Here is a 57292-nt window from a genome sequence, read left to right as displayed (position 1 = left end):
ATGCCGCTGGCGATCAGCAATGGCGCAGGCTCGGCGAGCCAGCACGCGATCGGCACCGGCGTGATCGGCGGCATGTTGACCGCGACCTTCCTCGCCATTTTCATGATCCCGATGTTCTTCGTCGTGATCCGCGGCAGCTTCAGCGGTGAGAAGGAAGATCCGGACGAGGCGCTCAAGCACTACAACGAGCACCATCCGCATGATCCGTCGGGCGGCGCTCCGTCGGACGGCGCGTCGGATGGTTCGGGCAAGGAAGGACACTAAGATGCTCAAACATACTTTGATCGCAGCGACGGTGGCATTGCTCGCCGCCGGCTGCACATTGGCGCCGAAGTACGAACGCCCGGGCGCACCGGTGTCGGGCACCTTCCCGCAAGGCGGCGTGTACGACACGCAGCCGGTGCCCGAGCAGGGCGCGCGCAGCGCGCGTGGCGAGGCCGCGACCGATATCGGCTGGCGCGACTTCTTCGTCGACGAGCGGCTGCAGCGGCTGATCGAGATCGCGCTGAAGAACAACCGCGACTTGCGCGTTTCGGTGCTGAACATTCAGGCATCGCGTGCGCAGTATCAGATCACGCGCTCCGAGCTGTTTCCGTCGATCGAGGCCGCCGCTTCGCAGAGCAAGTCGCGCACGCCGCGCAATCTGTCGTCGCTCGGCAGGACGGTGTCCAACGAGTATTCGGTGGGGCTCAATGCGTCGTGGGAAATCGACTTTTTCGGCCGCATCCAGAGCCTGAAAGACCAGGCGCTCGCGCAGTATCTGGCCACCGCACAGGCCCGCAAGGCGGCGGAAATCGCGCTGGTCGCATCGGTTGCGGATCAGTACATCGCCGTGCTCGGTTTCGACGAGGCGTTGAAGGTCACGCAGGACACGCTGCGTACCGCGCAGGATTCGTACAACATCACGAAGCTGCAGTACGAAACGGGCACCGGCTCCGAACTCGATCTGCGTCAGGCGGAAACGGTTGTCGAACAGGCGAAGGCAAACCTGCAGACCGAAGCGCGCGCGCGAGCGCAGGCCGAGAACGCGCTCGCGCTGCTGATCGGCGAGCCGCTGCCGGACGACCTGCCGTCGGGCCGCGACCTGCACTCGCAGGAACTGTTGACCGATATTCCGGCAGGCCTGCCGTCCGATCTGCTGGTGCGGCGCCCGGACATCATGGAAGCCGAGCAGCAACTGCTGGCGGCGAACGCGAACATCGGCGCGGCGCGCGCGGCGTTCTTCCCGCGCGTCACGCTGACCGGCGACATCGGCACGCTGAGCCCGACGCTCGGCGGTCTGTTCAAACCGGGTTCGGCGGCGTGGAGCTTCGCGCCGCAGATCACGGTGCCGATCTTCGAAGGCGGCGCGAACCGGGCGAACCTCGACCTCGCGAACGTGCAGAAGAACATCCAGATCGCGCAGTACGAAAAGGCGATCCAGACAGCCTTCCGCGAAGTGGCTGACGGCCTCGCGGCACGTGGCACGTTCGACCAGCAGATCGCGGCGCTCGAGCGCGATACGTTCGCGGAGCAGCGCCGCCTGGATCTATCCGATCTGCGCTATCGCAACGGCGTCGACAGTTACCTCGCGGTGTTGACCGCGCAGACCGATCTGTACACCGTGCAGCTGCTGCTGACTAATGCACGCGTGCAGCGTCTGTCGAATCTGGTCGATCTCTATCAGGCACTCGGCGGCGGCTGGATCGAGCGCGCCGGTGAGGCGCCGCGGCCGGCCGATGCGCCCGTCGACTACGGCGATGCGCCGCACGCGCCGGCGGCGGCATCGTCGGCGGCTGCGAGCTGAGGGGCGTTGGCTGATCGGCCAGGTTGACCGAGAGGCGAGCGAGCGATAGAATCCTTGCTTGAAAACTACGTACGAGCGGGTGAGAAAAACGTAGCGCCGCCCGGGTAACCGGGTCCCACCTGGAGTGGGAGTTCTGCCACAAGGCAGATAGAGAGCCCCGCATACAGAGGCCACCGTAAGGTGGCCTTTGGCTTTTCTGGCCTCTGGTTTGACGGGCCAGCTTAAGGCCTTGGGTTGTCGTCCGCCTATCGCTTGTTTATCGCCGTTTCTGGCGCATGTTCAAAGCGCGGCCCCGCTCGCCGCGCTTATCCTCGAAGCTTCTTTCCCAGATAAGTCGCACGCATCAGCGTTGCGAAGCCGATTTTTTGCGCCTTCGTCTGGCGTTTCGTCAGTCCGTCGTCGAGCACATAAGCTGACTGAATGCGCAGGATCATCCGGCGCTTGCGGCTCTTGTCTCGTTGCGCTTCGAAGAAAATCGCATACATCGATGTCGAACCGTCGGCGTTCACGTTTTCGAGCGTGACGAAATTGGGCTGGCGTTCGTCCGCGACTACGATGCGCCGCGATGGCAGGCTCGTGACGACTTTTTTCAGAAGGCTGCGCGACAGTTCGTAACGAACCGGATTGAGCACACGTTGTTCGCGCCCATCGTCGTAGATTTCGTCAGCGGGGATCAGCGAACGTGGGCGTTCGTCCCAACGAAAGCTATGCGAGAAGCAATGGCACGAGAACAGCACGAGCACGGTGATATCAAGTCCGGGCTCAAGTGCTGTCTTGAACGTGAAGGAGTCGAGATGGCTGAGGTCCCACCGGACGCCGCGAAAGGTAATTTCGCGAAAGCGCTGCGCGGGCTCGGATACGGCTTCGACGGCGACCTGTAGTGCGTGTTGCGGCATTGCATGGAATGGAACGACGAGCGGTCCATTTTATGAATGCCATGTCGTCGCCGCCATTCGTCCGAATGGCCAGGGGTGGTGCCGGATAAGCGTCGATCAGGAGTCCGGCTCGCGCACCGCGGGTCAACGCATGCATGCGCAAGTCGCAGTGCTTTAGTGCAGATCGGCGGCGCGCATCAACGGGTCGCCGGCGGCGCGTTCGTCGCCGTGCTCGCCGCTGTCGTCGCCGGTGCTGTGGCTTGCGCGCCGCAGACCGCGCCCGGCTGCCCGTTCGCTCTGCACACCGTTGAACACCAGATTCAATACGACTGCCGACACCGACGCAAGCAGAATGCCGCTATGCAATAGCGGCGACAGCGCGGGCGGCAGCTTCGCAAAGAAGTGCGGCGACACGACCGGCACGAGGCCAAGCCCGATGCTGACAGCGATGATGAACAGGTTGTGATGATTCTTTGCGAAGTCGACCTTCGACAGCACCTTGATGCCGTTCGCGGCCACCATGCCGAACATCACGATGCCAGCGCCGCCGAGCACGAACGCAGGCACCGACGCAACCACCTGCGCCATCTTCGGAAACAGGCCGAGCAGCACGAGGATCACGCCGCCCGTCGCGCACACGAAGCGGCTTTTCACGCCGGTCACGCCGATCAGCCCGACGTTCTGCGAGAACGACGTATGCGGAAACGAGTTGAAGATGCCGCCGATCAACGTGCCGAGGCCGTCGACACGCAGCCCGCGCACCAGCGTCTTCTGATCGACCGGCCGCTCGACCATATCGCCGACCGCGAGGAACATGCCGGTCGATTCGATGAACGTGACGAACATCACGGTGACCATCGTCGCGATCGACAGCGGATCGAAATGCGGCAGCCCGAAATGAAACGGCATCACGAAGCCGATCCATGGTGCGTTTGTCACGCCGTCCATGTTGACGCGGCCGAGCAACGCGGCAATCACGAAGCCCGCGACGATGCCGAGCAGCACCGAAATGTTCGCGATAAAACCTTTGCCGAAGCGGTTGATCAGCAGGATCAGCATCAACACGACCAGCGACAGCCCGAGATAAACCGGATTCCCGTAGTCGGGATTGCCGACGCCGCCGGCGGCCCAGTTGATGCCGACCTCCATCAACGATAGTCCTATTACTGAGATAACCACGCCGACCACGACCGGCGGAAAGAAGCGCAACAGCTTGCCGATGGCCGGCGCGAGCAGGATACCGATTACACCCGCGGCGATCGTCGAGCCGAAGATATCGAGAATGCCGAGATTCGGGTTGGTGCCGATCGCGATCATCGGGCTGACCGCTGCAAAGGTGCATCCCATGATGACCGGCAGCCGGATGCCGAAGATCCACAGGCCGAGCGTCTGGATCAGCGTGGCGATGCCGCATGAGAAAAGATCGGCGCTGATCAGAAAGGCGATCTGGTCTTTCGGCAGATTGAGCGCACTGCCGATGATCAGCGGCACCGCAACCGCGCCGGCATACATGACGAGGACGTGCTGAATGCCGAGCGTCAGCAACTGGCCGGCGGGCAGCCGCTCGTCGCACGGATGGACCGTGTTCGCTTGCATGATGTCTGTCTCCCGATCTGGTTCGTGAAATGTCCTTCACGGTATGCGCGACGAAAATGCGCAACAAGACTGCGTATGGCTATGTCGGGCTTTGCAGTGCTGATATGCGCGGCGACCCGGCGCAGCGTGTTTGTGCACGGCGCTGCGGCCTGCTTGGGCCGAGTACCCCGCGGTATCAGGGCGGCGGGCCGAAGGCATGCGTCAAGCGATTGCCGATGCAAGCGGCCAGGGCCGTATTGCGTTCGATATGATGTGTATCGCGCGCGGCACATCTTGTGGTTCGAATGCAGTGAAGCACCGATCGGGGTTAACCCGCGCGACGCATCTTCAACGCTGTCCACGATCTCACTTTCAACTCATGTCCTTTCTCGGCATCGACCTCGGCACCGGATCCCTGAAACTGGCCATCATCGACGACGATGGCCGCGAGACCGCGATGGCGAGTGCCGCGTATGCGATCGAAACGCCGCATCCCGGTTGGGCGGAAACGCACCCGCATACCTGGTGGCGTGCGTTGTGTGAAGCGTCCGCGCGCTTGCCTATAGCGCAGCGCGCAGCGGTTCAGGCGATCGGCTTTTCCGGGCAGATGCACGGAGTGGTGCTCGCCGATGCGCAAGGCAAACCGGTCAGGCCGGCGATGCTATGGCCTGACACGCGAGCGCTTGCGCTACTCGATGCGTGGCCCGCGCCGCAGCCGAATCCGGTTGCGCCCGGCATGGCGGGGCCGCTGCTGCGCTGGATCAGCCAGCATGAACCGCACACCGCGCGGGCAACGCGTTGGGCGCTGCAACCGAAAGACTGGCTGCGTGTCGCGCTCGGCGGCGCACTCGTGACCGATGCATCGGACGCGTGTGCGACGGCGCTAGCGGACCCTGCCGGCGTGTGGGATGTTGCTTTGCTGGAGCGCCTCGGATTGCCACGCGAATGGTTTGCGCCGCTCGCGCCTTCATTTGCGCCGGGCGGTGCGCTATCCGCCGATGCGGCGCGCGAACTCGGCTTGCGGGCCGGCACCACGCTGGCGGTCGGTGCGGCGGATACCCCATGCGCTGCGCTTGGCAGCGGACTCGCGCACGACGGCGACGCACTGCTGACGACCGGCACCGGCGGTCAGATCGTCGTCCTGTCGAGCGACGCGCCGCAGGCGGCGCCAGGCTTGCATCGCTATCGCGCGGCAAGCGACCACTGGTATCGGATGGCGGCGATGCAGAACGTCGGTGTGGCGCTGGAAACGGCGCGCGGGCTGCTGTCGTTTGAATGGGCCGATGCATATCGTGCTGCATTCGATCCGGCTGCCGATGCGAGCGGCGTGACCTTTCTGCCTTACCTGACTGGCGAGCGTACGCCCTGGCTGAACCCGGCGGCACGCGGCGGCTGGCTTGGGCTCGCGCTAGGCGCGACGCGCGGCGCGCTGATGCGGGCTGCGTTCGAAGGCGTGGCATTTTCGCTGCGCGCCGGGCTTGATGCGATCCGCAACAGCGGTGCGAAGGTCAGCGCGTTGCGCCTTGCGGGCGGCGGATCGGTGGACGCACGCTGGCGACAACTGCTTGCCGATGCGCTGGATGTCGAACTGCATGCGGTCGATTGTCCGAATGCGGCTGCGCGTGGTGCGGCTTTACTCGGCGCGCTGGCTTGCGGGCATTTGCGCCCGGACCAGCTTGCCGCGCTCGCGCCGACCGCCACGCGGGTGGCTGCGCCAGTTGGCGATCGTGCGATCGCCGGCCGCTATGCGCGCTTCATCGATCTATACGGTCGTGTCGAAGGTTGGTTCGCCGGGCAGGCCGGATGACATGCATGACGTCGACGTTGACGTTGCATCAACCGGCCCGGACCGCAGCAGGTTCCAGCTCTACCGGTATATCGCGCCGCCATCCGCGTCGATCACCACGCCGCTCAGATACGACGCTCGCGCGGACGCAAGAAACGCGACGAGATCGGCGATCTCTTCGGGTTCCGAAGCGCGCCCGAAAGGCAGATTGCCGAGCAGCTCCTTCCAGCGCGACGCGTCGCCGAGCTTCGTTTGTGCGCGGGCCCTGAACAGTTTTTCGAGCCGTTCGGTCGCGCAAGGGCCGGGGTTGACGCCCACTACGCGCACGCCGCGCGTGGTGGCGTGTACACCGACCGCCTGGGTGAACGCGGTCAGCGCTGCATTCGCGGTAGCGCCGAAAATATAGTCCTGGCGCGGCATCGCACCCGCAATGCCGATGATGTTGACGATCACGCCGCTGCCGCGTTCCATCATCGCCGGCAGCACGAGTTTCGCGAGATCGATATAGCCGAACAGCTTGAGCTCCCAGCTCGCGCGCCACACGGCGTCGTCCACTTCCTGCAATCCGCCGCCCGGGATCGCGCCGGCGTTGTTGACGACGATATCGATCGGTCCTGCGGCTTCGAGTAATGCCGCGCGCGCCTTTGGGTCGGCCAGATTTGCCGCGGTTGCGCGCACCGGCACGGCGGACTGCGCTTCGAGTTCGCTGCGTGCCGCTTCGAGCGCTTGCGCGTTCGACGATACGAGATGCACCGCGCAGCCCTCGCTTGCTAGCGTACGCGCGCAGGCAAGGCCGATACCGCGCGAACCGCCGGTGATCAGGGCCGTCTTGCCGTGTAGTTCGAGATTCATTGCTGCTCCTGTTGAGATGCTGAAAAGCCGGCTCAGATCGTTTGCCGCTCCGTCTGCAACTGCTCGAGGCGCTGCCGCCACGCGGCCGGCAGCGCCGCCGGGCGGCGTGTGACACGGTCGACGTAGACGTGCACGAAATGCCCTTGCGCTGCTGCCGCTTCATCGTCGTTGCGGAACACCGCAAGCTCATATTTGACGCTGCTGGTGCCGATGTGCGCGACGCGTATGCCGACGCTTACGTTATCCGGAAACGCGAGCGGCGCGAAATAGCGGCACTGCGTTTCGACCACGAGGCCGATCGGCTGCGTGAGCGCGGGTTCGCGCCCGGCGAGCGTCAGCAGGTCCGCTTCGATCAGCCAGACGTTGACTGCCGTATCGAAGTACGAGTAGTAGACGACGTTGTTCACATGTCCGTAAATATCATTGTCCGACCAGCGGGTCGTGACGGTGCGCCACGCCGCGAATTCGGCGCGCTGCCAGCGCGGTTCGCGTGCGTTGCTCATGCAACCTCCCGGTAGATCGCGAGTGCATCGTGATAGCCGACTTCGCGTGGGTTGTTCATCAGCAGGCGGGTTTGCAGCATCGCGTCGTGGGCGAGTTGCGGCAGATCGTCGGCGCCGATGCCGACCTGTGCGAGGCGCACCGGCAGACCGAGGCGTGCCGCCGCATCGCCGAGCCAGCCGATCAGCGCTTCGGCCCGTGCGCTTTCGCTGCCGCCGATTGCCGGCAGCAGCAAAGACGCAAGCTCGGCATACAGCGGCGCGGCGTGCGACAGGTTAAAGCGCATCACAGCCGGCAGCACCAGCGAGTTCGACAAACCGTGCGGCACGTGAAAGCGCGCGCCAATCGGGTACGCAAGCGCATGCACCGCGGCCACTGGCGCATTCGCGAACGCCATGCCGGCGAGGTTCGCGCCGACCAGCATCGCTTCTCGTGCGATCACGTCGGCACCGTTCGTGCAGACTCGCGTGAGATTCGCGCCGAGCAGCTGCAGCGCTTCGCGCGCGAGGCAATCCGAGATCGGATTCTTCAGCCGCTTGCTGGTATAGGCTTCGATCGCATGCACCATCGCATCGATGCCGGTGGCGGCACTGACGTGCGCCGGCAGGCCGAGCGTCAGCTCGGCGTCGAGCACGGCGATGTCGGGCAGCAGGATCTCGGACACCACCCCTTTCTTTTCCCCCTCACCGGTCGTGACGATCGAGATCGGCGTCACCTCGGAGCCGGTGCCCGCGGTGGTCGGCACGAGCACCAGCGGCAGCCTCGTGCCGCGTGCGTTGCCGACGCCGTAGATCGCTTCGAGTGCGATGTCGCCGTTGGCCAGCAAGGCCGCCAGCTTGGCGATGTCCATCGGACTGCCGCCGCCGATCGCGATCACACAGTCCGCGCGGCACGCGCGTGCACGTGCCGCGGCGGTTTCGACAGTGGCGGCCGACGGGTCCGCTTCGACATCGGCGAACAGCTCGACCGCAATGCCCCGCTCGCGCAGATGGCGCAGCGGACGTTCGAGCAGGCCGGCGCGCTCGACGCCGCGATCCGAAACCAGCAGCACCGAATCCGCATGCAATGCTGCCGCGATATCGCCGATGCGCGCGGCAGCGCCTGCTTCGACGATCAGCTTGTTAGGAGACTGAAACTGATAACCCGACATGTCGAGGACTTCCTTTGCGTGGCTGGTTTGCCGGACGTATTTGCTTCACCTACTCGCCGCGAAAGCGCGGCGCGCGTTTTTCCGCGAAGGCAGCGCGGCCCTCGCGATAGTCGTAGCTTTGCGCGGCGCCTTCCAGCAGCTTTTCGACCACCTCGTCGCGCAGCGTGCCGGCTCCCGACGCCAGCGCGTCGAGCATCGTTTTCGAGCCGGAGATCGTCAGCGGCGCGCAGTCCTTGAGCTGCTGCGCGAAGGCTAGCGCGGCGGCCAGCGCATCGTCGGCGATTTCGTCGATAAAGCCGATGTCGAGCGCGCGTGCGGCGTCGAAGGTTTGAGCGGAGTACAGAATCCGCTTCGCGTTGGCCAGCCCGACCAGCGACAGCAGCCGGCGCGTGCCCGCCACGCCGTACACGATCGATAGCCGCGCCGCGGGAATCGCGAAGCGGGCGGCAGGCACTGCAAAGCGGAAGTCGCACGACATCGCGACGTTGCAGCCGCCGCCCATGCAAAAGCCGTTGACTGCGGCGATGGTCGGCTTCGGCGATGCGGCGATGCGGTTGCAGCAGCCTTCATACGCATGCTCGTATTCCAGCGCCTGGGCGGCGTCGGCGCGCACCGTGCCGAACTCGGAGATATCCGCACCGGCGCAAAAGCTGGTGCCGTTGCCGGTCAGCACGATCGCGCGGACGTCGCGGCGCTCGCTCAATGCATCGAAGGTGTCGCCGAGGCGGTTCCATAGCGCGAACGTCAGTGCGTTGCGCCGTTCGTGGCGATTCAGCGTCACACGTGCGACGCCGTCGTCGATCTCGGTGAGGATCGCATCGTCGCTTGCTGTCATCTGGCTTTCCATGTGTAAAAGGTTGCGCTTGGGTAGGGGTCAGTTTGCGGCGGCAGCGGGAACGCCGGCCTGCTCGCTCTGGTGTGCCGCGCCCGAGTCGAGCAACGAGCCGATTTCGGATTCGGCAAAGCCGAATTCGCGCAGCACCTCGGCCGTATTCTGGCCGACTCGCGGCGCTGGCGTCTCGGCTAGCGTCGAGGTGCCGTCGAACAGCACCGGCAGACCGAGCGCGCGCATCGTGCCGCCTTCGGGCGCCGGCACGTCTACGACCATGCGCACCGCACGGTTCTGCTCGTGATCAAGCGCTTCACCGACCGTTTGCACCGGGCCGCACGGCACCTGCGCGGCCTCGAAGCGCGCGGTCCATGCCGCGCGCGTATCGCTGGCGAGCACCGCGTTGATCAGCGTGGCCAGCTCGCGGCGATTCGCGAGCCGGATGTCGGGTGTATCGAAGCGCGGGTCCTCGAGCCATTCGGGATGGCCGAGCACCTGGGCGACGCGTTGCCAGTTCGTCTCGTTGGCGCCGCCGATCGCGAGGCCTCCGTCGCTGCACTGGTAGACCTGATACGGCGCGATCAGCGGGTGTGCGGTGCCGGCCGGCTTCGGTACGATGCCGCGCGAGAAGTACGCGGCAGCATGCCAATACATCTGCTGCATCGACGCCTGCAGCAGCGACGTGTCGACGCGCTGTCCGCGCCCGGTGCGCAAGCGCCGGGTGTAGGCGGCGAGCGAGCCGAACGCGGCGAGAATGCCGGCGTTGACGTCGGCGATCGATACGCCCGGCTTGACCGGTTCGCCGTCTTCCTCGCCGGTCACGCTGATCAGGCCGCTGAAAGCCTGCAGGATCAGATCGAAGCCGCCGCGCGACGCAAGCGGCCCGGTGCGGCCGTAACCGGTGATCGAGCAATACACGAGTGCCGGATTGATTGCGCGCAGCGTGTCGTAGTCGAGACCGAGCCGCTCCATCACGCCAGTGCGGAAGTTTTCGGTCAGGATGTCGCTCTGCGCGACGAGCCGCAGCAACGCCGCGCGGCCATCGGGATGCTTGACGTCGAGCGCGATCGAACGCTTGCCGCGGTTCAGGATCATGAACGACGGCGGCAGCCCGCTGTCGCCGGCGCGGCGGTAGCGACGCGCGTCGTCGCCTTGCGGATAGCGTTCGACCTTGATCACGTCGGCGCCGAGGTCGGCGAGCATCAGACCGCAGGTCGGGCCGGCCATGATCTGCGACAGTTCGAGCACCTTGACGCCCTCGAGCGGGCGGTCGAGATCGTTCGGCAGCGAATGCATGTGGATGACTCCGTATTGAAGGGGGCGCGTTAGCGATCGACGGTGCGCGCGTGCGCGACGACTGGCGCGTCGTGCTGACCGGACTGACCATGCTGGCCGGGAAACTCGTGCTGACCGGGAAGCCCATGCGAGGCCGGACGGCGCGGCACGATGGCGAGCAGCACGAGGCCGCCCACGCACAGCACCGCAGCGAGCAGATACAAGCCTGAGGTCAACGAGCCTGTTGCTTCTTTCATCAGGCCGATCGCGTAGGGCGCGACGATGCCGGAGCTCGCGCCCATGCTGTTGATGAAGGCCAGTCCGCCCGCCACCAGCGACGGCGCGATCGCGGCGCTCGGCATCGACCAGAACACGGGCAGCGTGGCCGATACGCCGATCGCGCCAACGCTGAGAAAGCCGAGTGCCAGCCACATCGGCGTGCCGGGCATCGCCGATAGCGCGAGCCCGCAGGCGCCGGCGAATGCGGTGCCCGCGAAGTGCCAGCGGCGCTCGCCGGTGCGATCCGAGTGACGCGCGATCAGGATCGTCGCAAGCGCGGCGCTGCCCCACGGAATCACCGAATACAGGCCGATGTGCAGCGGGTCTTTCATGCCGAAGCCCTTGATGATGCTCGGCACCCAGAAGTTGAGCGCGTAGATGCCCGAGGTCGCGCAGAAGAACACGAGCGCGAACAGATACACCTTGGGCTCGCGCAGCAGCGAGCCGACCGAATCGCCGCCGAGGCGCATGCTGCTGCTGGCGCGATCGGCCGCGAGGCAGGTTTCGAGCGTGGCGGCTTCGTCGCGCGACAGCCATGCTGCGGTTTGCGGGCTGTCCGACAGGCGCACCGCACAGGCGACAGCCATCACGACGCTCGGCATGCCTTCGAGCAGGAACAGCCACTGCCATCCGGCGAGTCCGTGAGCGCCGTCGAAGGCCGTCATAATCCAGCCCGACAGCGGCCCGACCACCACGCCGGCGATCACGATGCCCGACGCGAAGATCGCAATCGCCTTGCTGCGATGCGCTTGCGGCAGCCAGCTGCTCAGGTAGTAGATGACGCCTGGGTAGAAGCCCGCTTCGAGCACGCCGAGCAGCAACCGCGCCGCGTAGAACTCGTGCGGGGTACGCACGAACAGCATCGCCGACGAGCACAGGCCCCAGCCGGCCATGATCGTGCAGAACAGGCGCCGCGCGCCGTAGCGCTTGAGCAGCATGCTGGCGGGTACTTCAAACAGCACATAGGTGACGAAGAACAGGCTCGCGCCGAGACCGTAAATCGAATCGGAAAACTTCAGCGATTCGTGCAGCTGCAGTTGTGCGAACGAGATGTTGAAGCGGTCCATCGAGCAGAACAGGTAGCTCAGGAACAGCACCGGCGTCAGACGCGCGACGACCTTGCGGCATACCGCTTCTTGCGCGTCGCTGAGCTGGAAGGATCCCGAAAGGGAAGTCATGTGTTGTCTCCTGAGGCGCCCCACGCGGCGCTGTGTGTGGCGCGCCGTGCGGGTTGCATCGGCGCGGCGGCTTTTTTGTGTTCCGGGGAGTATAGGGAGGCACAGCGATATGTAAAAATACGAAATTGAGATTGGTCGATAAGGCAAACTTATCGGCTGTTTGCCGTCTGTTTATCGCCTGCGTGTACGGAGAAAAACGCATGGAACTACGCCAGCTGCGCTACTTTGCGGCGATCGTCGAACACGGCAACATGACGCGCGCGGCCGACGCGCTGCACGTCGCGCAGCCCGCGCTGAGCCAGCAGCTGGCGAACCTCGAGGCGGAACTGCGCGGGCGGCTGTTCGAGCGCGGGCCGCAAGGCATGCGCGTCACTGCGGCGGGAGAGATCGTGTTTCGCCACGCGCGTACGCTGCTGCGGCAGATCGACGACATGCGCGCGGCGATCGATCATGAAATGGCGCGTCCTTCCGGGCGCGTGGCGCTCGGCATCCCGGGCAGCACCGCGCGGATGCTGGCGGTGCCGCTGCTGACCGCGCTCAGCGGCTATCCGGATATCCTCGTGGAACTGGTCGAGCGTCCGAGTGCGGAGCTGGTCGGTCTGGTCGCGCAAGGTGCGCTCGATCTCGCGATTGCGGTCGACGCGCAACCGATGCGCGGCCTTGCACTCACACCGTTGTTTTACGAGCAGCTGTACGTGGTGCAGCGATATGGTCGCGGCGCACACGCGGGCCGTGGTGCCGCGGCCCGTAGGCAGCATGCCGAGCCTTCTTCGATCACGCTGGCTGAGCTCGCCGCGCAGCCGCTTTTGCTGCCGAGCCCGCCGAGCACGATTCGCAGCCGCATCGAGGGTGCGCTGCTGGCGGCGCATCTTCCTTACCGGCTCGCCGCGGAAGTCGGCGCGACCGATTTGCTGATACGGCTCGCGGCTGCGGGAATCGGCGTAACCGCGTTGCCGTGGAGTGCGCTTGCCGAGGATATCGCGCAACGCAGGATTACCGCGCGCGTGCTCAACGATGCGCTGTTGCAGCGAGAGTTGTCGTTGTGTTTGCCGGCTGGCGTGCCGCTATCCGCGGCGGCGGAGGTGGTGCGTGTAGCAATGCTCGCGCAGTTGCAGCGGCTTGCGGGTTCACCGGAGTGGCGTGGCATACAGCCGGTCGGTACGTCAGAGTGACGCCGCGGGGCGACCGCGGGCGCAGTGCAGTCGGGACGTGCTGTCCCGAAGGGCAATCCGCGAAGGGCGGTCCATTCATTGCGCGCGGGCAGGGGACTTGCGGCTAGCCCTGCTGCGCGCGCTGCCGCAGAAGTTCAGCGCGTATAGCGCCGTTCTTCGTCAACCGCCTGCTCCAGACCGACGAACCGGTTGAACTCCTCGAACGAAGTAAGCCGGTCCGCCACCGCATTGGTCGAGCCTTCGCGCATGAAGATTTCCATCATCTCCTTCACCGCCTTGTGCATCGCGAACATCGGCTCGATCGGGCACAGCGCATAGTCGAAGCCGATTTCGTAGACTTCCTTCATCGACAGATAAGGGCTCTTGCCCGAGCGCGCCATGTTGAACAGGATCGGCTTGCCGAGCGGCTTGAGCCGGCGCACCAGTTCGCGCATCTGGTCGATGCTTTCGGGCGCGTCGGCATAGAGGCCGTCCGCACCGACCGCCGCATACGCTTCGAGACGCTCGATCGCATCGTTCAAGCCGGTCACTGCAATCGCATCGGTGCGCGCCACCACGAAGAAATCCGGATCGCTACGCGCGGCCAGCATCGCTGCGAGCTTTTGCTGCATTTCCTCTTTCGACACCAGCTGCTTGCCCGCAAAGTGTCCGCATTTCTTCGGTACGGCCTGATCTTCGAGATGCAGCACCGATGCGCCGGCTTCTTCCCACAGGCGGATCGTGCGCTGTGCGTCGAGCGTGCCGCCGTAGCCGGTATCGGCATCGGCGAATACCGGCACTTTCGTCACGCGGCAGATGCGCCGGATGTGCTCGAACATCTCCGTTTGCGTCAGCAGGCCGACGTCGGGCTGACCGGCAACGATCGCCGAAGCGGCAAAGCCGCTGACGTAGATCGCTTTCGCGCCGGCCTGTTCGGCGAGCATCGCGGTGACCGCATCGTGCGCGCCAAGGCAGACGAATGGCGGCGATTTCAGCAGTTCGCGGAATTGGGCTGAGCGGCTCAAGACGTTCTCCAGATCGATGGCAGTGGAATTAATGATATCGATAACATGACGCGCAGTGCAAGGCATCGCGCTGTTTTTGTTATCGATAACTTTTTTGTCTATGGCGCACAAAACGCCGTCGCAGCAGGCGTTTGCGCGGACATGACGCGATTGCCGCATGGCGTCGAAGGGTTTTCACGGATACTCGCCGGCCCGCGCGGGACCCTATAACGTGGTCGTCACGGTCACATCAGTTACGCATCACGCTTGCAGGGAGCGCCATGGACGAAGTCGAGTCGCGCACGATGCGCAAGGTATTGGGCCGATTCGTGCCTCTCCTGGTGGTGTGTTTCGTCGTTTCGTTTCTCGATCGCGTCAACGTCGGCTTCGCGGCGCTGACGATGAGCCGGGATCTCGGCTTTTCTTATACGGTGTTCGGCCTCGGTGCCGGATTGTTCTTTATCGGCTACTTCTTTTTCGAAGTGCCGTCGAACCTTGCCCTCGAGCGCTATGGTGCGCGCCGCTGGATCGCGCGAATCATGCTTACGTGGGGCGTGATATCGGCCGCGACCGCGTGGGTGGTCGGCGAGCGCAGCTTCTATGTGGTGCGGATTCTGCTGGGAATCGCTGAAGCGGGCTTCTTCCCCGGTGTGATTCTGTTTATGACCTACTGGGTGCCTGCTGCCTATCGCGGCCGGGTGGTCGGCGTGTTTATGGCGGCGATGCCTTTTGCCAGTGTGATCGGCGGGCCGGTCTCGGGCTGGCTGCTCGGGCTCGATCCCGTGATGGAATTGAAGGGCTGGCAGTTGATGTTCATCGTCGAAGCGGTTCCTTCGTTGATTCTCGCGGTTGTCGTGTTGAAGGTGCTGCGCGATAGCCCCGCGCAAGCGGAGTGGCTCGACACGGAAGAGCGCCAGTGGCTTGTGCGGACCCTCGAACTCGAGCGGCAGCGGCGCGTGCCGGTGAACGAACACGGTTTCTGGAATATCGCGCGACGTCCGATGGTGTTGCTGCTGGCCGCCGCGTACTTCGGGCTGGTCGCGTTCAACTTCGCGCTTAGCTTCTTTCTGCCGCAGATCGTCAAAGGTTTCCATCTGACGCTGCTCGAAACCGGCTTTGTCGCGGCCATTCCGTTTGCAGTCGGTGGCTTCGGCATGATCTGGTGGGGTAAGCGTTCCGATCGGCGCAACGAACGGCGCTTTCATCAGCTACTGCCCATTGCGCTCGCGATCATTGGGCTTGGCGGCTCGACGGTCGCACCATCCCCGCCTGTCGAACTCGCACTGCTATGCGTGGCCGCGTTTGGCGTATACGCGGCGCTACCGATCTTCTGGGCGCTAGTACCGGGGCTGCTCGGTCCCGCGATGGCGGCAGTGGGTTTCGCGGTGATCAATTCGCTCGGCAACCTGTCGGGATTTGCCGCGCCGTTCGTCGTCGGCGCGATCAAGGATGCGACCGGCAGCACCGCCGGCGGCATGCAGCTGATTGCCCTATACGGATGCATTGCATTCGTGATTCTCGCGTGGCTTGGCCGCTATTACCCTCGTGCGGCGGTACCGCGCGAAGGTGCGGCGCGCGTCGGCGAAGCCCGCAGCTGAAGTTGACTCAGGAGAGCATGTGAATGAGCGAAGTTGCAGCAGGCACGATCGACACGCGTATGCACGGTCGCGTGCAGATACTGGTGATGAATCGCCCGGCACGGGAGAACCGCGTAACGCAAGCGATGGCGGAGCAGGCGGCGCGTCTGCTCGAAGCCGCGCGCGTCGACCGCTCCATCTCGGGCTGCGTGCTGACCGGGCAAGGGGACGTGTTCTGCAAGGGCGGCGACTTCCTGAGCGCGGGCGCTACCAGCGACGGACGCCTCGGCTTCGCGCGCGCCTTTGCCGACATGGAGCGCGCGATCTGTCGTTTGGGCAAACCACTTGTCGCGGCGATCAACGGCGACGCGCATGCCGGTGGCTTCAGCCTCGTCGCGGCATGCGATCTCGCGGTGGCAAATCACTCCGCTACGCTCGGTTTGCCGGAGATCGCGCACGGGCTTTTTCCGTTTCTTGCGCTCGCGATCGTCAAGGACTGTCTGCCAAAGAAGGTGCTGTTCGATCTGATCTATCGTGCTCGTCTGCTAAGTGCCGGCGAGGCGCGCGAGCTGCATCTGGTGAATGAGACGATGCCCGCGGACGACGTGCTACCGCGGGCGATCGAGCTTGCCGATTGCACGGCGGCGTGCAATCCGGACATCATCAGCCTTGGACGCGATCTCTACTACAGCACGCGGTGTGCGGAGCCAGGACAGGCGGTCGAGCAATCGCGCTTCGCGCTGGTCGCTGCGCTCAAGGCGATGGAAGAGGGCGCGGGCAAACGGTAGCGCGTGGTGCGGGCGGTATGCTGCGTGCCGGGTACCGCGTGACGCGTGACGCGTGTCGTGCGGCGTATCACGCGTTACACGCCATGCGCGCCACATGGCACGAGCGCGCGCCAGGCATCTCAGGTGCTGCCCCGCTGAATCACGCTGAAACCGAGATCCACACGCGGCGCGCCGACCGGCTCATCCGCACCGCGCGCGACGATCATTTCGGCGCTGCGCACGCCGATTTCATAGCGCGGGAACGCCACCGTCGTAATCGGCGGCACCATGTTCTGCATCAGGTCGTTGTCGTCCGATGCGGCGATTGCGATGCGTTTGGGCACCTCCAGCCCACGCCGCTGGCATTCGAAGATCGCACCCGCGGCCAGCACATCCCCTGCGAAAAACACCGCCTGGGTGCGCGGCGCACGCGCGATCACGTCCGCAAGTGCGTGTGCGCCGCTCTCGAGGCCTGGCTCCACTTCGAGCAGCAGCGCCGGATCGATTTCGATACCCGCGCGGCGCAGCCCCGCGAGAAAGCCGTTGCGGCGCTGCCTGAGCCGCTCGCTGCTCGCGACCGGCAAGCTCGCAAACGCGAACCGGCGATAACCGAGGCCCAGCAGATGCTCGGCCATCGCCTTGCCGGCTGCGTGATTCGAGTAGCTGACCACCATGTCGATCGGCGTCGACGTCAGATTGCCGGTTTCGACGCAGGCGGTAGCGCTCTTGCGCAGCATATCGACGGTGCGTGGCGTGTGCTTCGTGTTGTGCAGGATGACCCCGCACACGCGCTGCGCGACGTACTCGGCGACCAGCTTTTCCTCTTCCTGCAGATCGAGGCCGCTGTCCGAGATCATCAGGTGCAGGTTGTTGCGCGACAGCACGTCCGAGATGCCTTTGATCATCTCGGCGTACAGCGCATTGCGCAGGCTCGGGATCATCAGCGCGACCACCGACGTGCGGTTCGACGACAGGTTGCCCGCCACGCGATTGGGCACGTAGCCGCTCTTGTCGATCGCGCGCTGCACGCTCTTGAGCACGGCCGGCGACACGCTGTCGGGGTTGCGCATCGCGCGTGACACCGTCATGGCCGATACGCCCGCCAGCTGCGCCACGTCTTTCATCGACGTTATCTGTGTCGCGCCTTTTTTGCCCACGAATCACCCCTTCGAGTCATTGGTCTCGCGCATTGGTCATCACGATGATTCACCGATTCTAAGTGAAAAGCTTTTCATCGCGACCGGAAACAGCGCGCGCTTTATGCACACCGATTGCTTCTTTACAGATCGTTGTGACCCGGCGAACATGCACGCATACGCGCGTCGGGCCTGCAGACGGGCGCGGTGCCGCCCGCGCGCGATGAGACAATAGCGTGCGCGCAGCGACGCATTCCGCTATCTGAATCGTCAATCGAACCCCTGGAGAACAGCCAATGAAGACCAAAGCAGCCATCGCATGGAAAGCCGGCGCACCGTTGACGATCGAAGAAGTCGACCTCGAGGGGCCGCGTGCCGGCGAAGTGCTGATCGAAGTGAAAGCGACGGGCATCTGTCACACCGATTACTACACGCTGTCGGGCGCCGATCCGGAAGGGCTGTTCCCAGCAATTCTTGGTCATGAAGGCGCGGGCGTGGTGGTCGACGTCGGGCCGGGCGTCGGCTCGCTGAAGAAGGGCGATCACGTCATTCCGCTTTACACGCCTGAGTGCCGCCAGTGCAAGTTCTGTCTGTCGCGCAAGACCAACCTGTGTCAGGCGATCCGCACCACACAAGGCAAGGGCCTGATGCCGGATGCGACGTCGCGCTTTTCACTGGATGGCAAGCCGCTGTTCCACTACATGGGCACGTCCACGTTCTCGAACTACATCGTGGTGCCGGAAATCGCGGTGGCGAAAATCCGCGAGGATGCGCCGTTCGACAAGGTCTGCTATATCGGCTGCGGCGTGACCACCGGTGTCGGCGCGGTCGTGTATTCGGCGAAAGTGGAAGCCGGTGCGAACGTGGTCGTGTTCGGCCTTGGCGGCATCGGGTTGAACGTGATCCAGGGCGCCAAAATGGTCGGCGCGGACAAGATTATCGGTGTCGACATCAATCCGGGTCGCGTCGAGCTCGCGAAGAAGTTCGGCATGACCGACTTCATCAATCCCACTGAAGTGGAGAACGTGGTCGACCGCATCGTGCAGCTGACCGACGGCGGCGCGGACTATTCGTTCGAATGCGTCGGCAACACCAAGTTGATGCGCCAGGCGCTCGAGTGCACGCATAAGGGCTGGGGCCAGTCGTTCATCATCGGCGTGGCGGCAGCCGGCGAAGAAATCAGCACGCGGCCGTTCCAGCTGGTGACGGGCCGTCAGTGGAGGGGCTCGGCGTTCGGCGGCGCGCGCGGCCGCACCGACGTGCCGAAAATCGTCGACTGGTATATGGAAGGCAAGATCAATATCGACGACCTGATCACGCACCACCTGAAGCTCGACCAGATCAACGAAGGCTTCGACCTGATGAAGAAGGGCGAGTCGATCCGCTCGGTTGTGATCTACTAACTCCGCTTCTACTTCTACCTGGAAGGCAGCCATGCCGGAAACGCGTTCCTCGCACGCTTGCCACGGCGGCGTGCAGCATTTTTATCAGCACGATTCGCAGACCATCGGTCTGCCGATGCGCTTCGCCGCATTCTTGCCGCCGCAGGCCGCGCACGGCAAGGTGCCGGCGCTGTTCTATCTGGCGGGGCTCACCTGCACCGAAGAGACCTTCCCGATCAAGGCCGGCGCGCAGCGCTTTGCCGCGCAGCACGGCATCGCGCTGATCGCGCCCGACACCAGTCCGCGCGGCGCGGGCGTGCCGGGGGAAAGCGATGCGTGGGACTTCGGCGTCGGTGCGGGGTTTTATGTCGACGCGACGCGCGAGCCATGGGCGAAGCACTATCGGATGTACTCGTACGTGCGCGACGAGCTGCGCGAACTGGTGTGCGCGAGCTTGCCGATCGATGCGTCGCGGCTCGGTATCTTCGGCCATTCGATGGGCGGACATGGTGCGTTGATGCTGGCGTTGCGCAATCCGCAGTTGTACAGGTCGGTGTCGGCATTCGCGCCGATCGCCGCGCCGATGCATTGCCCGTGGGGGCAAAAGGCGTTCAGCGGCTATCTTGGCGACGATCGCGACGCATGGCGTCAGTACGACGCAAGCGAACTGGTTGCGCGCGCATCCAGTCGGTTCAAGGAAGGGATTCTGGTCGATCAGGGGCTGGCCGATCAGTTTCTCGAGCAGCAGCTAAACCCGGATCTGTTCGAGGCAGCGTGCGCGGCCGCGGGGCAGCCGCTGACGTTGCGGCGCCATGCTGGCTACGACCACGGGTATTACTTCATCTCGACGTTCGTCGAGGATCACATCGCGCATCACGCGAAGGTGCTGCTGGCTTAACGGCGGTATGCGGTCGGGCAACGCGTCGCACCTGGAAGCAGGGCGGCGCGTGTCGTGCAGGCACTGTCGCCGCCCGCCCTTGATGCCTTGCCGCTTAACGCCGTCCCAGCAAACTCCCGCCGTACACGAGCGCCGCGAGCAGCGTGATCCAGAAGCTCGTTGGCCAGTCCGTATAGAACGCGAGCGTCACGCCGAGCCACGCTTGCACCAGCGCCAGCGCAGCGGCGAGCACGAGACCGGTGGACAGCCGCGTCGTCATGTTCTGCGCGGCGGCGGCCGGCCCGACCATCAGCGTGAACACCAGCAGCACGCCGACGATCTGCGTGCACGCGGCCACCGCGAGGGCGGCGATCGCCAGAAACAGCACCGACACGAGCCGCAGCGACACGCCTTTCGCTTCGGCCAGTTCCGGCTGCAGTGAAGCGAACAGCAACGGCCGCATGATCGCGGCCAGCGCCAGCAGGCTGAATACACCGATCGCGGCCAGCACCGCCAGCGTCGATGCGCTGACGCCCAGCACATTGCCGAACAGCAGCGCAGTGACCTGGGTCGCATACGCGGTGAAGAAATGCAGAAACAGCAAGCCGAAGCCGAGCGCCAGCGAAAGCACCACGCCGATCGCCACGTCGCGGCCCGCCAGCCGCTCGCCGAGCGCGCCCATGCCGACACCCGCCGCGAGCGTGAAGCCGATCATCCCCCAGATCGGCGAGACGCCGATCAGCACCGCGCCGGTCGCGCCGGTGAAGCCGACGTGCGACAGCGCATGGCCGGCGAACGTCTGCCCGCGCATCACAAGGAAATACCCGACGATGCCCGACAGCACCGCGACGATCCCCGATGCCACGAAGGCATTGATCATGAAATCGTATTCAAACATCGTGCGTGTGTCCGTCGCGTGACGCGTGAGAATGGTGGTGGCCGTGAGCGTGGCCCTGCGCGTGCGGCGTGCCGTGACTATGGCCGCCGTCGTCTTCATGCTCGTGATCGTGTTTTTCCACTTCGACGTCGCCGGACATCACGAAGATGCGGCCGTTCACGCGCATTACGTCGATTGCCGAACCATAGAGGCGCGATAGCACCGGCTTGGTGATCACTTCGTCGACCGTGCCGAGCGCCGCAACACCGTTGCCGAGATACAGCACGCGGTCGAGCGCATGCAGCAGCGGATTCAGTTCATGCGCGGAGAACAGTACCGCGATGCCGAGCTCCTGCTGCACGCGCCGCACCAGTTCGACCACGCTGCGCTGATGATGCGGATCGAGGCTGATCAGCGGTTCGTCGAGCAGCAGCAGACGCGGATTGCCTAGCAGACACTGCGCGAGCAGCAACCGTTGCCGTTCGCCGCCCGACAGTTCCGAAAGCGGCCGTGCCGCCAGCGCGGTGGCGCCGACCAGCTCGAGCACCCGCTCGACATCCGCACGGGTGTTTGCATCCGCGCGTGGCAAGCCCCACCGGTGGCCGTCGGCCGCCATCGCCACGAAGTCGCGGCCGCGCACGCGCCGGCCGGCGAGCGCGCTGCGCGTCTGCGGCATATAGCCGATCGACGGGTTGCCGCACACGACCGGTTCGCCGAGCACGCGTACCGTGCCGCTCGCTGCGGGCACGAGGCCCAGCACCGAACGCATCAGCGTGGTCTTGCCGGCGCCGTTCGGGCCGAGCACGCCGATGAATTCGCCCTGCCGCACCGTGAAGCTGGTGTCGCGCAGGATCGTGCGGTCGCCGAGCTCGAGCGTTACGTGCTCGAGCTCGAGGACAGGTGCCGCAGCGGACGGCGTTCGGCCGCTTTCATTCATTGACTCTTTCCTTTAGTGGCCGCATCGCCCGTGGCGAGCGCCGTGCTGAGCGCATCCAGTTGCGAGAGCATCCATTGCTGATAGTTCTTGCCCGCCGGCTCCGTCTCCGTGACGCTCATGGTCGGCACCTTCGATTGCTGCGCGAGCTTCAGCATGCGTTTGGTCAGTGCTTCGGTTGCCTGGCTGTTATAGATCAGCACGCGTACGTGCCGCCCGCGCAAGTCAGCTTCGAACGCAGCGATATCCGATGCGCTTGCTTCCGTGTCGTTCATCGTTGCCAGCTGGAAACGCTGGTTGCGCATCTCCAGACCGATGGCATCCGACATATAGCCGAACACCGGCTCGGTTGCCGTGACCGGCAAACCGGCGTAGCGGCCATGCAGTTCGGCGACCTTGGCGTCGATCGGCTTCAGCGAGTCGAGAAACGTCGCGAGATTCGCATCGTACGCTGTCTTGTGCGCCGGGTCAGCCGATGCGAGTGCCGTGCTCACCGCGCGCGCGACCGCGGGCATCGTCTTCGGGTCGTACCACAGGTGCGGATTGTCGCCGCTTTTCTTGCCGGTCAGATCGGCTGCGACGATCGTCGTGCGCGTCGCGCTCTTCGATGCGTTCAGCAGCTTGGCCATCCACGGATCGTAGTCGGCGCCGTTATAGACGACAAGGCTGGCGTGCTGCAACGCGCGCGCCGTCTTCGGGCTGGCTTCGAACAGATGTGGATCCTGGTCCGGGTTGCTCAGGATGCTGGTGACGCTCACGTAAGCGCCGCCCAGTTGCTGCACCACGTCGCCGTAGAAGTTCTCGGCGGCTACCACCTGGATCTTGCCGTTGTGCTGCTGCGCGTGTGCGGCTTGTGCAACCGCCAGCACGGCCAGCGAAGCGGCCACGCCTTTGATCAGTTTTGCTGCGAGAGTGGCGGCGAGACGCCCTGTGTGCCGCATCGACTTGTTGTTGTTCATTGCTGATCCGCTATGCCTTGTGAAATGGATTGGACAGAACGACTACCGGACTACCGTTGACCGCGCTGGCAGGCAGCGCAGATACCGCTTAACTCGACCACCTGATGACGCACCTCGAATCCATGCGCCGGTGCGCTGCTCGCCAGTTGTGCGGCCAGTTCGCCGCCGGGAATCTCGACGGTTTCGCCGCATTTCTCGCAGATCAGGAACTGCCCCTGATGCGGGTGCCCGACCTCGCAGCACGCGAAATACGCGTTCTTCGACTCGATCCGATGCACGAAGCCATGCTCGACCAGAAAGTCCAGCACGCGATAGACGGTGGTGGGCGGTACGCGGCCGCGCTGCGGCGCCAGCCCCGCGAGCAGGTCATAGGCGCCGATCGGCCGGTCGCTGGCCGCGATCAGCGTGTAGACCTGCCGGCGCAGCGTCGTCAACGCGACGCCGCGCGTGGCGGCGACGGCTTCGGCGCGCGCGAGTGTGCGCGCAAGGCGCTGGTCGTGCGAGGCGGACATGGGCGGCTCCTGGTCGCTCTGCATCGGAACGGGTGAGGTCGCGAATGATATAACGTATCGTCCCAATTTGTCATTGCCTCTCTCCGTGCCTTGTCTACATTGGAAGAGCCGCGTTCTGTCAGCTGCCGCGCTGCACCATCGAAATCTTGCAGCGCGCCTTGACATGGCTTTACACGTATCCGATCATTCGATCATAAACAGAGCAATTGATCGCGCGGCGAGCGTTCGCTCACTGCGCGCAAAGACTCGAACGAATGGGAGACAGCAGTGGCAGCGCGATTGCAAGACAAAGTGGCGATCCTGACTGGCGCGGCAAGCGGTATCGGCGAAGCGGTCGCGCGTCGCTATCTGGATGAAGGCGCGCGCTGCGTTCTGGTCGACGTCAAGCCGGCCGCCGAATTCGCGCAGCAACTGCGCGGCGAGCACGGTGAGCAGGTGCTCACACTCAGCGCGGACGTCACACAGCGTGAAGACATCGAACGCATCGTCGCGCAGACGGTGCAGCACTTCGGCCAGATCGACATCCTGTTCAACAATGCGGCGCTATTCGATATGCGCCCGCTTCTCGACGAATCCTGGGATACCTACGACAAGCTCTTCGCGGTCAACGTGAAGGGCATGTTCTTCCTGATGCAGGCCGTTGCGCGCCGGATGGTCGAACAAGGCCACGGCGGCAAGATCATCAATATGTCGTCGCAGGCGGGGCGCCGCGGCGAAGCGCTGGTATCGCACTATTGCGCGACCAAGGCGGCGGTGCTCAGCTATACGCAATCCGCGGCGCTCGCCCTCGCGCCGCATCAGATCAACGTCAATGGCATCGCGCCGGGCGTCGTCGATACGCCGATGTGGGAGCAGGTCGATGCGCTCTTTGCACGTTACGAGAACCGGCCGCTCGGCGAGAAGAAGCGTCTCGTCGGCGAAGCGGTGCCGCTTGGCAGGATGGGGCTGCCGGCGGATCTGACCGGCGCGGCGCTGTTTCTCGCATCGGCTGATGCGGATTACATCACCGCGCAAACCCTGAACGTCGACGGCGGCAACTGGATGAGCTGACTTTCACCGCCACCCTCGGCTCGTCGCACCGGTTTTCCGGCCGGTTTCACGAAGCCAATATACGAACGTACGATAAAGGAGACAAACGATGAAACCTGCCCTGAAGCCCGCGCTGAAACTACTGAGCGTTGCGGCGGCGGCCTGTGCGGCGCTAAGCGCGTCGGCAGCGACCGTGACGATCGCGACGCTGAACAATCCGGACATGATCGAGCTGAAGAAGCTGTCGCCGGCCTTCGAAAAGGCCAATCCGGACATCAAGCTGAACTGGGTGATTCTCGAAGAAAACGTGCTGCGCCAGCGTGCCACCACCGACATCACGACCGGCAGCGGCCAGTTCGACGTGATGACGATCGGCGCTTATGAAACGCCGCAATGGGGCAAGCGTGGCTGGCTGTCGCCGCTCACCAACCTGCCGGCCGACTACGATCTGAACGATGTGGTGAAGACCGCGCGCGATGGTTTGTCGTATAACGGCGCGCTGTATGCGCTGCCGTTTTACGTCGAGAGCTCGATGACGTTCTATCGCAAGGACCTGTTTCAGGCGAAGGGCCTGAAAATGCCAGACCAGCCGACCTACGACCAGATCGCGCAATTCGCCGAAAAGCTGACCGACAAGGCCAACGGCATGTACGGCATCTGCCTGCGCGGCAAGGCGGGCTGGGGCGAGAACATGGCGTATGTGACGACGCTGGTGAATACGTTCGGCGGTCGCTGGTTCGACGAAAAGTGGCAGGCGCAACTGACCACGCCTGAATGGAAGAAAGCCGTCTCGTTCTACGTCGACCTGCTGAAGAAGTACGGACCGCCCGGAGCGAGCTCGAACGGTTTCAATGAAAACCTGACGCTGATGTCGTCCGGCAAGTGCGGGATGTGGATCGACGCAACGGTCGCGGCGGGCATGCTGTACAACAAGACGCAATCGCAGATCTCGGACAAGGTCGGCTTCGCGGCCGCGCCGACGCAGGTCACGCCGAACGGCTCGCACTGGCTGTGGGCGTGGGCGCTGGCGATTCCGAAGACCTCCAAGCAGCAGGACGCGGCGAAGAAGTTCATTGAATGGGCCACGTCGAAGCAGTACATCGAACTGGCCGCAAAGGACGAAGGCTGGGCTTCGGTGCCGCCGGGCACGCGTCAGTCGACGTATGCGCGCCCCGAGTACAAGCAGGCCGCGCCGTTCGCCGACTTCGTGCTGAAGGCGATCGAAACCGCCGATCCGAATCATCCGACCGCGAAGCCGGTGCCGTACACCGGCGTGCAGTTCGTCGGCATTCCGGAGTTCCAGTCGTTCGGTACGGTGGTTGGCCAGAGCATCTCCGGCGCAGTGGCGGGACAGATGACGGTGGATCAGGCGCTTGCAGCGGGCAACGCCGCTGCGGACCGCGCCGTGAAGCAGGCCGGGTATCAGAAGTAACGCCGGCAAGTAACCCGCGCGTGCTTCGCAACACGACGTCCGCTTGAAGCAACCCCGGCTGGACGCCCGTCCAGCCGGACTCCGGCAGCACAGCGGGCCGCCCGCAGCAACGCGGCTCGCGCATTACCGAACAGGTGCCAACCATGCCTCATCTGCGCCTTCCACTGTCGCACGCCGACCATCCCCAAACTGAGCAGGAACGCGAATCGCGCAAGGCCGCCTCGGCGCGCTGGTTGTCTTCGCCTTCGGTTGCGGTTCTGGTGTTATGGATGGCGATTCCGCTCGCGATGACGATCTGGTTTTCGTTTTCGCGCTACAACCTGCTGAACCCTGACGTCAAAGGATTCGCGGGCGTCGATAACTACCACTACCTCGCGACCGACCCATCGTTCTGGCCGTCGATCGTGCATACGCTGCAGCTGATCGTTGCGGTGCTGGTGATCACGGTGGTCGGCGGCGTTCTGATGTCGGTGCTGTTCGACCGCAAGTTCTACGGGCAAGGTGTGGCGCGGTTGCTCGCGATTGCACCGTTCTTCGTGATGCCAACCGTCAGCGCGCTGATCTGGAAGAACATGATCCTGCACCCGGTGTATGGGTTGATCGCAAGCGGCATGCGCGCGGTCGGTCTTACGCCGATCGACTGGTTCGCCGATTACCCGCTGACTGCGGTGATCATCATCGTCGCGTGGCAGTGGTTGCCGTTCGCGTTTCTGATTCTGTTTACCGCGATCCAGTCGCTGGATCAGGAGCAGAAGGAAGCGGCAAAGATCGACGGTGCCGGTCCATTTGCGATGTTCTTCTACATCACGTTGCCGCACCTGAAACGCGCGATCGCGGTGGTCGTGATGATGGAAACCATCTTCCTGCTGTCGATCTTCGCCGAGATCTATACGACCACCGGCGGCGGCCCAGGCAATGCCACCACCAATCTGTCGTACCTGATCTACTCGCTCGGCCTGCAGCAGTTCGACGTCGGCCTTGCCTCGGCGGGCGGGATTCTCGCGGTGGTGCTCGCGAACATCGTGTCGTTCTTCCTTGTGCGGATGCTCGCGAAGAACCTGAAAGGGGAGTACGAAAAATGAGCCAGGTCGCTGCTACACCCGTTGTTGCAAGCGCAAGCTCTTCGGTGAATTCGCCGTGGGCCGTGGTCAAGCGCAGCATTCCGGGCATCCTCGCGTGGCTGATCGCGCTGCTGCTGTTCTTCCCGATCTTCTGGATGACGATCACCGCATTCAAGACCGAGCAGCAGGCGTATGCGTCGTCACTGTTCTTTACGCCTACGCTCGAGAGCTTCCATGAAGTGTTCGCGCGCAGCAATTACTTCGCGTTTGCGTGGAATTCGGTGCTGATCTCAGTGGGCGTGACGATCGTCTGTCTGCTTCTGGCGGTGCCCGCAGCGTATGCGATGGCGTTCTTCCCGACTCGCCGCACGCAGAAAGTGCTGCTGTGGATGCTGTCGACCAAGATGATGCCGTCGGTCGGCGTGCTGGTGCCGATCTATCTGCTGTGGAAGAACAGCGGGCTGCTCGACACGGTATCGGGTCTGGTCATCGTCTATACGCTGATCAATCTGCCGATCGCCGTGTGGATGTCGTTCACGTACTTCGCCGAGATTCCACGCGACATTCTCGAAGCCGGCCGTATCGATGGCGCGGCGACGTGGCAGGAAATCGTCTATCTGCTGATGCCGATGTCGCTGCCGGGCCTCGCATCGACTGCGCTGCTGCTGGTGATCCTGTCGTGGAACGAAGCGTTCTGGAGCATCAATCTGTCGAGCTCGAATGCGGCGCCGTTGACGGTGTTCATCGCGTCGTACTCGAGTCCGGAAGGGTTGTTCTGGGCCAAGCTTTCCGCGGCATCGTTGCTTGCGGTTGCGCCGATCCTGATCGTCGGCTGGCTGTCGCAGAAGCAACTGGTGCGTGGCCTTACGTTCGGGGCGGTTAAGTGACGCACATGCAGACAGACATCAGGACCGAAACCGACCTCGCACTGATCTGCGATTGCGACGGTGTGCTGATCGACAGCGAAGCCGTCGCCGCCGCGATGCTGGTGCGCGAACTCGAAACGCGCTGGCCCGGTGCGGACGTCGCGCCGATCGTGATGCCGCTGCTTGGCCTGCGCATCGAACGCGTGCTGGAAGGCACGGCAGAGCAGCTCGGCAAGACGCTCGCGCAACACGACATCCAGGCGATTCGCACCAGCGTCGAAGCGGCCGCCGTGCAGGCGCCGATGGTAGATGGCATCGAACAGGCATTGGCCAGCGTCACACTAACCAAAGCTTGCGCGAGCAACAGTTTCAGGCCGTATGTCGAAGCCGCGCTCGCGCGTACCGGCCTTGCGAAGTTTTTTGGCGAGCGCCTGTTTTGCGCGGATGCAGTACCGCGGCCCAAGCCCGCGCCGGATGTGTATCTGGCGGCGGCGCGCGGCCTCAACGTCACGCCTGATTCTTGTCTTGTCGTTGAGGACAGTGTGACAGGCGTCACCGCGGCGACGGCGGCCGGCATGACGGTGATCGGTTTCGCCGGCGGTGGTCATGCGAGCGCGGCGCAGATCGAAGCATTGCGCCGCGCCGGTGCGCAGCAGATCTTCGACGACATGCGGGAACTACCGGAACGGGTGCAGCGCTGGACGCAGCAGATCACGCAACGCACGACGGCCGGCTCGCACCAGGCCGGTTCTCATTGAGACGATTCAACGCAGCAAAAGCGATACACGGAGACACATCATGGCTAGCCTGACCCTGCGCAATATCAGCAAGCGCTACGACGACAACGAAGTGATGCGCAACATCAACCTCGACATCGCGGATGGCGAGTTCGTCGTGTTCGTCGGACCGAGCGGCTGCGGCAAGTCGACGCTGATGCGGATGATCGCCGGGCTGGAGGATATCAGTAGCGGCGATCTGAACATCGACGCCACGCGCGTGAACGACGTGCCGCCGGCCAAGCGCGGCATTGCTATGGTATTTCAGTCATATGCGCTGTATCCGCATATGACGCTGTACGACAACATGGCGTTCGGCCTGAAGCTCGCCGGGACAAAAAAGCCGGAGATCGATGTGGCCGTGCGCAACGCGGCGAAGATCCTGCACATCGACCATCTGCTCGAACGCAAGCCGAAGCAATTGTCAGGCGGGCAGCGGCAGCGGGTGGCAATCGGCCGCGCGATCACGCGCAAACCGAAGGTGTTCCTGTTCGACGAGCCGCTGTCGAATCTCGATGCCGCGCTGCGCGTGAAGATGCGCCTTGAATTCGCGCGCCTGCACGACGAACTGAAGACGACGATGATCTACGTGACGCACGATCAGGTCGAAGCAATGACGCTGGCCGACAAGATCGTGGTGCTGTCGGCCGGCAATCTGGAGCAGGTCGGTACGCCTAACATGCTGTATCACGCGCCGGCGAACCGGTTCGTGGCCGGCTTTATCGGCTCGCCGAAGATGAACTTTCTCGAAGGCGTCGTGCAGTCGGTGGCCACGGACGGCCTGGTGGTGCGCTACGACACCGGCGAAACACAACGTGTGAACGTAGAGCCTGGCCGTGCGAAGGAAGGCGACAAGGTGACGGTCGGCATCCGACCCGAGCACATTCACATCGATTCGACCGACTTCGGTGTGTCCGCGACGGTGATGGCGATCGAATCGCTTGGCGATGCAGCTTATCTTTATGCGGAATGCGGTGTCGCGCCGGATGGGCTGATTGCGCGGATTCCGCCGCTCGATCGGCATCAGAAGGGCAAGACGGTGAAGTTTGGCGCCACGCCCGATCATTGCCATCTGTTCGATAGCGACGGTCTGGCGTTCCAGCGGAAGATCGTCGAAGTGCTCGCGGCCTGATGCGAATCGCAACGTCGTTGCTGGTTCAGCGGTTCTGATTAATGAGTAAATAGTAAGTAAAGGACATGCGCGCTTTGCGTAGGCGCGCGTGTCCGGTCGCATGGTTGTTCCTCGGGATAACCCTCATACGCCTTCATCGCAACGCTCCCGCTCATCCTCCAGATTCCGTGTCGAATCGCTCGCCGGTTACTTACTTGTTTCTAACTAAACCCCTTCGCCTATTCGCCAAGGCTTATTCAAACGATAAAAAACTTTGATTTTTGCTATTGCGAAAAAAAACCCACCATCGTCGGACGTCGGCGAATTATGGTCGGGCTTTGCACATTTGTGCCTATGCAACAAGAACCGCAGCGCCAGTACGACACCAAGAAGTGATTAACGGAGACGTAGCTTGCGCCAGTCAGACAAAGCACCCATCGGCACGCCCTCTCGCCTGCAGAGCCGATGGTTTCAACTCGCGATCGGCATCATCTGCATGGGCCTCGTCGCGAACCTTCAATACGCGTGGACCCTGTTCGTCGAACCGATGAGCGCCGATCATCACTGGGGGCTCGCTTCGATTCAGACGGCTTTCTCCATTTTCATCGTCACCGAAACCTGGCTGGTTCCGATTGAGGGCTGGCTCGTCGACCGCTTCGGTCCGCGTCCGGTGGTGATCGGCGGCGCAATCTGCGCCGGCCTCGGCTGGATCCTCGATGCGTATGCGCCGAGTCTCCCCGTGTTGTATATCGCCGCGGTGATCTCCGGCGTCGGCGCAGGCTGCGTGTACGGCACGTGCGTCGGCAACGCGCTGAAGTGGTTTCCGGACCGGCGCGGTTTGGCGGCGGGCCTGACGGCCGCCGGCTTCGGTGCAGGTGCCGCGCTGACGGTGATCCCGATCGCGTCGATGATCCAGCGCTCCGGCTACCAGCACACGCTGATCTTCTTCGGCATTCTGCAAGGCGGCGTGATCCTGCTGCTGGCAACGCTGCTGGTGCGTCCGAGCCCGCCGGCCGCCGCGCGCGCCGTCAAGCGCATCGTCGCGACCAAAGTCGACTACACGACCAACCAGATGGTGCGCACGCCGGTGTTCTGGGTGATGTACGCGATGTTCGTGTGCGTCGCGGCGGGCGGCATCATCGCGACCGCGCAGATCGGCCCGATCGCGAAGGAATTCGGTTTCGCGTCGATGCCGGTGACGCTGTTCTCCGCCACGCTGCCGCTGCTGACGATGACGCTGTCGATCAACAACGTGTGCAACGGCTTCACGCGGCCGGTGTGCGGTGCGATTTCAGACCGTATCGGCCGCGAGAACACGATGTTCCTGACCTTCCTCGGCGAAGGCCTCGCGCTGCTCGGCCTGATGCACTTCGGTCACAACCCGTACCTGTTCATGGTGTTCTCCGCGTTGATCTTCCTGTTCTACGGCGACATCTTCTCGAACTTCCCGGCGACCTGTGCCGATACGTTCGGCGCGAAGTACGCGGCAGGCAACGCCGGCACGCTGTACACCGCGAAGGGCACGGCGGCGTTGCTGGTGCCGGTCGCGTCGGTGCTGGCCGAGCACGGCGGCTGGAACACGGTGTTCATCTTTGCCGCGTGCATCTCGATTGCCGGCAGCGTCAGCGCGAAGTTCTTCCTCGCACCGATGCGTAAGCGCTGGATCGAGAACTCGGCGAAGGAAAGCGAAGCGCGCGCAGGGTTCGGCGCCGCTGCGTATCGGCCCACTCCGTTGGGATCCAACGAGTGAGCGAAGATGCCGTACTGACGCTGCGCCCGTCGGCTTCGGCCGGCGGGCGTGCGACGCCTTTTGCGCTGTCGCTGCAGCCGCTCGCGCCAAACGCATCGCTGCGCGATCTCGCTTACGCGCAGCTACGCCAGGCGATCGCCGAAGCGGACATCTACGGCTCGCGTGAAGCGATCCGCCTAGACGAACGTAACCTGACCGAAGCGCTTGGCGTAAGCCGCACGCCGATTCGCGAAGCGATGACGCTGCTCGAGCAGGAAGGTTTTGTGCGCGCGGTGCCGCGCCGCGGCATTTTCATCCAGCGCAAGACGAAGCGCGAGATCGTCGAGATGATCCAGATGTGGGCCGCGCTCGAAAGCATGGCCGCGCGCCTCGCGACGCTGAAGGCGAGCGACGAGGAGATCGCGGACCTGCGGCGGCTGTTCGACCGCTTCCACGGCGGCGAGCAGCAGGCGCCGAACCGGCATATCGAAGAGTACTCGGAGGCGAACATTTCGTTTCACGAGGCGCTGGTGAAGCTGTCGAAGTCGCAATCGATCGTGCAGACGATCCGCAATGTCTTCGCGCACGTCCGTGCGATCCGCAAGCTGACGATTTCACAAAGCGACCGAGCGTCGCGCTCGATCAACGAGCACATGCACATCATCGAAGCGCTGCAGGCGCGCGACACCGAAGGCGCAGAGCAGCTGGTGCGCCGACACTCGCTTGAACTGGCCGCGCACGTGAATGCGTGCTGCGACTTCCTCGACTGATCCAGACCAACAGAGAGCGATTTCCCATGCGCAACGTCCAAGGGCCTACCTGTCTTCGCGCATTTGGTATATCACATTCTAGATACGGTCCAGCAATCGATGCTGTGCTGCACAAGAATTTTAGGAAAGGAGTACATCGCTGAAATTAATGAAGTTTCTACGGGAAACGTCGTCGCCCGTAGAGTGACCGGCCGAGAGTCTTGCTGCAGATGCTGGAACCCTTAAGGGCAAAAAGCTATTGAGTCCAACGTGGTGTGTGATATATGGTATATCACAGTGCGCGACGGGGCTCCCGACGGAAGGGTCTCTGCCACCGGTTTCCATACACGACGCGACGGCGTAACAGTCATAACGATCTGGAGATGAGTGAATGTCTACTGTTGAAATTGCGCGCCCTGATGCATCGGCCCAGGAATCGCAAGCTGCCACCACCGACGGGTTCCACCTCGTCATCGATGCACTGAAGCTGAACGATATCGATACGATTTTCGGTCTGGTCGGCATTCCGATCACCGACCTCGCGCGTCTTGCGCAGGCCGAAGGCATGCGTTTTATTGGCTTCCGTCACGAGCAGAACGCGGGCAATGCGGCCGCGATTCACGGCTACATGACCAAGAAGCCTGGCATCTGCCTGACGGTGTCGGCACCGGGCTTCCTGAACGGCCTGACGGCGCTGGCCAATGCAACGACGAACTGCTTCCCGATGATCCTGATCAGCGGATCGAGCGAACGTGAGATCGTCGACCTGCAGCAGGGCGATTACGAAGAGATGGACCAGCTGAACGCAGCCAAGCCGTACGCGAAGGCTGCCTACCGCGTGCTGCATGCGGAAGACATCGGCGTGGGCGTGGCGCGTGCGATTCGCGCGGCCGTGTCGGGCCGCCCGGGCGGCGTGTACCTCGACTTGCCGGCCAAGCTGCTGGCACAGACGATGGATGCGCTGAAGGGCCAGCAATCGCTGATCAAGGTTGTCGATGCCGCGCCGGCGCAACTGCCTGCACCGGATTCGGTGAAGCGCGCGCTCGACGTGCTGAAGACCGCCAAGCGTCCGCTGATCCTGCTCGGCAAGGGCGCAGCGTATGCCCAAGCCGACAAGGAAATCCGCGACCTCGTGGAAAAGAGCGGCATTCCGTATCTGCCGATGTCGATGGCCAAGGGCCTCTTGCCCGACACGCATGAGCAATCGGCTTCCGCCGCGCGCTCGTTCGTGCTGCAGGAATCGGACACCGTGCTGCTGATCGGCGCGCGTCTGAACTGGCTGCTGTCGCACGGCAAGGGCAAGACGTGGGGCGCGGCACCGAAGCGCTTCGTGCAGATCGACATTGCGCCGACCGAAATCGACAGCAACGTCGCGATCGAAGCGCCGCTGATCGGCGATATCGGTTCGTGCGTATCGGAGCTGCTCGCCGGCATCGATGCGAACTTCCCGAAGCCGCCGTCGGACTGGATCAACGCGATCAACGAGCGCAAGAACAAGAACCTCGAAAAGATGGCCGCGACGCTGGCGAAGAATCCGTCGCCGATGAACTTCCACAGCGCGCTGCGTGCGATCCGCGATGTGCTGAAGACGCGCCCGGACATCAACGTCGTCAACGAAGGTGCGAACACGCTCGACTACGCACGTGCAGTGATCGACATGTACGAACCGCGCCGCCGCTTCGACTCGGGCACGTGGGGGATCATGGGCATCGGCATGGGCTATGCGATCGGCGCATCGGTGACGAGCGGCACGCAAGTCGTGGCGATCGAAGGCGATAGCGCATTCGGTTTCAGCGGTATGGAACTCGAAACGATCTGCCGTTACGACCTGCCGGTCTGCACGATCGTGTTCAACAACAACGGCGTGTATCGCGGCACCGACGTGAACCCGACGGGCGGCAAGGATGTGGCGCCGACCGTGTTCGTCAAGGGCGCGCGTTACGACAAGATGATCGAAGCATTCGGCGGCATTGGTGTGAACGCCACGACGCCGGAAGAACTGACTCACGCATTGCAAGAAGCGATCAAGTCCGGCAAACCGACCTTGATCAACGCGGTGATCGACGAAACCGCCGGCACCGAAAGCGGTCGCTTGACCAATCTGAATCCGCAAAGCGCGGCGACGAAAAAGTAATTCAGCCATCCCTGGAGAGACTTGAATGAGCAACAAACCACTCGAAGGCATCAAGATCATCGACTTCACGCACGTGCAAGCGGGCCCGGCCTGTACGCAGCTGCTGGCGTGGTTCGGCGCGGACGTGATCAAGGTCGAGCGTCCGGGTTCGGGCGACGTGACGCGCAATCAGCTGCGCGACATCCCTGAAGCCGATGCGCTGTACTTCACGATGCTGAACAGCAACAAGCGTTCGCTGACGCTGGACACGAAGAAGGCCGAAGGCAAGGAAGTGCTGGAAAAGCTGATCAAGGAATCGGACGTGCTGGTCGAAAACTTCGGCCCGGGCGCGCTGGACCGGATGGGTTTTTCGTGGGAACGCATCAACGAACTGAACCCGAAGATGATCGTCGCATCGGTGAAGGGCTTCAGCGACGGCCACCATTATCAGGATCTGAAGGTCTACGAAAACGTCGCGCAGTGTGCAGGCGGCGCGGCTTCGACCACCGGCTTCTGGGACGGCCCGCCGACGGTCAGCGCTGCAGCGCTCGGCGACAGCAACACGGGTATGCACCTCGCGATCGGCATTCTGACCGCGATCATCGGCCGCCAGCAGACCGGCAAGGGCCAGAAGGTTGCCGTGTCGATGCAGGACAGCGTGCTGAACCTGTGCCGCGTGAAGCTGCGCGACCAGCAACGTCTGGACCGCCTTGGCTACCTCGAAGAGTATCCGCAATACCCGCACGGCACGTTCAGCGACGTGGTGCCGCGCGGCGGCAACGCCGGCGGCGGCGGCCAGCCGGGTTGGGTGTTGAAGTGCAAGGGCTGGGAAACCGACCCGAACGCGTACATCTACTTCACGGTGCAAGGCCACGCATGGGAACCGATTTGCCACGCGATCGGTAAGCCGGAGTGGGTCAACGATCCGAACTACAACACGGCAGCTGCCCGTCAGCCGCACATTTTCGACATCTTCGCGACGATCGAAACGTGGCTGGCCGACAAGACGAAGTTCGAAGCCGTCGACATCCTGCGCAAGTTCGACATTCCGTGCGCACCGGTGCTGACGATGAAGGAACTGGCCAACGACGAATCGCTGCGCGCGAGCGGCTCGATCGTCGAAGTGCCGCACAAGGTGCGTGGTACGTACCTGACGGTCGGCAGCCCGATCAAGTTCTCGGACCTGAAGCCGGAAATCACCGGATCGCCGCTGCTTGGCGAGCATACCGACGAAGTGCTGGCGGAACTCGGCTACAGCGACCAGCAGATCTCGAGCATGCGCGAATCGAACGCGGTTTAAGTTCGATGAACCGCACGCAGTACCCGATGTAGCAGTACCCGGCGTGTAGCATTGCGCCACCTGGCCGCCGCTTCGCGAGTAGTCGCAGCAAAAAAGCGAAGCGGCGGCTGCAACAGATAAAAAACTGCCTGCCTGCCCACAGGCTAAAGCCCGGACAACACCATGGCCCCCACAATCGACTTTGAACAGCTTGTCAACGCGATCGGCGATGCCGTGATCGTTTCGGATGCAAGCGGTGCGATCACGCTATGGAATCCGGCGGCGCAGACGATGTTCGGTTTCACGCAGGAAGAAGCCCTTGGAAAATCGCTGGATCTGATCATTCCCGAACGCCTGCGTGGGCGTCACTGGGAAGGTTACGAAAAGACCATGGCGACCGGGCAAACGAAGTACGGCCACGATCTGCTGAAGGTACCCGCAGTCAACAAGGAAGGCCGTGCGATGTCGATAGCATTCACTGTCGCGCTGCTGCATTCTCAGCAGGGCGAGGTCACCGGGATTGTCGCGATCATCCGCGACGAGACCGTCCGCTTTGCTGAAGAGCGCGCGCTGCGCAAGCGCGTGACGGAGCTGGAGGCGAAGGCCGGCGCATAACGGCGCTTTTAGCGGCGGCGCAGCCGGACGCAGGCACGCGCGCGGGGTCAGGCCTCGCGCGATCGAGTGTTGCGGTGCGCGGGTTCGGGCCGCAAGGCCGCGCGTCGCATCGCACTTCCAGCAAACAGCAAAGCAACCAGGTTCGCCGCACGCGGGCCGCCTGAGACAAGCGTCGCGAAGCGGGTGCCCACCCGCCGGGCACGCTGCGTCTCCCAGCCCGCGTTCGCGGCTGACCGACCATTTGACGACTGGATTTCGGACCCTGCGACGGCGCCTACGCCGACGCAAGGCGCGTACGGCTGCGCGCGCGTGACGCTGCGCGCCGGACGCACACAGATGCATAACAGGATTTGAAACGTCGATTGGGAAATCAACTATGCCGATGATGATTGGAGTACCACGGGAGCGTTATCCGGGAGAGCGTCGCGTTGCACTGACGCCGGAGACGATTACGCATATCGCAAAGCTCGGCTTCAACGTGACGGTGGAAACCGGCGCGGGTGAACTGGCCGCGTTTTCCGACGATGCATATCGCGCGGCGGGCGCACAGGTCGTCGACGATACCAAGGCGCTGTACGCAGCGGCGGACATCGTCGTGAAGGTGCGCGCACCGTCGATCGAAGCGGATAACGACGAAGTCGAACTGCTGCGCGAAGGCACGACGCTGATCAGCTTTATCTGGCCGGCACAGAATCCGCAGCTGCTGGCACGTCTGCGTGCACGCGGCGTAACGGCGATGGCGATGGACTGCGTGCCGCGCATTTCGCGCGCGCAGAAGATCGACGCGCTGAGCTCGATGGCCAACATGGCGGGTTACCGCGCGGTGATCGAGTCGGCGCATCAGTTCGGTCGAGGCTTCATGGGGCAGATCACGGCGGCCGGCAAGATTCCGCCGGCGAAGGTGATGGTAATCGGTGCGGGCGTCGCGGGCCTCGCCGCAATCGGCGCTGCGCGTAGCCTCGGCGCGATCGTGCGCGCATTCGACACACGACCTGAAGTGCGGCAGCAAGTCGAGAGCATGGGCGCCGAGTTCCTCGAACTGGATTATCAGGAAGACGGCAGCGGTTCGGGCGGCTACGCGAAGGAAATGAGCGCAGCGTTCATCGAAGCGGAAATGGCGCTGTTCGCCGCGCAGGCGAAGGAAGTCGACGTGATCGTGACGACCGCGCTGATTCCGGGCAAGCCGGCGCCGAAGCTGATCACCGCCGAGATGGTGCGCAGCATGCGCCACGGCAGCGTGGTGGTCGACCTCGCGGCGGAACAGGGCGGCAATTGCGAGCTCACGCAGCCGGGCACGATCGCACACGTGGAAGGCGCGCACGTGATTGGTTATATGGATTTGCCGTCGCGCATGGCCACGCAATCGAGCCAGTTGTACGGCACCAACCTGCGCCATCTGTTGACGGATCTCACCCCGCAGAAGAACGGTGAGATCAACGTCAATCTCGAAGACGAAGTGATCGGCGGCATGACCGTGATTCACAACGGCGAACTGAAGTGGCCGCTGCCGAAGCGCGCTGCGCCGCCGGCGCCCGCAGCGCCGGCAGCCTCCGCCGCCAAAGCGCCGGCACATGGTGCGCCGGCGGTGGTCACCGCAGAACAGCGCCGCCGCGCGGCGACGCTCGGCATCGTCGGGCTTGTCGTTGCAGCCGTGCTGCTGGTTGCACTCGGCGCAGTCGCGCCGCCTGCGTTCGTCGCGCACTTCACGGTGTTCGTGCTGGCGATTTTCGTCGGCTACCAGGTGGTGTGGAACGTGACGCCGGCCTTGCACACACCGCTGATGAGCGTGACCAATGCGATCAGCGGGATCATCGTGATCGGCGCGCTGCTGCAGATCGGCACGCCGAGCACGCTGGTGACGGTGCTGGCGGGACTCGCACTACTGATCGCGACACTCAACATCGCGGGCGGGTTCCTCGTGACCCAGCGCATGTTGAACATGTTCCAGCGCGACGAATAAGGAGACCGACATGCAAAACGGAATCGGCAGCATGGCCTATCTGGCCGCAAGCGCGCTGTTCATCTTGAGCCTGCGCGGCCTGAGCCACCCTTCGACCGCGCGGCGCGGCAACCAGTATGGCGTGGCCGGCATGGCGATCGCGATCGTCACGACGCTGTGCCTGAGCGGCGGCGCCGCGCTGCCCGTGGTCGCGGTATTGATGGTGATCGGCGTGGCAGGCGGTGCATTTCTGGCGCGGCGCGTCGAGATGACGCAAATGCCGCAGCTGGTGGCGGCGCTGCATAGCTTCGTCGGTCTGGCGGCAGTACTGGTTGCATATGCAAGCTACCTGTCGCCGGGGGCGCACGAAGCAGCGGACCTCGGCGGCGCCGGACAGACGATCCACAACGTCGAGATCTACCTCGGCGTGTTTATCGGCGCGGTGACGTTTACCGGCTCGATCGTCGCTTTCCTGAAGCTGCAAGGCACGGTAGGCGGCAAACCGCTAGTGCTGCCGATGCGGCATACGCTGAATCTGGTCGCGGTGTTCGCTTGCGTGGCGCTTGGCTATCTGTTTTTGGCTGCGCCCTCTGCGGCGGAAGGCGCCCGTCCGCTGCTGATCATGACGGTCATTGCCGCACTGCTCGGCGTGCATCTGGTGATGGCGATCGGCGGTGCCGACATGCCGGTGGTGGTGTCGATGCTGAACAGCTATTCGGGCTGGGCGGCGGCGGCGACCGGCTTCATGCTCAGCAACGACCTGCTGATCGTGACCGGCGCACTGGTCGGTTCGAGCGGCGCGATTCTGAGCTACATCATGTGCCGCGCGATGAACCGCAAGTTCCTGTCGGTGATTTTTGGCGGCTTCGGCACGGTCACCACGACGGCAGCGGCAATCGAAGGCGAAGTGGTGGCGGTCACCGTCGACGAAGTCGGTTCGCTGCTGCGCGACGCGTCGGAAGTGATCATCGTGCCCGGCTACGGGATGGCGGTTGCACAGGCGCAGTCGACCATCAGCGCGATCACCCGCAAGCTGCGCGACAAGGGTGTGAAGGTGCGCTTCGGCATTCACCCGGTAGCGGGGCGTTTGCCTGGCCACATGAACGTGCTGCTCGCGGAAGCGAAAGTGCCGTACGACATCGTGCTCGAAATGGACGAGATCAACGAAGACTTCGGTAGCACCGACGTCGTGCTGGTGATCGGTGCCAACGACATCGTGAATCCGGCCGCACTGGAAGATGCGGGCAGCCCGATTGCCGGGATGCCGGTGCTCGAAGTGTGGAAGGCCAATACGGTGATCGTATCGAAGCGCAGCATGGCGAGCGGCTATGCCGGCGTCGACAACCCGCTTTTCTACAAGGAGAACACGCGCATGCTGTTCGGCGATGCGAAGAGCAGCGTCGATGCGCTGCTTGCGCAGCTGAGCGCGTAGTTCGCCTGTCGTGACGGCAAGATCGGTGCACATGCGCCGGTCTTGCCGGACCTGCCCCCTTGATTTGATTCAACACGGAGAACATCATGCACATCGAAACGCTTGGACGATATCAGCTGGTACTGTCGGCGATGCAATCGATTCAGAACGGCGGATGGAGCGCGTATGCGGCGGTTCGCTCGGTGACGAATGAGATCATGCAGGAGGAAGATATTCTGCCGTATCAGCGAGTTTTGGGTGACACGCTGTATGCGAGCGAAGCAGCGGCGATTGAAGGGGCGCGCAGCGTGGCGTTGCAGGCAATTGCGTCGGGAAGCCGGGCGGCGGTGGAGACGCAGTGAGGTGGTGTGAAGTGGCGCGTGTCGTGGGCCGATCGAGTGACGATCGGCTTGGCTTTGCTCAATGATCGCTTCTGGCTTATTTGCCGATTTTTTCCAGCGGAGCGTGAACCAAAGGTCGCAGCGCTCCGTTGCACGGCTGGTCGCGAGTGCCGGAGAAATCAGCGCTTCTATTCGGCTAATGCAGATGCAACGTCGTCTATCACTTCCTCGGTCATCGGAACCTGGTGAGCCTGTCGAATTTGCTCGATCATTTTCGTTAAGACGATATAGGCCGCTTCGGGGTGGGACTGCAGGGGGGTTGGTTTGTTCGGGTTACGATGCGCAATCCAATCGCGATATTGCTTGATTTGCTTCACTTGGCCGATTAGGTTGGGATTGACTTCCCCTTTGAAGAGATTGAGAACGTCCCCGAACTTCCAGTACTCCACCTCGCTTTCGAACTTCTCTGCCAGTTTGGCGGAGTACGTTCGCGGATAACCTGCCGCCAGCAAGTGGTTCGCGGTCTGCAGGTGCTCAATGACAAATCGTTCAAACGTAGCGAACAGTGCCAGAATCGCGAGGTCGGCAGCTTGCTTTGCGGCGTTTTCCAGTGCGGCATTGGTTGCTCTTTGACCCGCCTCAAAAAACTGAGTGCGCCGTGTGCGCTTGCCGCGCCGGATGTGAATTATGCGAGTGACAACCTTAAAGCAGTCGTTGGCGACTTCAAACGCTTCGTAGACGGAATCAAGTGGGTTAGTAAAATTCATAGTCGGAAACATCGGTGAGTAGATCGAGGAATAGACTTTCGTCAATGAACTTTGCGGGGCGGACTTTCGCCTCGGTCCAGTGCCAACCGTCTCGCTTCAGCCGGGAACGATTCGGAGTTGAAGGTGACGTGATGGCTTTCTCGTTGGAGATGGCTCTTGTGGAAAGCGCTGAGTCTTTCCAGACGTGGTAAACGATCGGGTGTCTTGCCAATTGACCGATCAAATCCACTCGACCCTCCGCGCCGATGATTCTGGATCCAACAGGCACGATCCTGCCGAGCGGTACTCCATCTTTTGAAATATGAAGACTCGCCGCCTCATACGGAGCGACGAACTCTTCTCTAAGCGTTACCGCGCCGTATTCGACCGTCAGCTCACGGCCTCTGCACCAGTCACTCACTTCCTGAAGGAAGATCGTAACGCGCTGCACATACTCGTGAGAAGAAAAATGGGCTTGTGTGGTTTTGAGGTCGGTCATTGTTTATCGTTGATGTGGTTGAAACGCGCGCGCAAAGCGACAGGTGCTTTTGCGGAAACGACATGTGTCCATCGTTTCGCAGAAGCGCGGGTGTAGCCTTGTGCCATTCGCATCGGGAGTGGTCAGCGTATCATCGAACCTATCGCAAAATTACCTAATAACGCATGCCTAAGTATTCATCCAGGAGGCACCGCGGTAGATAGGAGAATGTTCCAGAGTGCGTAGTGTCTGGCTGGGTAACACCCAGCGAAATCGATCTGAGTCTGAAGTCAACCCCGATCAGTTTCGCGATTTCTCATCGGTGTGCCGCGCGGCTCGGATAGATCCAATTCCCATCGACAAAAGCATGCGAGCGAGGCGGCAATTGCAGAGGCACGGCGCGTGGCGTTGCAGGCGATCGCGTTGGGGCGGCGGCAGAGTGGGGAACTCGATACCCTGTTTGCGCGAGCAGACGTCCGTCCCGATTGACGCGCGTAATGCGATCGCCTTCATCAATGCATTCCCGTTTTCCCCGCGCGGGTCGTCGAGCCGTCCAGCTCCGACATGTGTACGCCCTGCAATCGGGCGGTGGTTTCGATCAAGGTCAGGCCGTGCTGCACTTCGGACTGCAGTTGAGCGAGGTTCTCGGCCGTGATGCCACGCGTCGCCAGTTCCTGCAGCACGCGCAGGCCACCGCGGCCGGCGAGGATCGTGCTCACCATTTCGAACGGCGTGAGCGAGTCGAGCAAGTCTTTCACATCGTGCAGCGGCAGGTCGTCGCGGTATTGATCAGTCATGGCGTGTGAATGTCGAGGTAGTGAACAGAAAACAGTTTCCATCCGCTGTTTCATCTTTGCGCTTTTGCGGAATGTCAGTTCCAGATGCGCGAATGCGGGTCCAGTCCGACGCACCAAAGCGCGGTGTCGTGGCTGATGGCAACTCCGGTTGAATTGGGGCTTCTGACAACGCAGATTGAGCGTTTCCATATTTATTCACAAACAACTAAAAATAAGCAATCCAACATAAAAATACTAAAACGAAAATATGTTCATGTACGGAGAAAAGTGCAATTCAGGAATTCGCATTACTGTGCCGAAACGCGGGTGGCTGTCAGGGGTTACTATGCAACGCGAATAGACTGCGCGCCTATATAGCCGACTGCTGTCGACCAGGAACCTGCGCATAAAGAGTCTTCATGCCACTTGATTCGTACGTGACGCTAGGTCGTTCGGGCCTGCGCGTTAGCCCGCTGTGCCTTGGTGCGATGAGTTTCAATGACGACCGGAACTTCGGTTCGAGTGTCGCCGAATCAGGTGCGATTTTGAGGCGCTTTGTCGAGCGCGGCGGCAACTTCATCGATGCAGGCGATATGCACACCAAAGGCCGCTCGGAAAAAATCATCGGCGATTTTCTTGCGGGTGATTGCTCGCGTCGCGAACGGCTGGTGATCGGCACCCGGTTCGGCGGTTCAAACGCGAAAATGATGGTCCGCAGATGCGAGCAATCATTGCGCCGTCTTCAAACCGATTACATCGATATCTATTGGCTGCAAGGCCATCACGCGCTCACCCAGGTCGAAGAGACCATGCGCGCACTGGACAATCTGGTTGCCGCGGGCAAGGTTCGATACGCCGGCTTCTGCAACGCGCCTGCGTGGCGAGTCTGCCATGCACAGATGGTCAGCCAGATGCGCGGCGGCGCGCCGCTCGTCGCTGTGCAGGTCGAGTACTCGCTGCTCGAGCGAAACGTCGAACATGAAATCGTGCCGATGGCACAGGCATTCGGTTTGGCCATCATGCCGTGGGCGCCGCTGAAATTCGGCGTGCTGTCCGGCAACTACACGCGTGCGTGTGACAGCGCAGAGCGGCCGTCGACGTTCGGCATGCCGATGCGCGAACGGGAGCGCGAACTGATCGAGACGCTGCGTGCGGTGGCCGAACGGCACCGTACATCAGTGGCTGCGGTGGCACTGGCGTGGTTGTCCGCGCTGCCCGGTGACGGGCCGGTCATCATCGGCGCGCGCACGCTCGAGTGGCTCGACGAACTGCTGGAGTCGTTGATCGATGCGCTGCGCGCGGTTGCCGAACGGCACCGCACGTCGGTGGCGAGCGTGGCGCTGGCGTGGTTGTCCACGCGGCCCGGCGTCGGGCCGGTCGTTATCAGCGCGCGCACGCTCGAGCAGCTCGACGAGAATCTGCAATCGCTCGATATCGCGCTGTCTGCCGATGAAGTCGCGGACCTCGAGCGGATCACCACTCCGGCTGCGACGTCGTTGTCGCGGATCGTGGCCCAGCAACGTCCCGCGACGGGGCATAAGTTGCCGGCCAACGGCGTGGCAATCGTACCGGCATCGCGGGCGTCGGGCGCTGCAGCCGATCGTCGCTAGCGTGCCGGGGTCGCGCGAGCTTTGTCATATCCGGAGCGCGTCCCAAATCATCTGGCCACGCGGCTCCACTACCGCCGCAATCAGGGCCTCACCGCCAGGTTCGGACTCCGTCGTTCTTCAAGGAGCATCATCATGAGCACCATCGGCACGATCGGCATCATCGGCGCGGGAGCAATCGGCTGCGCATTCGCGAAAGCCCTCGCCAGACAGGGCATCGACGCGGTTATCTCCAACAGCCGTGGGCCCGCATCGCTGGCGAACCTGGTGCAGCAGCTCGGCCCTACGATCAAGGCTGGAACGCGCGAAGAAGCGGCGTCGCAGCACATCGTTCTGGTCGCCGTGAACTGGTCGAAGCTGCCTGCCGCGCTGTCGGGTCTGCCTGCGTTCGACGGTCGCATCGTGATCGATGCGAACAACCCGGTCGAGAAGCCGTCGCTAAAGGCGGCCGAACTGCACGGCCGAGCCTCGACCGAAGTGTTCGCCGAGCTGGTGCCTGGCGCGGCTGTCGTCAAGGCGTTCAATCATCTTGTGGCGGAACTCGTCGCTGGCGATCCCGCAGTCGAAGGCGGACGCCGTGTGCTGTTTTTCTCGGGAGACAACGCGGGTGCGAAAGCGACGGTAGCCGCGCTGATCGACCGGCTCGGCTTCTTTGGCATCGATCTCGGTTCCATCGAGGTGGGCGGCCGGCTCGTGCAGTTTCCAGGCGGCCCGTTGCCTGCACTCCATCTCGTCAAGTTCGAGTGACCCGATTGCGCGTGCGCGAGGCCTGCTCGCTGCTGCGCTTGCCTTTCAAAATATTTGATGTCGGTTTCATTTCAATTATCCCGACACATACCCATCACGAAGCTGTCATCTGTCGCTGACACCATCCGCGGGACCGGACCACCAACAAGGTGATCCGCGCATCACACAACAATCGAGAAGACCACACTCATGAAACTTCGCGCCCTGACGCTCGCGGGTTCGTTCGCGCTGCTGTCGCTTGCCGGTTGCGGTTCTGACGACCATTCGTCGTCGGCATCGTCGAATGCCTCTACGTTGAACATCACGGGCGTCGCAGCGACCGGGGTGCCGGTGGTCGGTGTGACGGTGAGCATCACCGACAGCACCGGCAAAACCACCCAGGCGCAGCCCACCGACGCGACCGGCAAGTTCACGGTCACGGTCAGCGGCACCGCGCCGTTCGTGCTGACCGCGCCGTTCAACGATCTCGACGGCACGCCTGCGACGCTGTCGGCGGTGATCAACCCGGCGCCCAATGGCGGCGCGCCGGCCGCCGCGGTCGCGAACCTGAATCCGTACACGTCGCTGATCACGCAGCGCGTGCTGGGCATCGTGCCGACTGGCGCGCCCACCTCGGCGCAGATCGGCGCAGCGAAGATTTCCGCTGCCACCATCACGCAAGCCGACAAGGACGTCGCCGGCGTGCTGCAGCCGCTGTTCACCGCGTTTGCGGTGCCGTCCGCCACGGTCGCCGATCCGATCGGCAGCGCGTACGTCGCGAATGCCACCAACCCGCTCGATAACCTGTTCGACATCGCGCGCTTCACGGTGCACACCGGCACCGTCGCGGCCGGCGTCGACGTGAACCGCGCGCTGGTTGCGATTCCGGCGAGCGGCCCGGTGTCGGGCCCGATGGCGGCGACTGCCGTCACCTCAGCGCTGGCGCTGTCCAACGGCCCGACCACCACGCCGATCCAGCACGTGATCGTGATCGTCGGCGAGAACCAGACCTTCGACGGCCTGTTCGGCGGCTATGCACCGCCGTCCGGTCAAACGGTGAAAAACCTGCTGTCCGAAGGGATCATCAATGCGGACGGCACGCCGGGTTCGAACTTCGCGGCCGCCGCGCAGAACCAGGGCGCGACGCAAACCGCGTACACGATCAACCCGACGCGCGGCAGCGCGTTCTCGACATTGCCGCAGCCCGAACAGGTCGGCATCGTCACACCGCCAACCTTCACCACCGGCGGCGGCACGCCGGATACGCGTTTCCCGGCAACCTTGCCGAATGGCCCGTTCCAGATCACCAGGTACATGCCGTATGCGAGCCAGCTCACGTCGGTCGCGCCGCTCTTGACGATGTTCGCGATGACCGGCGACCCGGTGCACCGCTTCTTCCAGATGTGGCAGCAAACCGGCGGCGACAACAGCAAGCTCGACATGTACACGTGGGTTGCGACGACAGTCGGCCAGGGCGGCGACACAACCGGCATCACGCCGTCGAATCCGTCGCAGGGCGGCGAGCTGATGGGCTTCATGAACATGTCGACCGGCGACGCGCCGTTCTTCAAGTCGCTCGCGCAAAGCTATGCAATGAGCGACAACTATCACCAGTCGATCATGGGCGGCACGGGCGCGAACTTCTTCTCGATCGCCACCGGCGACCTGCCGTACTTCAATTCGGCCGGCGCGGTCGCCACGCCGCCGGCCAACCAGGTCGAGAACCCGAACCCGATGGCGGGCACGGCGAACTTCTACACGGCCGATGGTTACGAAGGCGGTTCGTACGTGAACTGCTCCGACACGTCGCAGCCGGGCGTGTCGGCGGTGCTCGGCTTCCTGTCGGGCAAGCGCGTCGCGAGCAACTGCGATGCCGGCAAGTACTACCTGGTCAACAACTACAACCCGGGCTTCGACGTGAACGGCAACGTTCAGCCGATCGGCGCGAACAACTTCAACTACCCGCCGCAAACCGTGCCGACCATCGCCGAGGCGCTGGCAGGCAAGGGGGTGTCGTGGAAGTGGTACACGGGCGGGCGCGATGTGGCGGACCTGACCAACGAAATCGAGTTGCTCGAACTGGGCGGCCTGCCCGCTCCGCAAGCCATCGCCGGTGCGCAAGGGGCGCAGTACAACGTGATCGGCGATCCGCTGGTGGCGTCGGCCAACGTGATGGGCACACCCGCGCTGAAGGCTGGCCTCAACGACCTCGCCACCTTCACCAGCGACGTGCAGAACAACACGTTGCCGGCGGTGTCGTTTGTGGTGCCGAAGAACTTCGACAGCGGTCACCCGGGCTACTCGGCACCGGCCACCTACGAGCTGTTCCTGAAGAACGTGCTGGCCAGCGTGCAGGCCAATCCGACGTTGTGGGCGCACACCGCGATCCTGATCACCACCGACGAAGGCGGCGGTCACTTCGATACCGGCCCGATCCAGCCGCTCGATTTCTTCGGCGACGGCCCACGGATTCCGATGATGGTGGTGTCGCCGTATGCACGGACCGGCATGATCGATCACACGTATTACGACCACGGCTCGATCCTCAAATTCATCGAACGCAACTGGCGTCTGCAGCCGTTGTCGGCGCGTAGCCGCGACCGTCTGCCAAATCCGGTCAGCGCATCGGCGAATCCGTATGTGCCGGTCAATACGACGTCGATCGGCGATCTGATGACGATGTTCTCGTTCTAGACCACGTCAAGTCGTCGGTTTTCAGCGACGCCGGCCGCGCTCGATGCGCAGCCGGCGTTTGCGCATTGGAGTGCGGTTATTTCCGGAATACATCACAGGCCGATGATTCGATTTCGCCTTGGGGCTACGGCCCGTTTGAGCGGTGTAGCGGTGCTGGTTGCCGCTGCGTCGGTTACCTGTCAGCGGGTTGCCGCGCAATCGCCTGCGGCGCATTTCGCGGTACCGCTTGCTGCGCAGGCGGCCAAAGCGCACGCAGACAAGCCTGCCGCCGCGTCTGCGCCGTCGATGCAACGTTGGGTGCGCTATCCCGTAGCGCCGCCGCAATTGAGCGCGCGCGCCGAGCTTGGCAAGCTGATTTTCTTCGATCCGTCGTTGTCGGCGTCGGGCAAGATGTCGTGCGCGAGCTGCCACAGCCCGGAGCACGCGTACGGTCCGCCGAATGGTCTTGCGGTGCAACTCGGCGGCGCCGACCTGCATCGGCCGGGCACGCGCTCGGTGCCGTCGCTGCGGTATCTGACGTTCACGCCGCTGTTTAGCCGCCACTACTACACGCCCGCCTCGGAAGATACCGAAGACGAAGGCCCGACCGGCGGCTTCATGCGCGACGGCGCGGCCGCGACGCTGCACGATCAGGCGGCGTTCCCGCTGCTCAACCCGAACGAGATGGCCAATGCCACAGCGGCCGACGCCGCGACCCGGCTGAAACACAGTGCGTACGCGCAGACGTTCGTGAAGCTATTCGGCGCGCAGGCGTTCGCGCATCCGCAGGACACGCTGCTGCACGCCGGCGAGGCGCTCGAAGCGTTCGAGACCGAAGACACGAGCTTTCACCCCTACACGAGCAAGTTCGACGCGGTGATGTCCGGCCACGCGGATTTCACCGCACAGGAGTTGCGCGGCTACGCGCTCTTCAACAACCCGGACAAAGGCAACTGCGCGAAGTGCCATATCGACTCGCCGGGCCCCGGCGGCCGTCCGGCGCAGTTCGCGGATTTCTCGTTTATCGCGCTGGGCGTGCCGCGCAACCCGGAGATTCCTGCCAATCGCGATCCGCAGTATTTCGATCTCGGTCTGTGCGGACCTTACCGGCACGATCTGGCTGGCGAGACGAATTTCTGCGGCATGTTCAAATCGCCGACACTGCGTAACGTCGCGACGCGCTCGGTGTTTTTCCACAACGGCCGCTTTCATACGCTCGTGGATGTGATGCGCTTCTACGTCGAGCGCGATACGAATCCGCGCAAATGGTATCCGGCGCGGGCGAACGGCAAGGTCGACAAATACGACGACTTGCCGCAGCGCTACCGCGATAACGTGGATGTCGCCGATGCGCCGCTCGATCGCAAGGCGGGCTCGAAGCCGGCGCTCAATGAAGCGGAGATCCGCGACGTGATCGCGTTTATGAAGACCTTGAACGACGGTTACGCGGAAACCTCGGGCGGACCTGCCGCGGTGCGCGTTGCGCAGCGGCATTGAGCGTGTGCCGCAACCGCAGCGCAGCGTCGCTTACATCAATCGCTCAATCCACCGGCTCGCCGGCGCTTGCTGAAACGTGATGTTCCAGCGCCGCGCGCGCACACAGTTCATCGGTCACCAGTCCCGACAGCCAGCCGCCGCGCAGCGCCGCAATCACGGCATTGCGCTTGCGTTCACCGCATGCAAACGCAATGGTGGGCCGCTTCGGCGGCGAATCGGGCCGCACACTCGTCACGCGGCGCGCGGTAGGCGATTCGACGCTCGCGCCGTCGGCGGAAATCGGCAAGCCGAGCAACTCGGCGACCGCGCCGCGCTCCATCAGCTCGGTCACCTCTTCGGAGGTGATGAAGCCGTCGTCGTGCAGCGGACAATGCAGCGCAATATTCCCGATCCCGACGAACGCAACATCCGCCTGCCCCGACAACGCCTCGACGATCCGATACAAGCGATGATTGCACCACTGCGCGCGTTCGGCCTCGCTATCGGCGATCAACGGCGCGGGCAGCAGAAAATGCTTGCCGCCGGTCTTCTCCGAGATATGCAGCGCGACGTCGTAGCGATTGGACGACCCGTCGTGCGCAATCGCGCCGACCATCGACACCAGCCGATGCTGCGGCCGCTCCAGTTGCGCCACCTGATCGACGACGGCCTTTAGCGTGCGGCCGCTGCTGACGGCGACCACCATCGGCTTTTCTTCGTTCAGATAGCGCTCCATCACTTGCGCGCCGGCCACCGCGAGCTTGCGGTCGATCTCTTCCTGCGTATCGTTGTCGACCGGCACGACTTCGCACATCGCGAGCCCATAGCGCTTCGACAGTTCATCGGCCAGCGCAAGACACTCGGCCAACTGATGATCGACGCGCACGCGAATCAGATTCTTCTCGACCGCAAACGCGACAAGCCGCTGCGCAACCGGCCGCGACACCTGCAATTTTTCGGCAATCTCGTTCTGCGTATTGCCCGCGACGTAGTAGAGCCACGCGGCGCGGGTTGCGAGATCGAGTTTTTCGCTGGACTTGGGCACGTACGTTCGTCGATCGGGTTAGCTAAAGCGCATCAGGCGCGCGTCAAGCGTACTACGCCTGCGATTCGCCGGTTGCCGCGGCGGCAAACACCGGCTTCAACTGACGGTACAGCATGCGATAGGTTTCAAGCCGCTTGCGCAGCACCGCATGGCGTTTCGGGTTCGGCGTGAACTCGATTTCGACTGGCGGCTTGGTCAGCACGTGCGCCGGATCGCCGCCTGCCGCGAGCCAACCCAGGCGTGCCGCACCGAGTGCCGCGCCGGTTTCGCCGCCACCGTGCTTGCGCGTGTTGGTGTTGAGCGCATCGGCAAGCAGTTGGCCCCAGTAGTTGCTGCGCGCGCCGCCGCCGAGCAACGAAAGCGCATTGGCTTCGGTGCCGGCAGCTTTCAACGCATCGAGGCCGTCGGTCAACGCGAGCGTCACACCTTCGAGCACCGCATAACCGAGCAGTGCGCGATCGGTCGCATGCGTCATGCCGAAGAATACGCCTTGCGCGTACGGGTCGTTGTGCGGCGTGCGCTCGCCGGACAGATACGGCAGGAAAATCGGTGCGTTAGTCAACGCGTCTTCGGGCAGCGCTTCGATTTCGGGTAGCAGCGAAGTCTCGTTGGTGCCCGTCAGCTTGCACGCCCAGCGCAGGCAACTGGCTGCCGACAACACCACGCTCATCTGATGCCAGCGATCCGGAATCGCATGACAGAACGCATGCACCGCCGATTCGGGGTTCGGCCGGAAGCTGTCGCCGATCACGCACAGCACGCCCGAGGTGCCGAGCGACACAAAACCGTCGCCTGGTTGCGTTGCGCCGATACCGATGGCGCTGGTGGCATTGTCGCCGCCGCCGGCCGCGACCACCACCGGTTCGCGCAAGCCGAGTTCGTGGGCGAGCGCAGGAAGCAGCATGCCCGAAGGCGCGCTGCCTTCGGCGAGACTGGGCATATGCGCACGCGTCAGATTGCACGCGGCCAGCAGCGAATCGGACCAGTCGCGCTGCGCAACATCGAGCCACAACGTGCCCGCCGCGTCGGACGGATCGGAGACCTTGCCGCCCGTCAGTTGCAGGCGCAAGTAGTCTTTCGGCAGCAGCACGCATGCCGTTTGACGGAAGATCTCCGGTTCATGGCGTGCCACCCATAAGAGTTTCGGCGCAGTGAAACCCGGCATCGCCAGATTGCCGGCGATGCGGTGCAACTCGGGCGCACGCTCGGTCAGCTCCGCGCATTCGTCGACGCTGCGCATGTCGTTCCACAGAATCGCCGGGCGCAGCACACGGTCTTGCGCATCGAGCAGCACGGCGCCGTGCATTTGCCCCGAAAGGCCGATGCCGCGAATCTGCGCGAATTCGTCGGGATGACGCTCGCGCAATGCGAACAAGGCTTCACGCGTGCCTTTCCACCAGTCTTCCGGATTTTGTTCGGACCAGCGTGGATGCGGGCGCGACACGGTGAACGGCGAACCTGCGGTGCCGATCACGCGTCCATCGGACGCGAGCAGCAGGACTTTTACTTCGGATGTGCCAAGATCGATGCCGAGATACATGGGCGCGGTACCTTCGTCGGAAAAGATGCGCTACTTTAGCCGCATGCGGCGGGTGGCGCTATGCGCATAAGACCTGAAACGCACGCGTGCGGCGTCGTGCGTCACTATGTGGGCTCGATAAGCCTGGCTAAACCCGTTTGTCGAGCCACGCATCGACGCGCGCCAGTGCCGCGCGCACCGCACTCTCCAGCGACGCGGTTTGCGCCATGCTTCCCCACAACAGACGATCCGCGCAAAACGCCTTCACCGGATCGGGCGATGCGAAAAATCCGCGCGCGACCTTTTCGTCCATCACGCCGTCCTGATACGTGTATGGCAGCTTGCCCTGTTGCCAGCGATCGAGAAAGCGCAGGAATAGTGCGGGCAGCATCGCAGTGGCGGCGGGCTGTGCACCGCGTTTGATCGTTTCGGCGAGCGTCGGCGCGATAAAGCCGGGGATCTTCGAAAAACCGTCGGCTGCGACGCGCTGGTTCGTATCCTGGATGAACGGATTGCTGAAGCGCTCGATCACCACGTCGCGATAGCGTTGCAGATCGATCGGGCTTGGCGTCAGACACGGAATCACGTCTTGCGTCACATAGTCGTACGCGAATTTCTGGATCGCCGGATCGATCGTGCCTTCATGAATGTAGCGCAAGCCGATCAGTGTGCCTGCCCATGCGATGCAGCTATGCGTCGCGTTCAGCACGCGGATTTTCGCTTCCTCATAGGGCATCACCGACTCGACGAGTTCTGCACCGACCCGCTCCCATGCGGGCCTTCCCGCGCGGAACTGATCTTCGATCACCCATTGGATAAACGCTTCGCCCATTACCGGGCATGCATCGTCGATGCCGGTCGCGGCGCGCACGCGTTCGCGCACGTCTTCGGTCGGGCGCGGCGTGATGCGGTCCACCATCGAATTCGGGCTTGAGGTGTTCGCGTCGAACCACGCACGCAACGCGGTCGCGCCGCGGTGTTCGAGAAACTGGGTCATGCCGGCGTGAAAGCGATGACCGTTGCTGCGCAGGTTGTCGCAGGTCTGCAGCGTCACGGGTCCGGCATCGCGCTGCATGCGCGCTTCGAGAATCGCCGCGAGCGCGCCGTAAATCGTGCCGCGCGCCCCCTTCAGATCGGCGGCGAGGTCGGGGTTGGCGGTGTCGAGCTTGTCGTGTTCATCGAGGTAGTAACCGCCTTCGGTGACCGTGAACGAGATGATCTTGCAGGCCGGATCCGCACCGGCGTCGATCAGGCCTTGCAGATTCTCCGACCACGGCACCACGCGTTTGATCGAGCGGATCGCTTCGTACTTGCGCTCGCCTTGCGGCGTAACGGTCTCGAGCGTGTACACGCCGTTTTGCGCAGCGAGTGCGTCCATCACTGCGTTCATGTCGCTGCGGATATTGCCGACGGTCAGCGACCACTGTGGTTCGCCTTCCCGATGCGCTTCATTCAGCCGGTGCAGATACCACGCCTGATGCGCCCGATGGAATGAGCCTGCGCCGATGTGAAGGATGACGTGTGCGCCGCCGTCCGGGCTAGTCATGGTTTGTCTCCTGAATGTTCTGTGCGCACGATCATCGCGCGTGCGAAGATGTGATGTGGAGCATTTGCTCAGTTTGTGAACTTATGATCGTATTCGTCGGGGCGAAAGTCAAGGCGGCTGCGCGGGGTTTTCGTGCGGCAGTGCGGCATCGCAAGTTGAATGGCCGCAACGCGCCACGCTAAAAATTTATGCCGCGCGGGTTCCATTTCGCGCATCGGACTAACAAAATGTTGACTAGCTCCCGCCGCGATTGAGTCCAACGGACAGCGGACAAGCAGACAAGCAAAAGCACATAGCGTCCCACGCGGCGCACACAAGGAGGCAGACATCTATGAACTACGTCATCGGCGTCGACATCGGCACGCAGAGCACGAAGGCGCTGCTGGTCGATCAGCAGGGCGCGATCGTCGCGCAGCATTCGAGTGCCTATAAGCCCGATACGCCGAAGCCGCTATGGGCCGAGCAATGGCCGTCGGTGTGGATGGACGCGGTGGCCGAATGCATCGCGCGTTGCGTCGACAAGGCGCGCGCGACCGGTGTGGACGCGGCATCGATCAAGGCGGTGTGTGTGAGCAGCCTGTACGGCGGCTCGGGTATTGCGGTCGACGAACAGATGAAGCCGCTGCACCCGTGTCTGATCTGGATGGATCGTCGCGCCACCGCGCAAGTGGAATGGGTGCGCCAGCACGTCGATGTCGAGCGGCTGGCGGCGATCACCGGCAACGGCGTGGACAGTTACTACGGCTACACGAAGATTCTCTGGCTGCGCGAACACGAACCCGAAGTATGGGCGAAGACGCGCTACTTTCTGCCGCCGAACGCCTACGTGATTCATCAACTGACCGGTGAACTCGCGGTGGACCACAGTTCCGCCGGCAACATCGGCGGCATCTACGACATCGCGCAGCGTCGCTGGTCGGACGAAGCGCTCGACATGCTCGGCATCCCGGCGTCGCTGATGCCGCAGCGGCTGGTCCAATCCACCGATGTAGTCGGCGGTCTGTTGCCGCAATGGTCGGCGCAACTCGGGTTGGCGCCGGGCACGGCGCTGGTGGCGGGCGGCGTCGATGCGGCCATCGCCACGTTTGCCGCGGGCGCGACGCGCACCGGCCAGCACGTCGCGATGATCGGCACCAGCATGTGCTGGGGCTATATCAATCAGAGCGTCGATGCGCGGCATGGACTGGTGAGCATGCCGCACGTGTTCAACGGGCAGCGCGATCTGTATGTGTTCGGTGGCGCGAGCACCGCGGGCGCATGCGTGACGTGGTATCGCGAGCAGTTCTGTCATGCCGAAGAAGAAGCGGCGCGTGCATTACCGCATGGCGACGCGCATCGGCTGCTCGAAGAATCCGCGGCACGCATTCCGGCCGGTGCGGATGGCGTGATGTTCCTGCCATATCTGATGGGCGAGCGCAGCCCCGTATGGGACGCGCAGGCGAGCGGCGCGTTCGTCGGGCTGAGCCTGTTCCATACGCGTGCGCACCTGTATCGCGCAGTGCTCGAAGGCGTGACGTTTGCGCTTCAGCACAACATCGTGATGGGCCGCAAAGGCGCACAAACGCTCGACGACAAACTGATCGTCGTCGGCGGCGCAGCGCATTCGGACCTGTGGATGCAGATTATCGCGGACGTCACCGGTTTTCCGGTGTTCACGATCGAGCAGGACGTCGAAGCGGCGATGGGCGCGGCGCTGCTGGCTGCAGTGGGCGTGAACCTCGTTACGCAGGAAGTCGCGCAGGGCGGCTGGGTCACGCTGGTCGAACGCGCGCGTCCGGAGCCGCAGCGACAGGCGCTGTATGCGGAGCGTTTCGAGGTCTACACGGATCTATATCCGTCGTTGAAGTCGGCAATGCATCGGCTGCGGCCCGCGTAAGCGGCGCTTCAGAGCACGGTGCGCACGTGCCACAGTTCCGGAAACAGCACGACGTCGAGCATCTTGCGCAGATAGGACGCGCCGGCCGTACCGCCGGTGCCCTGCTTGAAGCCGATGATGCGCTCGACTGTCGTGACGTGGCGGAAGCGCCATTGGCGGAATTCGTCTTCGAGATCGACCAGTTCTTCAGCCATCTCGTACAGATCCCAATGCCGCGACGGATCGCGATAAACCGCGAGCCAGGCGGCCTCGACCGACGCGTCGTGTTCGGTCGGCTGGGTCCAGTCGCGCTCGAGCCGTGACGGTGAGATATCGAAGCCCCGGCGTGCCAGCAAGCGCACCACTTCGTCGTAGAACGACGGCGCTTCCAGCGCCTCGCGCACTTCGTCCTGAATCTCGGGCCGATGCGCATGCGGCTTCAACATCTGCGGGTTCTTGTTGCCGAGCATGAATTCGAGCAGGCGGTACTGATACGACTGAAACCCCGACGAACCGCCGAGATACGGCCGCATCGCCGTGTACTCGGACGGCGTCATCGTCGCGAGTACGCTCCACGCCTGCACCAGTTGTTCAAAGATACGCGACACGCGCGCCAGCATCTTGAACGCGGGTGGTAGTTCGTCGCGATGCACGGCGGCAGTCGCGGCGCGCAGTTCGTATAGAGCAAGCTTCAGCCACAGCTCGCTGGTCTGATGCTGGATGACGAACAGCATCTCGTTGTGATCCGGCGAAAGCGGATGCTGCGCGGACAACAGCGCGTCCAGATGCAGGTAGTCGCCATAGCTCATCGACTTCGAGAAATCGAGTTTGGCGTCGTGCCAGCCGGCGCCTTCGCTGGGCGCGTCGACGGACATGTGCGGCGTATGCGCGCCACCGCCGCTGCTGGTGCTGGTGCGTCTGCCGTGCGGAGATTCGTCGCGTGCGCTCCGGTCGTCTTGCAGCTTCGTCGGATCCGTGGTCATCGTGAGTTCCCTGGCTGCGTGAGCTTGTTCAGGTCACCGCGACGCGCGCGGCAAATTCCGGTGCCCGCCAGGTTTCGTTGGCCAGCACATCGCGCAGCGCTTCGACCGCATCCCACGCGTCGACGTAGCGCGTATAAAGCGGTGTGAAGCCGAAGCGCAAGATCTCCGGTTCCCGATAGTCGCCGATCACGCCGCGCGCGATCAGCGCTTGCATCACTTCGTAGCCGTGCGGATGCGCGATGCTCACTTGCGAGCCGCGCTGTGCATGTTCGCGCGGCGTGACGATCCGCAGCGGAAATTCGTCGCAACGGGCTTCGACGAGTTCGATGAACAGGTCGCTCAGCGCGAGCGACTTTTCGCGTATCGCCTGCATATCGGTCTGCAGAAACACGTCGAGTCCGCACTCGACCAGCGCGAGCGAAACGATCGGTTGTGTGCCGGACAAAAAGCGGCCGATGCCGTCGTCGGGCTGGAATACCGGGTCCATCGCAAATGGCGCGCGGTGTCCCCACCAGCCGGACAGCGGCTGCTCGAATCCGGTTTGATGACGATGCGGCACCCACACAAACGCCGGTGCGCCGGGCCCGCCGTTCAGATACTTGTACGTGCAGCCGACCGCGCCGTCCGCGCCGACACCATTCAGGTCGACCGGCACCGCGCCCGCCGAATGTGCGAGGTCCCATAACGCGAGCGCGCCGCGTTGGTGGATCAGCTGCGTCAGCGCGGCCATGTCGTGCATGTAGCCGTTGCGGTAGTTGACCTGCGTGATCATCGCGACGGCGGTGTCGGCTTGCAGCGCCGCCGGCAATTCGGATGGGTCGTCGATCAGCCTTAGCTCGCAGGCGCCATCGAGTTGCTTCACGAGGCCTTGCGCAATATACAGGTCGTTCGGAAAATCGCCGCGCTCCGCGACGATCACGCGACGCTTCGCATCGCGTTGTTTCTGCGCGCGCAGCATCGCCGACAGCAGCTTGAACAGATTCACCGAAATCGAATCGGTCACCACGACTTCGCCATGCGCCGCGCCGATCAGCGGCGCGAGCTTGTTGCCGAGGCGCCGCGGCAACGCGAACCAGCCGGCGTTGTTCCAGCTGCGGACGAGGCCCTCGCCCCATTCGGCGGCAATCACCACCTGCGCGCGCTGCGCGGCTGCCGCGGGCGACACGCCGAGCGAATTGCCGTTGAGATAGAGCGTGCCCGGCGGCAGCGCAAATTGATTGCGCAGCGGTGCGAGGGGATCGGCGGCGTCGAGGGCCAGGGCTTCGTCACGGGTTTTCATCGTCGTCCAGTTGCCATCAGCAAAGAATCAGCGGGTACGGGTTAGCGGCGCAAGTTTGCGGTACACGTCAGTGGCACAGGTCAGCGCCATAGGTTACGGGCACAAATCAGCCCGACCCCGGCAGTGCGCGCAGCACCGCGCGCACCGGGCTCGCATCGAGCGTCGTCAATTTGAGCGGCAGCGCGATCAGTTCGTAGTCGCCCGGTTCCACGTCATCCAGCACGATTCCTTCCAGGATCGCCATCCGGTGCGCGCGGATGCGGTGATGGGCGTCCATGGTTTTCGAGTCTTGCGGATCGAGCGACGGCGTATCGATGCCGATCAGCATCACGCCGTGCGCCGCCAGCAGATCGATGGTTTGCGGCGCGACCGCGCAGAACGCACTGTCCCACGCATCGAGCGGCGCGCGCCGGTAAGTGCGCAGCAGCACGCGCGGCGGCACCCGCCCGAGCGCGCCGGCCACCTGCTCCGGCATCACCAGCGGCCCCGCGCCGATGCAATGGATCACGCGGCAAGGCCCCAGGTACGGCTCGAGCCCCACTTCGCCGATCCCGGCGCCTGCCGCGTCGTAGTGCAGCGGTGCATCCGTATGTGCGCCGGTGTGCGGCGACAGCGTCAGCCGCGCGACGTTGACCGGCGCACCGGCCTCGATGCGCCACACGCGTTCGATGCCGACCGGCGTATCGCCGGGCCACACGGGCGTGGCCGGCGCGACGGCCGGCGTGATGTCCCACAGCGCGGGCGGGCCGCTGGGCGGGTGATAGGTCTCCATAAGTTCGATGATAGGCGGCTCAGGACGAAATGTGATTGCGAAAAAAACTCGTTATTTCCCGTGTGTTGGAACATAATTTGGTTCAGACGGAAAAGGGA

50 protein-coding genes (1 of these 50 only partly in view) are annotated in these 57292 nt (G+C 63.4%); 27 read left to right on the top strand and 23 right to left on the bottom strand.

Annotated features, from left to right (window positions below):
- On the top strand, positions 1-264 hold the 3' end of the coding sequence (locus tag ACYVNQ_RS23275) for an efflux RND transporter permease subunit (RefSeq protein ID WP_460905084.1). Its footprint begins 2955 nt before the window's first position; the window shows 264 of its 3219 coding nt (coding positions 2956-3219); the start codon falls outside the window, past its left edge; its stop codon occupies positions 262-264.
- A gap of 1 nt (position 265) precedes the next feature.
- Entirely contained in the window at positions 266-1786 is a 1521-nt protein-coding gene (locus tag ACYVNQ_RS23270; RefSeq protein WP_460905083.1) for an efflux transporter outer membrane subunit, read from the top strand.
- Between the two features lie 305 nt (positions 1787-2091).
- Here ACYVNQ_RS23270 and ACYVNQ_RS23265 read toward each other — a convergent pair whose 3' ends face one another.
- Together ACYVNQ_RS23265 and ACYVNQ_RS23260 are read right to left on the bottom strand one after the other, a co-directional pair.
- Entirely contained in the window at positions 2092-2682 is a 591-nt protein-coding gene (locus ACYVNQ_RS23265) for a hypothetical protein (RefSeq protein WP_460905082.1), read from the bottom strand.
- 153 nt (positions 2683-2835) lie between these two features.
- A complete protein-coding gene (locus ACYVNQ_RS23260; protein ID WP_460905081.1) occupies positions 2836-4257 on the bottom strand; it encodes a nucleobase:cation symporter-2 family protein in 1422 nt (473 codons plus the stop codon).
- A gap of 358 nt (positions 4258-4615) precedes the next feature.
- On the opposite strand from ACYVNQ_RS23260, the gene ACYVNQ_RS23255 reads away from it, so the two are divergent.
- Positions 4616-6043, top strand: a complete 1428-nt coding sequence (locus ACYVNQ_RS23255; RefSeq protein WP_460905080.1) for a xylulokinase — start codon at positions 4616-4618, stop codon at positions 6041-6043.
- Between the two features lie 60 nt (positions 6044-6103).
- Here ACYVNQ_RS23255 and ACYVNQ_RS23250 read toward each other — a convergent pair whose 3' ends face one another.
- Genes ACYVNQ_RS23250 through ACYVNQ_RS23225 form a run of 6 tightly spaced genes read right to left on the bottom strand, consistent with a single transcriptional unit; the run spans position 6104 to position 12086 of the window.
- Positions 6104-6874 (bottom strand): short-chain dehydrogenase/reductase, encoded by a 771-nt coding sequence (locus ACYVNQ_RS23250; RefSeq protein ID WP_460905079.1) that lies wholly within the window; start codon positions 6872-6874, stop codon positions 6104-6106.
- A gap of 32 nt (positions 6875-6906) precedes the next feature.
- Positions 6907-7377, bottom strand: a complete 471-nt coding sequence (locus tag ACYVNQ_RS23245) for an acyl-CoA thioesterase (protein ID WP_460905078.1) — start codon at positions 7375-7377, stop codon at positions 6907-6909.
- The gene (locus tag ACYVNQ_RS23240) at positions 7374-8525 is read right to left on the bottom strand and encodes an iron-containing alcohol dehydrogenase (protein ID WP_460905077.1); all 1152 of its coding nucleotides are present in this window, start codon (positions 8523-8525) and stop codon (positions 7374-7376) included. Before ACYVNQ_RS23240 ends, ACYVNQ_RS23245 begins: the two co-directional genes overlap by 4 nt.
- A gap of 49 nt (positions 8526-8574) precedes the next feature.
- A complete protein-coding gene (locus tag ACYVNQ_RS23235; RefSeq protein WP_460905076.1) occupies positions 8575-9360 on the bottom strand; it encodes an enoyl-CoA hydratase-related protein in 786 nt (261 codons plus the stop codon).
- A gap of 39 nt (positions 9361-9399) precedes the next feature.
- A complete protein-coding gene (locus ACYVNQ_RS23230; protein ID WP_460905075.1) occupies positions 9400-10650 on the bottom strand; it encodes a CaiB/BaiF CoA transferase family protein in 1251 nt (416 codons plus the stop codon).
- A 29-nt stretch (positions 10651-10679) separates the two neighbouring features.
- Positions 10680-12086, bottom strand: coding sequence for an MFS transporter (locus tag ACYVNQ_RS23225; protein WP_460905074.1), 1407 nt, complete (start codon positions 12084-12086; stop codon positions 10680-10682).
- Between the two features lie 200 nt (positions 12087-12286).
- Here ACYVNQ_RS23225 and ACYVNQ_RS23220 point away from each other — a divergent pair, with 200 nt between their 5' ends.
- Positions 12287-13258, top strand: a complete 972-nt coding sequence (locus ACYVNQ_RS23220) for a LysR substrate-binding domain-containing protein (RefSeq protein ID WP_460905073.1) — start codon at positions 12287-12289, stop codon at positions 13256-13258.
- Between the two features lie 134 nt (positions 13259-13392).
- Here ACYVNQ_RS23220 and ACYVNQ_RS23215 read toward each other — a convergent pair whose 3' ends face one another.
- On the bottom strand, positions 13393-14262 hold the full coding sequence (locus tag ACYVNQ_RS23215) for an isocitrate lyase/PEP mutase family protein (RefSeq protein ID WP_460905072.1): 870 nt from the start codon (positions 14260-14262) through the stop codon (positions 13393-13395).
- A gap of 260 nt (positions 14263-14522) precedes the next feature.
- On the opposite strand from ACYVNQ_RS23215, the gene ACYVNQ_RS23210 reads away from it, so the two are divergent.
- Complete coding sequence (locus ACYVNQ_RS23210) at positions 14523-15839, top strand: MFS transporter (RefSeq protein WP_460905071.1); 1317 nt, start codon at positions 14523-14525, stop codon at positions 15837-15839.
- A 23-nt stretch (positions 15840-15862) separates the two neighbouring features.
- The gene (locus tag ACYVNQ_RS23205) at positions 15863-16606 is read left to right on the top strand and encodes an enoyl-CoA hydratase/isomerase family protein (protein ID WP_460905070.1); all 744 of its coding nucleotides are present in this window, start codon (positions 15863-15865) and stop codon (positions 16604-16606) included.
- Between the two features lie 119 nt (positions 16607-16725).
- On the opposite strand, the gene ACYVNQ_RS23200 is transcribed toward ACYVNQ_RS23205, so the two are convergent.
- Positions 16726-17709, bottom strand: coding sequence for a LacI family DNA-binding transcriptional regulator (locus ACYVNQ_RS23200; protein ID WP_460905069.1), 984 nt, complete (start codon positions 17707-17709; stop codon positions 16726-16728).
- Between the two features lie 308 nt (positions 17710-18017).
- Between ACYVNQ_RS23200 and ACYVNQ_RS23195 the strand changes: the two genes are divergently transcribed.
- Together ACYVNQ_RS23195 and fghA are read left to right on the top strand one after the other, a co-directional pair.
- The gene (locus tag ACYVNQ_RS23195; RefSeq protein ID WP_460905068.1) at positions 18018-19124 is read left to right on the top strand and encodes an S-(hydroxymethyl)glutathione dehydrogenase/class III alcohol dehydrogenase; all 1107 of its coding nucleotides are present in this window, start codon (positions 18018-18020) and stop codon (positions 19122-19124) included.
- Between the two features lie 31 nt (positions 19125-19155).
- Positions 19156-20001 (top strand): S-formylglutathione hydrolase, encoded by an 846-nt coding sequence (fghA, locus tag ACYVNQ_RS23190; RefSeq protein ID WP_460905067.1) that lies wholly within the window; start codon positions 19156-19158, stop codon positions 19999-20001.
- A gap of 94 nt (positions 20002-20095) precedes the next feature.
- On the opposite strand, the gene ACYVNQ_RS23185 is transcribed toward fghA, so the two are convergent.
- From ACYVNQ_RS23185 to ACYVNQ_RS23170, 4 genes are all read right to left on the bottom strand, one after another.
- Positions 20096-20878, bottom strand: coding sequence for a metal ABC transporter permease (locus tag ACYVNQ_RS23185; RefSeq protein WP_460905066.1), 783 nt, complete (start codon positions 20876-20878; stop codon positions 20096-20098).
- Entirely contained in the window at positions 20871-21794 is a 924-nt protein-coding gene (locus ACYVNQ_RS23180; RefSeq protein ID WP_460905065.1) for an ABC transporter ATP-binding protein, read from the bottom strand. Before ACYVNQ_RS23180 ends, ACYVNQ_RS23185 begins: the two co-directional genes overlap by 8 nt.
- On the bottom strand, positions 21791-22732 hold the full coding sequence (locus ACYVNQ_RS23175; protein ID WP_460906061.1) for a metal ABC transporter solute-binding protein: 942 nt from the start codon (positions 22730-22732) through the stop codon (positions 21791-21793). The genes ACYVNQ_RS23180 and ACYVNQ_RS23175 overlap by 4 nt, the downstream gene beginning before the upstream one ends.
- A gap of 68 nt (positions 22733-22800) precedes the next feature.
- A complete protein-coding gene (locus tag ACYVNQ_RS23170) occupies positions 22801-23262 on the bottom strand; it encodes a Fur family transcriptional regulator (RefSeq protein ID WP_460905064.1) in 462 nt (153 codons plus the stop codon).
- A 267-nt stretch (positions 23263-23529) separates the two neighbouring features.
- Here ACYVNQ_RS23170 and ACYVNQ_RS23165 point away from each other — a divergent pair, with 267 nt between their 5' ends.
- The 14 genes from ACYVNQ_RS23165 to ACYVNQ_RS23100 all read left to right on the top strand — a co-directional run bounded on the left by ACYVNQ_RS23165 (position 23530) and on the right by ACYVNQ_RS23100 (position 39734).
- The gene (locus tag ACYVNQ_RS23165; protein ID WP_460905063.1) at positions 23530-24312 is read left to right on the top strand and encodes an L-iditol 2-dehydrogenase; all 783 of its coding nucleotides are present in this window, start codon (positions 23530-23532) and stop codon (positions 24310-24312) included.
- A gap of 88 nt (positions 24313-24400) precedes the next feature.
- Positions 24401-25723, top strand: coding sequence for an ABC transporter substrate-binding protein (locus ACYVNQ_RS23160; protein WP_460905062.1), 1323 nt, complete (start codon positions 24401-24403; stop codon positions 25721-25723).
- A gap of 143 nt (positions 25724-25866) precedes the next feature.
- Positions 25867-26805: a carbohydrate ABC transporter permease gene (locus tag ACYVNQ_RS23155; protein ID WP_460905061.1), complete on the top strand. Its 939-nt coding sequence runs from the start codon at positions 25867-25869 to the stop codon at positions 26803-26805.
- Positions 26802-27671: a carbohydrate ABC transporter permease gene (locus ACYVNQ_RS23150; protein WP_460905060.1), complete on the top strand. Its 870-nt coding sequence runs from the start codon at positions 26802-26804 to the stop codon at positions 27669-27671. The genes ACYVNQ_RS23155 and ACYVNQ_RS23150 overlap by 4 nt, the downstream gene beginning before the upstream one ends.
- A gap of 5 nt (positions 27672-27676) precedes the next feature.
- Positions 27677-28408, top strand: a complete 732-nt coding sequence (locus tag ACYVNQ_RS23145) for an HAD family hydrolase (RefSeq protein WP_460905059.1) — start codon at positions 27677-27679, stop codon at positions 28406-28408.
- Between the two features lie 40 nt (positions 28409-28448).
- A complete protein-coding gene (locus ACYVNQ_RS23140; RefSeq protein ID WP_460905058.1) occupies positions 28449-29558 on the top strand; it encodes an ABC transporter ATP-binding protein in 1110 nt (369 codons plus the stop codon).
- 475 nt (positions 29559-30033) lie between these two features.
- Complete coding sequence (gene oxlT, locus ACYVNQ_RS23135; protein WP_460906059.1) at positions 30034-31287, top strand: oxalate/formate MFS antiporter; 1254 nt, start codon at positions 30034-30036, stop codon at positions 31285-31287.
- 20 nt (positions 31288-31307) lie between these two features.
- Positions 31308-32036: a GntR family transcriptional regulator gene (locus ACYVNQ_RS23130; protein ID WP_460906056.1), complete on the top strand. Its 729-nt coding sequence runs from the start codon at positions 31308-31310 to the stop codon at positions 32034-32036.
- A gap of 370 nt (positions 32037-32406) precedes the next feature.
- A complete protein-coding gene (gene oxc / locus ACYVNQ_RS23125) occupies positions 32407-34149 on the top strand; it encodes an oxalyl-CoA decarboxylase (RefSeq protein WP_460905057.1) in 1743 nt (580 codons plus the stop codon).
- A gap of 25 nt (positions 34150-34174) precedes the next feature.
- Positions 34175-35428 (top strand): formyl-CoA transferase, encoded by a 1254-nt coding sequence (frc, locus tag ACYVNQ_RS23120; protein ID WP_460905056.1) that lies wholly within the window; start codon positions 34175-34177, stop codon positions 35426-35428.
- Between the two features lie 162 nt (positions 35429-35590).
- A complete protein-coding gene (locus ACYVNQ_RS23115; RefSeq protein WP_460905055.1) occupies positions 35591-36022 on the top strand; it encodes a PAS domain-containing protein in 432 nt (143 codons plus the stop codon).
- A gap of 376 nt (positions 36023-36398) precedes the next feature.
- The gene (locus ACYVNQ_RS23110) at positions 36399-37982 is read left to right on the top strand and encodes a Re/Si-specific NAD(P)(+) transhydrogenase subunit alpha (RefSeq protein ID WP_460905054.1); all 1584 of its coding nucleotides are present in this window, start codon (positions 36399-36401) and stop codon (positions 37980-37982) included.
- Positions 37983-37992: 10 nt separating this feature from the next.
- Positions 37993-39393, top strand: a complete 1401-nt coding sequence (locus ACYVNQ_RS23105) for an NAD(P)(+) transhydrogenase (Re/Si-specific) subunit beta (RefSeq protein ID WP_460905053.1) — start codon at positions 37993-37995, stop codon at positions 39391-39393.
- A gap of 86 nt (positions 39394-39479) precedes the next feature.
- Entirely contained in the window at positions 39480-39734 is a 255-nt protein-coding gene (locus ACYVNQ_RS23100) for a hypothetical protein (protein ID WP_460905052.1), read from the top strand.
- Positions 39735-39901: 167 nt separating this feature from the next.
- Here ACYVNQ_RS23100 and ACYVNQ_RS23095 read toward each other — a convergent pair whose 3' ends face one another.
- The 3 genes from ACYVNQ_RS23095 to ACYVNQ_RS23085 all read right to left on the bottom strand — a co-directional run bounded on the left by ACYVNQ_RS23095 (position 39902) and on the right by ACYVNQ_RS23085 (position 41734).
- On the bottom strand, positions 39902-40480 hold the full coding sequence (locus ACYVNQ_RS23095; RefSeq protein ID WP_460905051.1) for a hypothetical protein: 579 nt from the start codon (positions 40478-40480) through the stop codon (positions 39902-39904).
- Positions 40467-40958, bottom strand: a complete 492-nt coding sequence (locus ACYVNQ_RS23090; protein WP_460905050.1) for a hypothetical protein — start codon at positions 40956-40958, stop codon at positions 40467-40469. Before ACYVNQ_RS23090 ends, ACYVNQ_RS23095 begins: the two co-directional genes overlap by 14 nt.
- 491 nt (positions 40959-41449) lie before the next feature.
- Complete coding sequence (locus tag ACYVNQ_RS23085; RefSeq protein WP_460905049.1) at positions 41450-41734, bottom strand: hypothetical protein; 285 nt, start codon at positions 41732-41734, stop codon at positions 41450-41452.
- 398 nt (positions 41735-42132) lie between these two features.
- Here ACYVNQ_RS23085 and ACYVNQ_RS23080 point away from each other — a divergent pair, with 398 nt between their 5' ends.
- The 4 genes from ACYVNQ_RS23080 to ACYVNQ_RS23065 all read left to right on the top strand — a co-directional run bounded on the left by ACYVNQ_RS23080 (position 42133) and on the right by ACYVNQ_RS23065 (position 48216).
- Positions 42133-43323 carry an aldo/keto reductase gene (locus tag ACYVNQ_RS23080; protein ID WP_460905048.1) on the top strand — a complete coding sequence of 397 codons (1191 nt, stop codon included), beginning with the start codon at positions 42133-42135 and terminating at the stop codon, positions 43321-43323.
- A gap of 132 nt (positions 43324-43455) precedes the next feature.
- Positions 43456-44067 carry an NADPH-dependent F420 reductase gene (locus tag ACYVNQ_RS23075; protein ID WP_460905047.1) on the top strand — a complete coding sequence of 204 codons (612 nt, stop codon included), beginning with the start codon at positions 43456-43458 and terminating at the stop codon, positions 44065-44067.
- Positions 44068-44256: 189 nt separating this feature from the next.
- Positions 44257-46740 (top strand): alkaline phosphatase family protein, encoded by a 2484-nt coding sequence (locus ACYVNQ_RS23070; RefSeq protein ID WP_460905046.1) that lies wholly within the window; start codon positions 44257-44259, stop codon positions 46738-46740.
- A gap of 102 nt (positions 46741-46842) precedes the next feature.
- Positions 46843-48216, top strand: coding sequence for a cytochrome-c peroxidase (locus ACYVNQ_RS23065; RefSeq protein ID WP_460905045.1), 1374 nt, complete (start codon positions 46843-46845; stop codon positions 48214-48216).
- A 43-nt stretch (positions 48217-48259) separates the two neighbouring features.
- Here ACYVNQ_RS23065 and ACYVNQ_RS23060 read toward each other — a convergent pair whose 3' ends face one another.
- The 3 genes from ACYVNQ_RS23060 to dalD all read right to left on the bottom strand — a co-directional run bounded on the left by ACYVNQ_RS23060 (position 48260) and on the right by dalD (position 52305).
- On the bottom strand, positions 48260-49240 hold the full coding sequence (locus ACYVNQ_RS23060; protein WP_460905044.1) for a sugar-binding transcriptional regulator: 981 nt from the start codon (positions 49238-49240) through the stop codon (positions 48260-48262).
- A gap of 52 nt (positions 49241-49292) precedes the next feature.
- Entirely contained in the window at positions 49293-50780 is a 1488-nt protein-coding gene (gene xylB, locus ACYVNQ_RS23055; protein ID WP_460905043.1) for a xylulokinase, read from the bottom strand.
- Between the two features lie 127 nt (positions 50781-50907).
- Positions 50908-52305 carry a D-arabinitol 4-dehydrogenase gene (gene dalD / locus ACYVNQ_RS23050; protein WP_460905042.1) on the bottom strand — a complete coding sequence of 466 codons (1398 nt, stop codon included), beginning with the start codon at positions 52303-52305 and terminating at the stop codon, positions 50908-50910.
- A 331-nt stretch (positions 52306-52636) separates the two neighbouring features.
- Between dalD and ACYVNQ_RS23045 the strand changes: the two genes are divergently transcribed.
- The gene (locus ACYVNQ_RS23045; protein ID WP_460905041.1) at positions 52637-54181 is read left to right on the top strand and encodes an FGGY-family carbohydrate kinase; all 1545 of its coding nucleotides are present in this window, start codon (positions 52637-52639) and stop codon (positions 54179-54181) included.
- Positions 54182-54189: 8 nt separating this feature from the next.
- Here ACYVNQ_RS23045 and kynA read toward each other — a convergent pair whose 3' ends face one another.
- From kynA to kynB, 3 genes are all read right to left on the bottom strand, one after another.
- The gene (gene kynA / locus ACYVNQ_RS23040) at positions 54190-55035 is read right to left on the bottom strand and encodes a tryptophan 2,3-dioxygenase (protein ID WP_460906054.1); all 846 of its coding nucleotides are present in this window, start codon (positions 55033-55035) and stop codon (positions 54190-54192) included.
- Positions 55036-55171: 136 nt separating this feature from the next.
- A complete protein-coding gene (gene kynU / locus ACYVNQ_RS23035) occupies positions 55172-56422 on the bottom strand; it encodes a kynureninase (RefSeq protein ID WP_460905040.1) in 1251 nt (416 codons plus the stop codon).
- 106 nt (positions 56423-56528) lie between these two features.
- Positions 56529-57194, bottom strand: a complete 666-nt coding sequence (kynB, locus tag ACYVNQ_RS23030; protein WP_460905039.1) for an arylformamidase — start codon at positions 57192-57194, stop codon at positions 56529-56531.
- Between the last annotated feature and the right edge of the window lie 98 nt (positions 57195-57292).

The organism is Paraburkholderia jirisanensis (genome assembly GCF_054782355.1).
This window is presented reverse-complemented; position numbering and strand designations above follow the sequence as displayed.

Excerpts from the sequence above, each read along its gene's own strand:
- ACYVNQ_RS23270 (WP_460905083.1), top strand. The coding sequence starts at position 266 with ATGCTCAAACATACTTTGATCGCAGCGACGGTGGCATTGCTCGCCGCC.
- ACYVNQ_RS23265 (WP_460905082.1), bottom strand. The coding sequence starts at position 2,682 with ATGCCGCAACACGCACTACAGGTCGCCGTCGAAGCCGTATCCGAGCCC.
- ACYVNQ_RS23260 (WP_460905081.1), bottom strand. The coding sequence starts at position 4,257 with ATGCAAGCGAACACGGTCCATCCGTGCGACGAGCGGCTGCCCGCCGGC.
- ACYVNQ_RS23255 (WP_460905080.1), top strand. The coding sequence starts at position 4,616 with ATGTCCTTTCTCGGCATCGACCTCGGCACCGGATCCCTGAAACTGGCC.
- ACYVNQ_RS23250 (WP_460905079.1), bottom strand. The coding sequence starts at position 6,874 with ATGAATCTCGAACTACACGGCAAGACGGCCCTGATCACCGGCGGTTCG.
- ACYVNQ_RS23245 (WP_460905078.1), bottom strand. The coding sequence starts at position 7,377 with ATGAGCAACGCACGCGAACCGCGCTGGCAGCGCGCCGAATTCGCGGCG.
- ACYVNQ_RS23240 (WP_460905077.1), bottom strand. The coding sequence starts at position 8,525 with ATGTCGGGTTATCAGTTTCAGTCTCCTAACAAGCTGATCGTCGAAGCA.
- ACYVNQ_RS23235 (WP_460905076.1), bottom strand. The coding sequence starts at position 9,360 with ATGACAGCAAGCGACGATGCGATCCTCACCGAGATCGACGACGGCGTC.
- ACYVNQ_RS23230 (WP_460905075.1), bottom strand. The coding sequence starts at position 10,650 with ATGCATTCGCTGCCGAACGATCTCGACCGCCCGCTCGAGGGCGTCAAG.
- ACYVNQ_RS23225 (WP_460905074.1), bottom strand. The coding sequence starts at position 12,086 with ATGACTTCCCTTTCGGGATCCTTCCAGCTCAGCGACGCGCAAGAAGCG.
- ACYVNQ_RS23220 (WP_460905073.1), top strand. The coding sequence starts at position 12,287 with ATGGAACTACGCCAGCTGCGCTACTTTGCGGCGATCGTCGAACACGGC.
- ACYVNQ_RS23210 (WP_460905071.1), top strand. The coding sequence starts at position 14,523 with ATGGACGAAGTCGAGTCGCGCACGATGCGCAAGGTATTGGGCCGATTC.
- ACYVNQ_RS23205 (WP_460905070.1), top strand. The coding sequence starts at position 15,863 with ATGAGCGAAGTTGCAGCAGGCACGATCGACACGCGTATGCACGGTCGC.
- ACYVNQ_RS23200 (WP_460905069.1), bottom strand. The coding sequence starts at position 17,709 with ATGAAAGACGTGGCGCAGCTGGCGGGCGTATCGGCCATGACGGTGTCA.
- ACYVNQ_RS23195 (WP_460905068.1), top strand. The coding sequence starts at position 18,018 with ATGAAGACCAAAGCAGCCATCGCATGGAAAGCCGGCGCACCGTTGACG.
- fghA (WP_460905067.1), top strand. The coding sequence starts at position 19,156 with ATGCCGGAAACGCGTTCCTCGCACGCTTGCCACGGCGGCGTGCAGCAT.
- ACYVNQ_RS23185 (WP_460905066.1), bottom strand. The coding sequence starts at position 20,878 with ATGTTTGAATACGATTTCATGATCAATGCCTTCGTGGCATCGGGGATC.
- ACYVNQ_RS23180 (WP_460905065.1), bottom strand. The coding sequence starts at position 21,794 with ATGAATGAAAGCGGCCGAACGCCGTCCGCTGCGGCACCTGTCCTCGAG.
- ACYVNQ_RS23175 (WP_460906061.1), bottom strand. The coding sequence starts at position 22,732 with ATGCGGCACACAGGGCGTCTCGCCGCCACTCTCGCAGCAAAACTGATC.
- ACYVNQ_RS23170 (WP_460905064.1), bottom strand. The coding sequence starts at position 23,262 with ATGTCCGCCTCGCACGACCAGCGCCTTGCGCGCACACTCGCGCGCGCC.
- ACYVNQ_RS23160 (WP_460905062.1), top strand. The coding sequence starts at position 24,401 with ATGAAACCTGCCCTGAAGCCCGCGCTGAAACTACTGAGCGTTGCGGCG.
- ACYVNQ_RS23155 (WP_460905061.1), top strand. The coding sequence starts at position 25,867 with ATGCCTCATCTGCGCCTTCCACTGTCGCACGCCGACCATCCCCAAACT.
- ACYVNQ_RS23150 (WP_460905060.1), top strand. The coding sequence starts at position 26,802 with ATGAGCCAGGTCGCTGCTACACCCGTTGTTGCAAGCGCAAGCTCTTCG.
- ACYVNQ_RS23145 (WP_460905059.1), top strand. The coding sequence starts at position 27,677 with ATGCAGACAGACATCAGGACCGAAACCGACCTCGCACTGATCTGCGAT.
- ACYVNQ_RS23140 (WP_460905058.1), top strand. The coding sequence starts at position 28,449 with ATGGCTAGCCTGACCCTGCGCAATATCAGCAAGCGCTACGACGACAAC.
- oxlT (WP_460906059.1), top strand. The coding sequence starts at position 30,034 with ATGGGCCTCGTCGCGAACCTTCAATACGCGTGGACCCTGTTCGTCGAA.
- oxc (WP_460905057.1), top strand. The coding sequence starts at position 32,407 with ATGTCTACTGTTGAAATTGCGCGCCCTGATGCATCGGCCCAGGAATCG.
- frc (WP_460905056.1), top strand. The coding sequence starts at position 34,175 with ATGAGCAACAAACCACTCGAAGGCATCAAGATCATCGACTTCACGCAC.
- ACYVNQ_RS23115 (WP_460905055.1), top strand. The coding sequence starts at position 35,591 with ATGGCCCCCACAATCGACTTTGAACAGCTTGTCAACGCGATCGGCGAT.
- ACYVNQ_RS23110 (WP_460905054.1), top strand. The coding sequence starts at position 36,399 with ATGCCGATGATGATTGGAGTACCACGGGAGCGTTATCCGGGAGAGCGT.
- ACYVNQ_RS23105 (WP_460905053.1), top strand. The coding sequence starts at position 37,993 with ATGCAAAACGGAATCGGCAGCATGGCCTATCTGGCCGCAAGCGCGCTG.
- ACYVNQ_RS23100 (WP_460905052.1), top strand. The coding sequence starts at position 39,480 with ATGCACATCGAAACGCTTGGACGATATCAGCTGGTACTGTCGGCGATG.
- ACYVNQ_RS23095 (WP_460905051.1), bottom strand. The coding sequence starts at position 40,480 with ATGAATTTTACTAACCCACTTGATTCCGTCTACGAAGCGTTTGAAGTC.
- ACYVNQ_RS23090 (WP_460905050.1), bottom strand. The coding sequence starts at position 40,958 with ATGACCGACCTCAAAACCACACAAGCCCATTTTTCTTCTCACGAGTAT.
- ACYVNQ_RS23085 (WP_460905049.1), bottom strand. The coding sequence starts at position 41,734 with ATGACTGATCAATACCGCGACGACCTGCCGCTGCACGATGTGAAAGAC.
- ACYVNQ_RS23080 (WP_460905048.1), top strand. The coding sequence starts at position 42,133 with ATGCCACTTGATTCGTACGTGACGCTAGGTCGTTCGGGCCTGCGCGTT.
- ACYVNQ_RS23075 (WP_460905047.1), top strand. The coding sequence starts at position 43,456 with ATGAGCACCATCGGCACGATCGGCATCATCGGCGCGGGAGCAATCGGC.
- ACYVNQ_RS23070 (WP_460905046.1), top strand. The coding sequence starts at position 44,257 with ATGAAACTTCGCGCCCTGACGCTCGCGGGTTCGTTCGCGCTGCTGTCG.
- ACYVNQ_RS23065 (WP_460905045.1), top strand. The coding sequence starts at position 46,843 with ATGATTCGATTTCGCCTTGGGGCTACGGCCCGTTTGAGCGGTGTAGCG.
- xylB (WP_460905043.1), bottom strand. The coding sequence starts at position 50,780 with ATGTATCTCGGCATCGATCTTGGCACATCCGAAGTAAAAGTCCTGCTG.
- dalD (WP_460905042.1), bottom strand. The coding sequence starts at position 52,305 with ATGACTAGCCCGGACGGCGGCGCACACGTCATCCTTCACATCGGCGCA.
- ACYVNQ_RS23045 (WP_460905041.1), top strand. The coding sequence starts at position 52,637 with ATGAACTACGTCATCGGCGTCGACATCGGCACGCAGAGCACGAAGGCG.
- kynA (WP_460906054.1), bottom strand. The coding sequence starts at position 55,035 with ATGTCCGTCGACGCGCCCAGCGAAGGCGCCGGCTGGCACGACGCCAAA.
- kynU (WP_460905040.1), bottom strand. The coding sequence starts at position 56,422 with ATGAAAACCCGTGACGAAGCCCTGGCCCTCGACGCCGCCGATCCCCTC.
- kynB (WP_460905039.1), bottom strand. The coding sequence starts at position 57,194 with ATGGAGACCTATCACCCGCCCAGCGGCCCGCCCGCGCTGTGGGACATC.